Origin of the sequence: Streptomyces sp. NPDC005302, from assembly GCF_040607345.1 — a bacterium.
Lineage (GTDB): Bacteria > Actinomycetota > Actinomycetes > Streptomycetales > Streptomycetaceae > Streptomyces.
On the sequence record NZ_JBEXGN010000014.1, the window covers coordinates 56,557 to 112,680 of the forward strand.

At 72.5% G+C, this 56,124-nt stretch carries 51 protein-coding genes, 1 pseudogene and 1 riboswitch (2 of these 53 cut by a window edge); of the genes and pseudogenes, 26 read left to right on the forward strand and 26 right to left on the reverse strand.

Annotation, left to right across the window (positions count from 1 at the left end; genetic code table 11):
• On the reverse strand, positions 1-430 hold the 5' portion of the coding sequence (locus ABZT74_RS21445; RefSeq protein ID WP_355877585.1) for a VOC family protein. 53 nt of this gene lie to the left of the window's left edge; 430 of the gene's 483 nt are visible here — the first part of the coding sequence; the start codon lies at positions 428-430; the stop codon falls past the left edge of the window.
• 200 nt (positions 431-630) lie between these two features.
• Here ABZT74_RS21445 and ABZT74_RS21450 point away from each other — a divergent pair, with 200 nt between their 5' ends.
• From ABZT74_RS21450 to ABZT74_RS21460, 3 genes are all read left to right on the forward strand, one after another.
• A complete protein-coding gene (locus tag ABZT74_RS21450; protein WP_356437199.1) occupies positions 631-1,827 on the forward strand; it encodes an epoxide hydrolase family protein in 1,197 nt (398 codons plus the stop codon).
• A gap of 174 nt (positions 1,828-2,001) precedes the next feature.
• Positions 2,002-2,655, forward strand: a complete 654-nt coding sequence (locus ABZT74_RS21455) for an ATP-dependent Clp protease proteolytic subunit (protein WP_355877579.1) — start codon at positions 2,002-2,004, stop codon at positions 2,653-2,655.
• Between the two features lies 1 nt (position 2,656).
• On the forward strand, positions 2,657-3,259 hold the full coding sequence (locus ABZT74_RS21460) for an ATP-dependent Clp protease proteolytic subunit (protein ID WP_355877576.1): 603 nt from the start codon (positions 2,657-2,659) through the stop codon (positions 3,257-3,259).
• A gap of 27 nt (positions 3,260-3,286) precedes the next feature.
• On the opposite strand, the gene ABZT74_RS21465 is transcribed toward ABZT74_RS21460, so the two are convergent.
• Together ABZT74_RS21465 and ABZT74_RS21470 are read right to left on the reverse strand one after the other, a co-directional pair.
• On the reverse strand, positions 3,287-3,784 hold the full coding sequence (locus ABZT74_RS21465; protein WP_356437202.1) for a helix-turn-helix transcriptional regulator: 498 nt from the start codon (positions 3,782-3,784) through the stop codon (positions 3,287-3,289).
• A 127-nt stretch (positions 3,785-3,911) separates the two neighbouring features.
• Positions 3,912-5,261 (reverse strand): DUF6777 domain-containing protein, encoded by a 1,350-nt coding sequence (locus ABZT74_RS21470; RefSeq protein ID WP_356437205.1) that lies wholly within the window; start codon positions 5,259-5,261, stop codon positions 3,912-3,914.
• Between the two features lie 173 nt (positions 5,262-5,434).
• Between ABZT74_RS21470 and ABZT74_RS21475 the strand changes: the two genes are divergently transcribed.
• The gene (locus ABZT74_RS21475; protein ID WP_356437208.1) at positions 5,435-6,727 is read left to right on the forward strand and encodes a streptophobe family protein; all 1,293 of its coding nucleotides are present in this window, start codon (positions 5,435-5,437) and stop codon (positions 6,725-6,727) included.
• A gap of 53 nt (positions 6,728-6,780) precedes the next feature.
• Here the strand turns inward: ABZT74_RS21475 and ABZT74_RS21480 are convergent, their stop codons facing one another.
• From ABZT74_RS21480 to ABZT74_RS21495, 4 genes and pseudogenes are all read right to left on the reverse strand, one after another.
• Entirely contained in the window at positions 6,781-7,788 is a 1,008-nt protein-coding gene (locus ABZT74_RS21480) for a serine/threonine-protein kinase (RefSeq protein ID WP_356174553.1), read from the reverse strand.
• A gap of 493 nt (positions 7,789-8,281) precedes the next feature.
• A pseudogene (locus tag ABZT74_RS21485) lies at positions 8,282-8,755 on the reverse strand (hypothetical protein); the annotation flags it as partial.
• 6 nt (positions 8,756-8,761) lie between these two features.
• A complete protein-coding gene (locus ABZT74_RS21490; protein WP_356437210.1) occupies positions 8,762-11,104 on the reverse strand; it encodes an FHA domain-containing protein in 2,343 nt (780 codons plus the stop codon).
• A 68-nt stretch (positions 11,105-11,172) separates the two neighbouring features.
• Positions 11,173-11,583: a hypothetical protein gene (locus tag ABZT74_RS21495; protein WP_356174823.1), complete on the reverse strand. Its 411-nt coding sequence runs from the start codon at positions 11,581-11,583 to the stop codon at positions 11,173-11,175.
• 368 nt (positions 11,584-11,951) lie between these two features.
• Between ABZT74_RS21495 and ABZT74_RS21500 the strand changes: the two genes are divergently transcribed.
• Both ABZT74_RS21500 and ABZT74_RS21505 read left to right on the forward strand, forming a co-directional pair.
• Complete coding sequence (locus ABZT74_RS21500) at positions 11,952-12,329, forward strand: nuclear transport factor 2 family protein (protein WP_355877559.1); 378 nt, start codon at positions 11,952-11,954, stop codon at positions 12,327-12,329.
• Positions 12,330-12,447: 118 nt separating this feature from the next.
• Positions 12,448-12,735 carry a DUF1905 domain-containing protein gene (locus ABZT74_RS21505; protein WP_355877557.1) on the forward strand — a complete coding sequence of 96 codons (288 nt, stop codon included), beginning with the start codon at positions 12,448-12,450 and terminating at the stop codon, positions 12,733-12,735.
• Here the strand turns inward: ABZT74_RS21505 and ABZT74_RS21510 are convergent.
• Entirely contained in the window at positions 12,725-13,684 is a 960-nt protein-coding gene (locus tag ABZT74_RS21510) for an AraC family transcriptional regulator (protein ID WP_356437213.1), read from the reverse strand. The two genes, ABZT74_RS21505 and ABZT74_RS21510, sit on opposite strands and share 11 nt — an antisense overlap.
• 109 nt (positions 13,685-13,793) lie before the next feature.
• Here ABZT74_RS21510 and ABZT74_RS21515 point away from each other — a divergent pair, with 109 nt between their 5' ends.
• Positions 13,794-14,783: an oxidoreductase gene (locus ABZT74_RS21515; protein ID WP_356437216.1), complete on the forward strand. Its 990-nt coding sequence runs from the start codon at positions 13,794-13,796 to the stop codon at positions 14,781-14,783.
• A gap of 71 nt (positions 14,784-14,854) precedes the next feature.
• On the opposite strand, the gene mgrA is transcribed toward ABZT74_RS21515, so the two are convergent.
• Positions 14,855-15,847, reverse strand: a complete 993-nt coding sequence (mgrA, locus tag ABZT74_RS21520) for an L-glyceraldehyde 3-phosphate reductase (protein ID WP_356174565.1) — start codon at positions 15,845-15,847, stop codon at positions 14,855-14,857.
• A gap of 182 nt (positions 15,848-16,029) precedes the next feature.
• Between mgrA and ABZT74_RS21525 the strand changes: the two genes are divergently transcribed.
• Together ABZT74_RS21525 and ABZT74_RS21530 are read left to right on the forward strand one after the other, a co-directional pair.
• On the forward strand, positions 16,030-16,923 hold the full coding sequence (locus ABZT74_RS21525; protein ID WP_356437219.1) for a LysR family transcriptional regulator: 894 nt from the start codon (positions 16,030-16,032) through the stop codon (positions 16,921-16,923).
• 292 nt (positions 16,924-17,215) lie between these two features.
• Positions 17,216-17,725, forward strand: coding sequence for a DUF664 domain-containing protein (locus ABZT74_RS21530; RefSeq protein WP_356174570.1), 510 nt, complete (start codon positions 17,216-17,218; stop codon positions 17,723-17,725).
• Here the strand turns inward: ABZT74_RS21530 and ABZT74_RS21535 are convergent.
• Both ABZT74_RS21535 and ABZT74_RS21540 read right to left on the reverse strand, forming a co-directional pair.
• Complete coding sequence (locus ABZT74_RS21535; protein WP_356174573.1) at positions 17,713-18,777, reverse strand: adenosine deaminase; 1,065 nt, start codon at positions 18,775-18,777, stop codon at positions 17,713-17,715. The two genes, ABZT74_RS21530 and ABZT74_RS21535, sit on opposite strands and share 13 nt — an antisense overlap.
• Before the next feature lie 79 nt (positions 18,778-18,856).
• Complete coding sequence (locus ABZT74_RS21540) at positions 18,857-19,249, reverse strand: VOC family protein (protein ID WP_355877537.1); 393 nt, start codon at positions 19,247-19,249, stop codon at positions 18,857-18,859.
• 227 nt (positions 19,250-19,476) lie between these two features.
• Between ABZT74_RS21540 and ABZT74_RS21545 the strand changes: the two genes are divergently transcribed.
• A complete protein-coding gene (locus ABZT74_RS21545) occupies positions 19,477-20,184 on the forward strand; it encodes a dienelactone hydrolase family protein (RefSeq protein WP_356174576.1) in 708 nt (235 codons plus the stop codon).
• A 155-nt stretch (positions 20,185-20,339) separates the two neighbouring features.
• On the forward strand, positions 20,340-21,326 hold the full coding sequence (sph, locus tag ABZT74_RS21550) for a sphingomyelin phosphodiesterase (RefSeq protein ID WP_356174579.1): 987 nt from the start codon (positions 20,340-20,342) through the stop codon (positions 21,324-21,326).
• A 74-nt stretch (positions 21,327-21,400) separates the two neighbouring features.
• Here sph and ABZT74_RS21555 read toward each other — a convergent pair whose 3' ends face one another.
• Both ABZT74_RS21555 and ABZT74_RS21560 read right to left on the reverse strand, forming a co-directional pair.
• Positions 21,401-22,306, reverse strand: a complete 906-nt coding sequence (locus ABZT74_RS21555) for an aldo/keto reductase (RefSeq protein ID WP_356174582.1) — start codon at positions 22,304-22,306, stop codon at positions 21,401-21,403.
• A 119-nt stretch (positions 22,307-22,425) separates the two neighbouring features.
• Positions 22,426-23,247: an alpha/beta hydrolase gene (locus ABZT74_RS21560; RefSeq protein WP_356174586.1), complete on the reverse strand. Its 822-nt coding sequence runs from the start codon at positions 23,245-23,247 to the stop codon at positions 22,426-22,428.
• 300 nt (positions 23,248-23,547) lie between these two features.
• Positions 23,548-23,642: riboswitch (TPP riboswitch) on the forward strand.
• Here ABZT74_RS21560 and ABZT74_RS21565 point away from each other — a divergent pair.
• The 4 genes from ABZT74_RS21565 to ABZT74_RS21580 all read left to right on the forward strand — a co-directional run bounded on the left by ABZT74_RS21565 (position 23,634) and on the right by ABZT74_RS21580 (position 28,480).
• Positions 23,634-24,950, forward strand: a complete 1,317-nt coding sequence (locus ABZT74_RS21565) for a cytosine permease (RefSeq protein ID WP_356437223.1) — start codon at positions 23,634-23,636, stop codon at positions 24,948-24,950. (Overlaps the previous riboswitch by 9 nt.)
• 60 nt (positions 24,951-25,010) lie before the next feature.
• Positions 25,011-25,808 carry a bifunctional hydroxymethylpyrimidine kinase/phosphomethylpyrimidine kinase gene (thiD, locus tag ABZT74_RS21570; RefSeq protein ID WP_356174592.1) on the forward strand — a complete coding sequence of 266 codons (798 nt, stop codon included), beginning with the start codon at positions 25,011-25,013 and terminating at the stop codon, positions 25,806-25,808.
• A 187-nt stretch (positions 25,809-25,995) separates the two neighbouring features.
• A complete protein-coding gene (gndA, locus tag ABZT74_RS21575) occupies positions 25,996-27,438 on the forward strand; it encodes an NADP-dependent phosphogluconate dehydrogenase (RefSeq protein ID WP_355877480.1) in 1,443 nt (480 codons plus the stop codon).
• A 451-nt stretch (positions 27,439-27,889) separates the two neighbouring features.
• Complete coding sequence (locus ABZT74_RS21580; RefSeq protein ID WP_356174598.1) at positions 27,890-28,480, forward strand: hypothetical protein; 591 nt, start codon at positions 27,890-27,892, stop codon at positions 28,478-28,480.
• Positions 28,481-28,631: 151 nt separating this feature from the next.
• Here ABZT74_RS21580 and ABZT74_RS21585 read toward each other — a convergent pair whose 3' ends face one another.
• The 4 genes from ABZT74_RS21585 to ABZT74_RS21600 form a co-directional block, all read right to left on the reverse strand.
• A complete protein-coding gene (locus tag ABZT74_RS21585; protein ID WP_355877475.1) occupies positions 28,632-31,016 on the reverse strand; it encodes a phosphoketolase family protein in 2,385 nt (794 codons plus the stop codon).
• A 208-nt stretch (positions 31,017-31,224) separates the two neighbouring features.
• Entirely contained in the window at positions 31,225-32,247 is a 1,023-nt protein-coding gene (locus ABZT74_RS21590; protein ID WP_356174601.1) for a zinc-dependent alcohol dehydrogenase, read from the reverse strand.
• Positions 32,248-32,495: 248 nt separating this feature from the next.
• Entirely contained in the window at positions 32,496-33,818 is a 1,323-nt protein-coding gene (locus tag ABZT74_RS21595; protein ID WP_356174604.1) for an aldehyde dehydrogenase family protein, read from the reverse strand.
• Positions 33,819-33,972: 154 nt separating this feature from the next.
• On the reverse strand, positions 33,973-34,419 hold the full coding sequence (locus tag ABZT74_RS21600) for a MarR family transcriptional regulator (RefSeq protein WP_356174607.1): 447 nt from the start codon (positions 34,417-34,419) through the stop codon (positions 33,973-33,975).
• Positions 34,420-34,497: 78 nt separating this feature from the next.
• Here ABZT74_RS21600 and ABZT74_RS21605 point away from each other — a divergent pair, with 78 nt between their 5' ends.
• From ABZT74_RS21605 to urtE, 6 genes are all read left to right on the forward strand, one after another.
• On the forward strand, positions 34,498-35,610 hold the full coding sequence (locus tag ABZT74_RS21605; protein ID WP_356437226.1) for a substrate-binding domain-containing protein: 1,113 nt from the start codon (positions 34,498-34,500) through the stop codon (positions 35,608-35,610).
• Between the two features lie 248 nt (positions 35,611-35,858).
• Positions 35,859-37,115, forward strand: coding sequence for an urea ABC transporter substrate-binding protein (urtA, locus tag ABZT74_RS21610; RefSeq protein ID WP_356174610.1), 1,257 nt, complete (start codon positions 35,859-35,861; stop codon positions 37,113-37,115).
• A gap of 63 nt (positions 37,116-37,178) precedes the next feature.
• Positions 37,179-38,075: an urea ABC transporter permease subunit UrtB gene (gene urtB, locus ABZT74_RS21615; RefSeq protein WP_356174613.1), complete on the forward strand. Its 897-nt coding sequence runs from the start codon at positions 37,179-37,181 to the stop codon at positions 38,073-38,075.
• Entirely contained in the window at positions 38,072-39,187 is a 1,116-nt protein-coding gene (urtC, locus tag ABZT74_RS21620) for an urea ABC transporter permease subunit UrtC (protein WP_356174616.1), read from the forward strand. The genes urtB and urtC overlap by 4 nt, the downstream gene beginning before the upstream one ends.
• Complete coding sequence (gene urtD / locus ABZT74_RS21625; protein WP_356437229.1) at positions 39,184-40,002, forward strand: urea ABC transporter ATP-binding protein UrtD; 819 nt, start codon at positions 39,184-39,186, stop codon at positions 40,000-40,002. Before urtC ends, urtD begins: the two co-directional genes overlap by 4 nt.
• Entirely contained in the window at positions 40,002-40,694 is a 693-nt protein-coding gene (gene urtE / locus ABZT74_RS21630) for an urea ABC transporter ATP-binding subunit UrtE (RefSeq protein ID WP_356174621.1), read from the forward strand. Before urtD ends, urtE begins: the two co-directional genes overlap by 1 nt.
• A 64-nt stretch (positions 40,695-40,758) precedes the next feature.
• On the opposite strand, the gene ABZT74_RS21635 is transcribed toward urtE, so the two are convergent.
• Complete coding sequence (locus ABZT74_RS21635) at positions 40,759-41,958, reverse strand: RNA polymerase sigma factor (protein WP_356437232.1); 1,200 nt, start codon at positions 41,956-41,958, stop codon at positions 40,759-40,761.
• Positions 41,955-42,311 carry a YciI family protein gene (locus tag ABZT74_RS21640; protein ID WP_081222761.1) on the reverse strand — a complete coding sequence of 119 codons (357 nt, stop codon included), beginning with the start codon at positions 42,309-42,311 and terminating at the stop codon, positions 41,955-41,957. The genes ABZT74_RS21635 and ABZT74_RS21640 overlap by 4 nt, the downstream gene beginning before the upstream one ends.
• A 99-nt stretch (positions 42,312-42,410) precedes the next feature.
• Between ABZT74_RS21640 and ABZT74_RS21645 the strand changes: the two genes are divergently transcribed.
• Positions 42,411-43,460, forward strand: coding sequence for an acyl-CoA dehydrogenase family protein (locus tag ABZT74_RS21645; RefSeq protein WP_356437235.1), 1,050 nt, complete (start codon positions 42,411-42,413; stop codon positions 43,458-43,460).
• Between the two features lie 54 nt (positions 43,461-43,514).
• Here ABZT74_RS21645 and ABZT74_RS21650 read toward each other — a convergent pair whose 3' ends face one another.
• From ABZT74_RS21650 to ABZT74_RS21660, 3 genes are all read right to left on the reverse strand, one after another.
• The gene (locus tag ABZT74_RS21650; RefSeq protein WP_356437238.1) at positions 43,515-44,657 is read right to left on the reverse strand and encodes an LLM class flavin-dependent oxidoreductase; all 1,143 of its coding nucleotides are present in this window, start codon (positions 44,655-44,657) and stop codon (positions 43,515-43,517) included.
• A 279-nt stretch (positions 44,658-44,936) separates the two neighbouring features.
• Complete coding sequence (ssuE, locus tag ABZT74_RS21655) at positions 44,937-45,491, reverse strand: NADPH-dependent FMN reductase (protein ID WP_356437241.1); 555 nt, start codon at positions 45,489-45,491, stop codon at positions 44,937-44,939.
• Between the two features lie 276 nt (positions 45,492-45,767).
• Positions 45,768-45,851 carry a putative leader peptide gene (locus ABZT74_RS21660; protein ID WP_351421473.1) on the reverse strand — a complete coding sequence of 28 codons (84 nt, stop codon included), beginning with the start codon at positions 45,849-45,851 and terminating at the stop codon, positions 45,768-45,770.
• 435 nt (positions 45,852-46,286) lie between these two features.
• Between ABZT74_RS21660 and ABZT74_RS21665 the strand changes: the two genes are divergently transcribed.
• Entirely contained in the window at positions 46,287-48,266 is a 1,980-nt protein-coding gene (locus tag ABZT74_RS21665; RefSeq protein WP_356437244.1) for a hypothetical protein, read from the forward strand.
• Positions 48,267-48,292: 26 nt separating this feature from the next.
• Here ABZT74_RS21665 and ABZT74_RS21670 read toward each other — a convergent pair whose 3' ends face one another.
• From ABZT74_RS21670 to ABZT74_RS21680, 3 genes are all read right to left on the reverse strand, one after another.
• Complete coding sequence (locus ABZT74_RS21670) at positions 48,293-48,460, reverse strand: hypothetical protein (RefSeq protein ID WP_355877445.1); 168 nt, start codon at positions 48,458-48,460, stop codon at positions 48,293-48,295.
• Positions 48,461-48,639: 179 nt separating this feature from the next.
• Positions 48,640-50,757 carry an MMPL family transporter gene (locus tag ABZT74_RS21675; protein WP_356437247.1) on the reverse strand — a complete coding sequence of 706 codons (2,118 nt, stop codon included), beginning with the start codon at positions 50,755-50,757 and terminating at the stop codon, positions 48,640-48,642.
• 193 nt (positions 50,758-50,950) lie between these two features.
• Entirely contained in the window at positions 50,951-51,472 is a 522-nt protein-coding gene (locus tag ABZT74_RS21680) for a MarR family winged helix-turn-helix transcriptional regulator (RefSeq protein ID WP_356437249.1), read from the reverse strand.
• 151 nt (positions 51,473-51,623) lie between these two features.
• Between ABZT74_RS21680 and ABZT74_RS21685 the strand changes: the two genes are divergently transcribed.
• The 3 genes from ABZT74_RS21685 (at position 51,624) to ABZT74_RS21695 (ending at position 55,641) form a co-directional block, all read left to right on the forward strand.
• Entirely contained in the window at positions 51,624-53,153 is a 1,530-nt protein-coding gene (locus tag ABZT74_RS21685) for an SDR family oxidoreductase (protein ID WP_356437252.1), read from the forward strand.
• A 76-nt stretch (positions 53,154-53,229) separates the two neighbouring features.
• The gene (locus tag ABZT74_RS21690; protein ID WP_356437256.1) at positions 53,230-54,606 is read left to right on the forward strand and encodes a deoxyribodipyrimidine photo-lyase; all 1,377 of its coding nucleotides are present in this window, start codon (positions 53,230-53,232) and stop codon (positions 54,604-54,606) included.
• Between the two features lie 297 nt (positions 54,607-54,903).
• Positions 54,904-55,641, forward strand: coding sequence for a DUF4142 domain-containing protein (locus ABZT74_RS21695; protein ID WP_356174641.1), 738 nt, complete (start codon positions 54,904-54,906; stop codon positions 55,639-55,641).
• A gap of 56 nt (positions 55,642-55,697) precedes the next feature.
• Here the strand turns inward: ABZT74_RS21695 and ABZT74_RS21700 are convergent, their stop codons facing one another.
• Positions 55,698-56,124: the end of a MerR family transcriptional regulator gene (locus ABZT74_RS21700; protein WP_356437259.1), read on the reverse strand. 575 nt of this gene lie beyond the right edge of the window; only the last 427 of its 1,002 coding nucleotides appear in the window; the start codon falls outside the window, past its right edge; the stop codon is at positions 55,698-55,700.

Genomic DNA, 56,124 nt, shown 5'->3' on the forward strand with positions numbered 1-56,124 from the left:
GGAGCATGGCCCGGGTCGTGCGGGCGGCCTTCTGCGGGTCCGGGTCGGCGATGAGGTCGATGAGCCGGGCGGGGACGACCTGCCAGGACAGGCCGTACTTGTCCTTGATCCAGCCGCAGGGGCCCGGCTCGCCGCCGTCGCCGGCGAACCTGTTCCAGTAGTGGTCGACCTCCTCCTGGTCTGCGCAGTGGATCTGGAAGGAGATCGCCTCGTCGAAGGTGAACTGGGGCCCGCCGTTGATCGCGACGAACTTCTGGCCGTTGGCCACGAACTCGGCGGCCAGCACGGAACCCGCGGGACCGGGCCCCGCCTCGGTGTAGCGGCCGATCCTGCCGAGTTCGGAGTTCTTGAAGACCGAGACGTAGTAGTGGGCGGCCTCCTCGGCCTGGCCGTCGAACCACAGACTCGTGGTGAAACCGTCGGCGGGCATGCGTACCTCCTCGGGCGGGAAACGTCGTCACCAGTGTCGACCGATCCTCGTCCGAAAACTCATCTGCCGCGCGGCCACGCGTTCAGCCGGGGTACGCGCGGCCGGCCCGTCCGCCGCCGTCAGGTGACGGCTTCATCCGGGTCCCGACGTGGGAAAACCCCTTGCCTCGCGGGCCTCGGCCGGAGTTAGCATCCGCGGACATGAACCTCACCGACACCCCCGGTCTCCGTCCGTTCCGTCTCGACATCCCGCAGAGCGACCTGGACGACCTGCACCAGCGCCTCGACCGCACGCGCTGGCCCGACGAACTCCCCGGAGTCGGGTGGGCCTACGGAGTCCCGAGGGACTATCTCCAGGAACTCGTCCGGTACTGGCGGCACGACTACGACTGGCGCGCCGCCGAGGCGCGTCTCAACACCTGGCCTCAGTTCACCACCGAGATCGACGGGGCCCGCCTGCACTTCGCGCACATCCGGTCGCCGGAACCCGACGCGACACCGCTGATCATCACGCACGGCTGGCCCGGGTCGATCGTCGAGTTCACCGACATCGCCGGACCGTTGACCGATCCTCGCGCACACGGTGGCGATCCGGCCGACGCCTTCCACCTGGTCGTGCCGAGCATTCCCGGGTTCGGGCTCTCGGGGCCGACCCGCGACACCGGCTGGGAGTTCACCCGGGTCGCCGCCGCGTTCGCCACCCTCATGGAGCGACTGGGCTACCGGCGCTACGGCGCGCAGGGCGGCGACTGGGGCGGGGCCGTCTCGCGGGAACTGGGGCGGGCCCATCCGGAGCGGCTGATCGGCGTCCACCTCAACCTGCTGCCCGGCTCGTCCGCCACGGTGGAACCGACGGCCGGGGAACTCGCCGCGCTGAGCCCCGAGGAGCGTGAGCGCACGCTCGTCTCCTGGCGTCGGGGCCAGGCCTGGAACCGTGAGGAGGGCGGCTACGCGGCGATCCAGGCGACCCGGCCCCAGACGCTCGCCTACGCCCTCACCGACTCGCCGGTCGGCCAACTCGCGTGGATCGCGGAGAAGTTCCGGCAGTGGACGGACTCGGGCGACCGCCCCGAGGACGCCGTGGACCGGGACCTGCTGCTCACCGACGTGATGCTGTACTGGCTGACGGGCACGGCCGGTTCGTCCGCGCGGATCTACTACGAGCGGGCCCACGCGGACTACTGGGGCAAGCCGCCCGAGCGGTCGGTCGCGCCGACCGCCCTCGCCGTGTTCCCCGAGGAGAACTTCGTCCCGCTGCGCCATGTCGCGGAGCGGACCGACCGGATCGTCCGCTGGACCGAGTTCGAGCGCGGCGGCCACTTCGCCGCGATGGAGGAGCCGGACCTGCTCGTCGCGGACATCCGGGCCTTCTTCCGCGAACTGCGCACGGCCTCCTGAACGGCCGGCCCCGGCCGCCCGGCCGGGGGGCCGGGACCGGCTGAATCGGGCGCCGCGCCGGGCGGCTCTGCCCTCGGCGAATCTGCCGTGGGCCGAGAAGGCGCCTCCGGCGGCGCGGGCGGGTCAAGAGTGGAGTGAGCGGCGAAGCCCGTCGCGTCACGACCAGGAGGAACCATGACGCCACTCATCACCGGCCGGTCCCCGGCCCTCGCCCCACGGGCCGAGGAGGGCGACACCCCCGCGACCCGCTTCGACGACCATCTGGCCGCGCAGTTGCTGGCGCAGCGGATCGTCTTCCTGGGCACCCAGGTCGACGAGGTCTCCGCGAACCGGATCTGCGCCCAGCTCCTCCTGCTGTCCGCGGAGGACGCCCGTACCGACATCGCGCTGTACATCAACAGCCCGGGCGGTTCGGTGACTGCGGGGCTCGCCATCTACGACACGATGCGGCTCATCCCGAACGACGTCTCCACCCTCGCCATGGGATTCGCCGCGAGCATGGGGCAGTTCCTGCTCAGTGTGGGGACGCACGGCAAGCGCCTCGCGCTGCCGAACGCGCGGATCATGATGCACCAGCCCTCCGCGGGCATCGGCGGCACCACCGCCGACATCGAGATCCAGGCGCAGAACCTGGAGTTCACCAAGCGGGCCATCGAGCGGATCACCGCGGAGCACACCGGCCAGAGCGAGGAGACGATCTCCCGGGACGGCGACCGCGACCGCTGGTTCACGGCCGAACAGGCCAGGGAGTACGGCATGGTGGACCGGGTGGTGGAGTCTCTCGAGGACGTCCGCCCGGCCGCGTCACGACGACGGATGGGGCTCTGACATGGGGACGTACACGATTCCGAACGTCGTCGAGCGGACCCCGCAGGGCGAGCGCTCGTACGACGTGTTCAGCCGGCTGCTGTCCGAGCGGATCATCTTTCTCGGCACGGAGATCGACGACGGCGTCGCCAACGTCGTCATCGCGCAACTCCTCCATCTGGAGTCGTCGAGCCCGGAGAGCGAGATCGCCCTCTACATCAACTCACCGGGCGGCTCGTTCACTTCGCTCATGGCGATCTACGACACGATGACGTTCGTGCAGGCACCGATCTCCACGTTCTGTGTCGGGCAGGCCGCCTCGACCGCCGCGGTGCTGCTGGCCGGAGGCGACCCCGGACGACGGTTCGTGCTGGAGCACGCGCGCGTCCTGCTGGGTCAGCCGGCGAGCGGCGGGCGTCAGGGCACGGTGTCCGACCTCAGCCTCCAGGCCAAGGAGATGCTCCGGATCCGCTCGCAGGTCGAGGAGGTCCTGGCACGCCACACGCATCACGACCCCGCCACCCTGCGCGCGGACATGGACCGCGACAAGTTCTTCACCGCGCACGAGGCGGTGGAGTACGGGCTCGCGGACGAGGTGCTGAGTCGCCGGCTCGCCCTGGTCTGACCCCGGGCCGCCCCGGGGCCGTGGACGTCAGGCGGCCATGCACATGCCGTCGTAGCGGGAGGTCGGGGCGGAGCGGCCCCGGCCGGACACGGCTCCGGGCGCCGGATGGCGGGTCAGCTCCCGCTGGGCCAGCGACAGCAGGTCGGTGAGGCCGAGACCGAGGGCGCGCGCGGCGGCGGCGAGGACCTCGGAGGAGGCCTCCTTGCGGCCGCGCTCCAGCTCCGAGAGATAGGGCATGGAGATGCGGGCCGCGTCGGCCACGTCCTTGAGCGTGCGCTCCTGCGCCAGCCGCTCACGGCGCAGGACGTCGCCGACGAGGTCGCGCCAGAGCGGCTCCTTGGCCGGCGGCACCGCCGGGACGGGCCGCGGCGCGTGGAGCGGCCAGGGCTCCCGCGGTGTCCGCGCCGGGGCGTCGGCCGTGGCCGGATGGCGGGAGGCCTCCGCGGCTCCGGCCGGTTTCGTCGTCCTGGCCGGAGCCGGACGCAGCGGGATGACGCGGGCTTCGTTCGGCACGTGGTCGCTCACCCCTCCAGCCTAGGAGCGCCGGGACGTACGGGAAGGCATCGGCGTTGCGCTCTCGGTGAATCCGGCGGCGGGGGTCGGATCTTGCGGGGACGTACGAGCCGTTCGGGGCGCCGGGGCGGGCCGTCGCTCAGAGTTCCAGGGGGGTGCCCGACGCCTTCGGCGCACCGCCGCTCGTGACGGAGGACGAGAGGTCCGAGGAGGCCGAGGACGAGTGGGTCGTCAGGTCGTCGGAGGCCGATCCGGACGCCGGGGCGGACTCCGACGCAGTGGAGGGCGGCGCGCTGGACGGGGTCTTCGGGGCCTCCGAGGACGGGGACGACGAAGGCGTCGAGGGCGACGAACTGCCGGGCGACGCGGACGACGGGGACGAGGACGTCGACTCGCTCACCGACGGGGAGGGGCTCTCCGGCGGACGGGTCTTCTCGTCGCGGTGCGTGTCGGCGCCCTTGTGCCGGGCGATCCACTCGTTGCTCTCGGGGTCGAAGATGACGAACACGTTGATGACCGTCTTCGAGGGCGCGACGACCACGACGTTCTGCGGCCGGTAGCCCGGCCAGGTGTCACCGGTCGTCTTCGGCGTGCCCTTCTGCGGAACCGGCGCGAGGAGCGGGTTGCCGCACGCGCAGCGCACCCGGGGCACCCCGTGCGCGTCCACGAGGACGGCCGTCCCGGCCTGGAGGACGGCCTGATAGCTGGTGGGGGCGCCGGCGCGGTAACCGTGGTTGGTGACGCGGGTGTCCATCCGCAGCTGCACCGGCGTCAGGGAGCGCAGGTACGCGGGGACCGCGGACGGCTGGATGCCCTCCACGGAGGCGAACGCCTTGTTCTTCGCCGGGTCCGCCCCGAGGGCGCTGATCTGCTTCTCCACGTCGCAGCTCGCGACGTTGCGGGTACCGCCGTAGAGGCCGGGCGCCGAACCGCTCACGGCACGGGTCACGTTGGCGGGCTCCGAGGAGCCCGAGGCGGTCGGGGTCTGCGGTTCGGTGGAACTGTCCTTGGCGGTCGACTCGGTGAACGGGTCGGGCCCCGTCTTGTCCGCGGCCTGCAGGAAGACCTCACTGCCGGCGTTCTCGGTCTTCCCGGTTCCCCCGCCGCCACTGCCGCCGTCGCTGCCGGTGAAGACGATGCCGAGGATCACCGCCGCCGCGACGACGCCGGTGATGAGCGCGACGCGCGGCGCCGACTTCCACCAGGGCCGGTTGGGCCCGCCGCCCTTGCCGTCCGGCCCGGGCGATCCGTCGCCGGGTCCGGACGGACCGCCCGGGCCGCCGGCTCCCGAGTCGCCCGACCCGGGACCGCCGGATCCGGGACCGCCGGATCCGCCGCCCGCGCCGGAGGCACCGCTGGGCGGTCCGGACGGCGGGGTGCCGCTGGGCCGAGTGGGTGTCGGCTCTGAGGGACCTGGCTGCGAGGGGCCCGACAGCGGCCCCGAAGGCGGGCCGGTGGGGCGGCCGGAGGACGGCGGTTCGACGCTCACGAGCTCCTCTTCCCGGTGGAGGGGGCGCCGCGGCACCGAGGCGATAGGCACCGTTGTGCGCCGACTTGTTCCACGACGAACCCATTGTGTGCTCCGGTCCGGCGGCACCCGCAAGCTGACGCGGTCGGCCCTCCCGAGGGGCGGAGCGTGCCACGGCTGCTTAGCGTGGCACCGTGAGCCACCAGACGCCGTCCGAGCAGCCAGTCGACCGCAGAGCCGCGCGTCCGGCCGCCCGACACGGATGGCTCCAGGCCCTCGTGGCCGTGCTGGCGTGTCTGATCGCCATGGGGGTGGTCGCCGCGCTCGGGCTGTGGGCGTCCGGCGCCACCGACCTTCCCGACAACGCCTACCCGCGGGTGATCGCGGCCACGGTGGTGACCGCGGTCGGCGGCACCATCACGTTCACCGGAGACGCCGGGGCGATCGCCGACACCAAGGCCGGTCTGACGGTGATTCCGCTGTCGGTGACCCTGGTCGGAGCACTCGTCCTCGCGGCGGGATTCCTGCGGCCGCTGCGGCACCGCGCCGTCGCCGGAACGACCGAACTCGCCGGATGGGCCGGGCGGATCGCCCTCCTGTGGGTGCTCGCCCTGGTCGGCCTCGCCCTCGCGGCCCGCCAGGACTTCACCGTGTCCCTCGGCGACGGCACCATCGGAGCGATCGGCGACCTGTTCGGCGCGACACCGAAAGTGGGCTTCAAGACGGAGACGGGTCCGACCATCGGGTTCGGGCTGCTGTGGCTGGTGGGCGTGTTCGTGATCGCCCTGCTCGTCTCGCGCGGCGCTCCGCTGCCCGCGCGCCTGCTGCGCTTCCAGGAGTCGGTGCGCCCGGCCGCGTACGCCATGGTCGTCCTGCTGCTCACCTGTGTCGGTATCGGCGTGGTCGTCGGACTGGTGGTCGCGGCGACCCGCGGTCATGTGTCCGAGACGTTCGCCGTGCTGCTCCTCGGTCTGCCCAACCTCGTCTGGCTCGCGTTCACCATCGGGCTGGGCGCCACCTGGAACGGGCGCGTGGACGGGCCGTTCGGGCTGCCGATGCCGCGACTGCTCGACGAGGTGCTGCGCACCCCGGACGTCTCCACGCTCAACCTGCACAGCCTGGCCGAGCACGACGGCCGGGTCTGGTGGCTGGTGGCGGTCGACGCGGTGCTGCTGCTCGGCGCGGCCGTCCTGATGGCGGCCCGCTCACCGGCCCGGATCCGCGCCTGGCAGCACGCGGTCCATCTGGCGGTCGCGCTGGCGCTCACCGTCCTCATGATCTGTCTCGTCGGCCGACTGTCGGCGCACTACGGCCTGTCGATCCTCGGCCTCGGTGACATCGGCGGCGGCCTGAGCGGGGAGATCTTCCTGAAGCCCCAGGTGTGGGGCGCCCTCGGGTTCGCCGTTCTGTGGGGGCTCGTCGCCGGATTCCTCGGCGCGCTCCTGGCCAGGCGGGTCCGCCGCAGGGGTGAGGTCGCGCCCCGCTGAGACCGGCGCGGGTGGCGGCGCCGGCTTCGCTCCGCCGTACGGGTGGCGGTCTGTCAGGAGTGGAACACCGGCCTGGCCCAGTCCGGCGGTTCCGGAGGCGGCCCCGGCGGTCCGCCCGTGGAAGGGGCCCCGGTGCGCGCACGCGGCCTCGCGCCGTCACCGGTCGCCCCGCCGTGCGCGGCGATCCGCAGCGCGCTCACGAAGCCGAGACAGGAGTCGTACCGGTCGTCCGGGCTCTTGGCCAGCGCCTTCGCGAGGACGGCGTCGATCGCGTCCGGGATGTCGGGGCGCTTCGTGGTCAGGGCCGGCGGCTGGTCGTACTGGTGGGCCCACAGCAGCGCCATGTCGTCGTCCCGCTGGAACGGCGGCCGGCCGGCCATCGTCTCGTAGACGACGCAACCGAGGCTGTAGACGTCGCAGCGGCCGTCGACGGGCTTCCCGGAGATCTGCTCCGGCGCCACGTAGTCGAGTGTGCCGACGAACTGGCCCACACTGGTGAACCCGGTCAGCGACAGCGACTTCTTCGTCAGCCCGAAGTCCGTGAGGTAGACGTGCTCGGGGTGGTCGCTGTCGGTGCCCTGGGCGACCAGGATGTTGCCCGGTTTCACGTCCCGGTGGACGAGTCCGTGGTCGTGGGCCGCGTCGAGCGCCGAGGCGACCTGGAGTGCGATCCGGGCGGCCACCGTCACGGACAACGGCCCCTCGCGGTCGAGGAGATGACGCAGGTCGCGGCCCGCGACGTAGCGCATGGCGATGTACAGGACGCCGTCCGTCTCCCCCGCCTCGAAGACCGGCACGATGTGCGGATGGTCGATGGCCGCGGCGACGCGCGACTCGTGCGTGAACCGGCCGCGGAAGGTGTCGTTGCGGGCGAGTTCGGGGGCGAGGAGCTTGAGGGCGACGGTGCGGTCCAGACGCAGGTCCTTGGCCTGGTAGACGACGGCCATCCCGCCGCGGCCGATCTCCCGCTCGATGCGGTAGTCCGCGATGCGCCGTCCGATCAGGTCGGACGGCCGTCCCGCGAACGGGCTGGTCTCGCGCCGGGACCCCTCGTCCTCCATCAGCCGTCACCGCCCGTGCGCCCGGCGGCGGCCATCAGGGCCGCCCCCGGTCGTCGTCGAAGGTGACGACGCGGGTGGGTTCGTGTCCGCCCGGTGCGGCATCGGGCACCGCCCGGGTCTCCTCCTCCTCACGTTCGCGGGCCCGGCGCCGCTCCCGGTCCGCGGCCGGCTCCCGTTCCCCGTCCGCGACCGGCTCGCGCGCGGAGTCCCGGCCCGCGACCTGCTCCCGCTCCTGCTCTCGTTCCCGCTCCCGCCCGGAATCCCGGCCCACGACCTCGGTCTCCCGGCCCGCGTCCTGCCTTCGGCCGGGCTCCTCGCCCGCGACCTGCTCCCGCTCACGTTCCTGGCCCTGCTTCTGTTCCCGCTCCCGCTCCCGCTCGGGCGCCTTGGCCCGGGGCGGCCGCTCGTCCCCGACCGGGCCCCGCACCTGCTCGGGCCGCTGAGGCTCCGGCGCCGGCGCCGCCGACTGGGGCGGCGACGTGGTCGGGGTGCGTTCGGCCGCGAACGTGCTCAGCCGTGCCCCGTCGCAGAACACCCACCGCTCGTGCCCGGCGTCGTACAGCCACATCGACTCGCCGTCGACGACGACACCGATCCGCCGCCCCTGTGTCCGGGCTCGGAAGGCCTCGCCGTCGGCCTGTCCGGACGCCAGCTCCTCGGCGACCTTTCGGTACTCGGTGAGCGCTTCCTCCACGCGCGCCAGCAGCGGGCGCGGGTCGGCCGTGCGGGCGGGCGGTCCGGTCGCGGCGGGCGGCACCTGCGGTACGCCGATGAGCAGCCGGCCGTCGACCCAGGCGGACCATCCGTTCGCGCAGACGACCCTCCCCCAGTCGCCGAGCCGGTCGACGAGCTGGACGGGAAGCAGCGCGTCGAGCGGGACGGTGGGCCGGGAGGTGTCCGGCGTCTCCCAGGCGGGCAGCCCGTCCTGCGGCACGACATGCGTGGGGCGGAAGGCGGGGCTCGTCATCGGCGCCTACTTCCGCATGACGGCGGGCTCGCGCCGCCGCAGCAGTCGGAGGACCAGGTAGCCGAAGACGACGGAGAGCACGATCAACATGCCCATGTTGAGCAGCCAGACGCCCGTCGAGTGCTTGAACAGCGGGTCGCCGGTCAACTCGCCGGGGACGATACGGGAGAGGCCGATGGTCCCGGCCATGGCTCCCAGGGCCCATCGCGAGGGCACCAGCCAGGCCAACTGCTCGATGCCGGGCACCCCGTGCAGTTTCAGGAGCGCTCCGCAGAACACCACCTGGACGATGGCGAGCAGCACCAGCAGCGGCATCGTCACCTCCTCCTTGCGCACCAGGGCGGAGACGAGGAGTCCCAGCATCATGGCGGTGAAGGCGAGCAGGGCCACGGCCAGGGTGATCTCCACGAGCGGGGGCATCAGGACCCCTTCACCGCCGGGCGCGTTGAGGTCGACGCCGAACAGTCCGACCAGGGTGAGCACGACGGCCTGGAGCACGGTGATGGTGCCGAGGACGACGACCTTGGACATCAGGTACGCCGATCTGGACAGGCCGACAGCCCGTTCTCGCTGGTAGATGACGCGTTCCTTGACCAGTTCGCGTACGGCGTTGGCCGCGCCGGTGAGGACTCCGCCGACGCACAGGATGAGCAGCGCGTTCATCGCCGTCTCCTGGGTCAGCTTGCCGCCGGCCAGGGCGCGCGCCATCGCGCCCATCACGAAGGGCAGCGCGATCATGATGGCGAGGAACGTCCGGTCGGCGCCGAGCGCCGCGGCGTAGCGGCGGACCAGGGTGCGCAGTTGGGAGCCCCAGCTCTGGGCCTTGGGGGGCGGCCCGACCGCGGCTCCGCCGGTGTCCTCCGTGCGGCGCGGCTGCGAGCTGGAGTTGTCGATGTACTGGCTGTGGAACGGCGAGTCCTGGTACTCCGTCGCCCAGTCCCGGTCCGTGTCGCGCTCGAAGGCCTCGAAGGCCTCGGGCCACTGCCGGTAGCCGAAGAAGGCGAGGGTGTCGTCGGGCGGGCCGTAGTAGGCGACCTTGCCCCCGGGCGCGAGCACCAGGAGACGGTCGCAGACGTCGAGGCTCAGCACGCTGTGGGTGACGACGATGACCGTGCGGCCGTCGTCGGCGAGCCCGCGCAGCATGTGCATCACCGAGCGGTCCATGCCCGGGTCGAGTCCGGAGGTCGGCTCGTCGAGGAAGAGCAGCGACGGCTTGGTCAGCAGTTCCAGGGCGACGCTGACGCGCTTGCGCTGGCCGCCCGAGAGACTGTGGATGGGCTGGTCCACCCGCTGTTCCAGGCCCAGTTCGCCGATCACCTCGTCGACCCTCGCCCGGCGTTCGGCCTTGGCCGTGTCCTGCGGGAAGCGCAGTTCGGCGGCATAGCCGAGAGCACGTCGGACGGTCAGCTGGCCGTGCAGGATGTCGTCCTGCGGGACGAGGCCGATGCGCTGGCGGAGTTCGGCGTAGTCGCGGTAGAGGTCGCGGCCGTCGTAGAGGACGGTGCCGTGGTCGGCGGGCCGCTGACCCGTGAGCGCGTTCAGGAGGGTCGACTTGCCCGCCCCGCTCGGGCCGACGACCGCAAGGAGGCATTTCTCGCCGACGGGAAACGACACCTGGTCCAGGAGCGTCTTGCGGCCCCGGTCCACCTCGACGGAGAGGTCCTGCACGTCGAGGGAGACCTCACCGCTGTCGACGTACTCCTGCAACTCGTCGCCGACGAGACAGAACGCGGAGTGTCCTATGCCCACGATGTCACCCGGAGTGACCGGGGCGCGGGCTATGGGCTGCCCGTTGAGGAAGGTGCCGTTGTGACTGCCGAGGTCGACGATCTCGTACGTCCCGTCGGGGCTCGCCAGCAGCTCGGCGTGGTGCCGGGAGACGATCAGGTCGTCGACGACCAGGTCGTTGTCGCCGCCGCGGCCGATCCGGACCGTGCGGGACGGCAGGGGCCGCACCGTCGTGGGCTGCCGGAAGGTGCCGGTGGCGGCGGGTACGGAGACGGCGGAAGGGCGTTCGGCGACGGGCGGCGGCCGGCCCACGAGGACGGCGCGCGGGCCGTCGGCGGGACTGCCGAAGCGGATGACACTGCCTGGTCCGACGCCCCATTCGTGGATGCGCCGGCCGTCGGCGTACGTGCCGTTCGTACTGTTCTCGTCCTCCAGCGTCCAGTGGCCGGAGTCGGGGCGCAGCACGGCGTGGTGCCACGAGACCCGGACGTCGTCGATCACGACCTCGCAGAGGGGATCGCGGCCTACGTGGTAGTCGTGGCCCGGACTCATGACCGTCGAGCCCGTCTCGGTTTCGAGGACGAGCTGGGGTGCGATCGCCGCGACGGACCTCTCTGCCATGCCTGAATTCTAGCTATTCGCCCACGTATGCGCCTGATCTGCGCGGGCCGACGGAACCCCGCCGGACGTCAGGCGGCGGAAACACCGAGCGCCGAGGCGGTGCGGTGCATGCGCAGCGCGTCCACCGACTCGGCGAGCAGTTCGTACTCGGTGGTGTCGTCGCTGGTGGAGACGCGGACGAGTTTCCCGGCCGCCAACTCCTCCGCCACCAGCTCCTGTTGGGATGTGTCGCCGCACCAGGCGCGCAGCATGGTGGGGACGTCGGGGACGCTTTCCCCCACCGGCGCGATCGAGTTGGGCGGAAACGTGGGGTCCTCGGGCTGCGGGTCGAGCCGCTCCGCCATCCAGGCCGCCCGGTCCCGCATCCACCACAGGGCGAGGGCCAGCGTGGGAGCGCGATAGGTGCCGAGGGGTACGCCGACGCGCTGACCTCCGCACACTCCGTACGCGGTGACGTGGCACAGGAATTCGTCGTGCACGATCGTTCCCCCATAGGCGTCGCTCGTCGCCGGTCCGGCCTCGCTTTCAGTGCGGCTCATGTGCAGTGCACCGTGAGGGTGCAAGGGCGTGGCTGAATCGCCCTGTTAATTGAGTATCGCCACTACTGACACTCTGTCACCATGTGATTCCAGCCAGTCTCTTGGCATATTCAGCGCGGCTCTTGGCCGAAAGGGCATCGGCACTCTTCCGGTGCGCTCGGCGGCCGGCGGCCGGGCCATTACCCGCGGGGTAATCGACGCTCCGGGCGGCGCCCGGCAGGGTGGTCGCAACGCGTCCCGGAGCGGCACGAAGGCCCGGGACGCGGATCCCGACCATGGATACGTCCCCCGATGGAGGCTGGTTCACCATGTCCGCGAACTCCGACCGCTACGAGACCGCCGTCACCCGCTACCTGGAGGCCTGGAACACCGGCGAGCCCGACGCGCTGGCCAAGGCGGTCGCCGCCGCCTGGACCGCGGACGGCCGTTACACCGACCCGCTCGCCGACGTCAGCGGGCACGAGCAGATCGCGGCCGTGATCGCCGCCGCGCACGAGCAGTTCCCAGGATTCGCGTTCCGGCTGCTCGGCACAGTCGACGGACACCACGACACGGCGCGCTTCGGCTGGGAACTGGTCGCCGAGGCGGACGGCTCGGCACCCGTCGCCGGCTTCGACGTCGTGGTCCTGGACGCCGAGGACCGGATCCGCAGCGTGCACGGTTTCCTGGACCGCGTACCGGCCTGAGCCGCCGTGCGGCTGCTCGGCGGCCCGGGGGGCGGCGGGGGCGGCGCGGCTTCCCGCGATGAGTTCTCGCCGCTCCGGTGGTCTCTTGTAGAGGGGACCACCGAACCGGGAGGACCACATGAGCACGGTGAGCAAGCTCGACGCGGAGTTCACGGCGGTGCTGCGCAAGAGCCCCGAGGCCGGCGGCTGGACCTATGTCGTCTGGCCCGAGTCCGTGACGTTCTTCGGGACCCGCGGACTGGTCAAGGTCGTCGGCACGGTCGACGGGACGCCGTTTCGCAGTTCGTTCATGGCACTCGGCGACGGCACCCACAAGCTGCCGGTCAAGGCCGAGGTGCGCAGGGCGATCGGGAAGGAGGAGGGCGACACCGTGACCGTACGCCTGGAGGAGCGGCTCACCGCGTAGCCGCCGGGACCACGGTGTCCGTGCCCGTGACGGCCGCGCGGGCCGCGTCCCGGTACCGGCGCGGGGCGACGCCGGTGGTGCGCTTGAAGGCGTTGCTGAAGGCGCTCTCGGAGGTGTAGCCGACCTGCTGGGCGAGCGCCGCGACGGGCGTGCCACCCTGCCGCAGGGCGCGTGCGGCCAGACTCATCCGCCAGTTCAGCAGGTAGGTCAGGGGCGGCACCCCGACGGCGGCCTTGAAGCGCAGGGCGAAGGTGGTCCGGGACATCGTCGCCGCCCGGGCGAGTTCCTCCAGCTGCCAGGGGCGTCCCGGATCGGCGTGCAGCAGACGCAGGGCCGGGGCGAGGCCGTCGTCGGCAAGTCCGCGCAGCCAGCCCGCCGGCAGATCCGGCGTGCCGTCGAGGCAGACCCGCAGCACCTGGACGAGGACGAGCTGGGCCAGCTGGTCCGCGGCGAAGTCGGCGCCCGCCCGGCCCGCCGTCATCTCCACGAGGAGCTGCCCGATCAGCCAGCTCAGGACAGGTGCCTCGGCCGCCGAGGCCCGCAGCCGCATCAGCGGTGGCAGGGCCGCGCGCAGCAGGTCGCCGCTGTCCCGGCTCAGGTCGATGTGGCCGGAGACGGCGACGAAGTCGTCCCCGTCGCCCAGGTGTGCCATGCGGCTGCCGGGATCCACGGCCACGTCGGCCGACCGCACCGGCTCCAGTCCGGCATCGCTGCACAGGACGTACGAGCGCCGTCCGTCGGTGACGACGACGTCACCCGCCTCGATCCGCAGAACCTCGCCGCCGTCCTCGGCGACCAGCAGGCAGCCGCCGCGGACCACCGCGTTGATCTTGAGCTTGTCCCGTCCCCTCAGCCGGACGGACCAGTCGCCTCCGGCCGTGAACCCGCCGGAGAACACACAGCGCGCGTCGGCCACGGCCAGGGCGTCGGAGAGGGGATCGGCAGACATACCTGAACTATCGCGCAAGTATCACGGACTCTCAAGCATTCATCGTCCCGATCGACGGATCTACGGTGGACGGGACAGCTCAGGGAGCGCCCACGCGAGGAGACATCCCATGACCACCGCACAACAGCCCCTGCACTCCGGTTTCGGCCCCGCCTCCACCGCCGAGGAGGTCGCCGCGGGCGTCGACCTGACCGGCCGGACCGCGATCGTCACCGGCGGGTACTCCGGCATCGGCCTGGAGACGGTCCGCGTCCTGCGTGCCGCGGGGGCCGAGGTCGTCGTACCGGCCCGCGACCCCGCGCGGGCCGCCGCCGCGCTGGACGGGATCGACGGGGTCGAGGTCGCGGCGATGGACCTGATCGACCCGGCGTCGGTGGACGCCTTCGCGGAGGGGTTCCTGGAGTCCGGACGGCCCCTGCACCTGCTCGTGGCGAGCGCCGGCATCATGGCGACGCCGCTGACCCGGGACGCCCGGGGGTACGAGGCGCAGTTCGCGACCAACCACCTGGGCCACTTCCAGCTGGTGTCCCGGCTGTGGCCGGCGCTGCTCGCCGCCGACGGCGCCCGCGTGGTCGTGGTGTCCTCGCGCGGCCACCGCTTCTCCCCCGTCGACCTCGACGACCCGAACTTCGAGCACACCCCGTACGAGCCGTTCCTCGCGTACGGCAGGTCGAAGAGCGCCAACGCCCTGTTCGCCGTCGAGCTGGACCGGCGGGGCCGGGCGGAGGGCGTACGGGCCTTCTCTGTGCACCCGGGCACCATCGTCGACACGGGCCTGGCGAAGCACCTCTCCGAGGACGCGCTCCGGGCGGCCGGAGCCGTCGAGGAGGACGGCACGCCCGTACGGGACACCGCCCGGCAGCTGAAGACGGTCCCGCAGGGCGCGGCGACCGGCGTGTGGTGCGCGACCAGTCCCCTGCTGGACGGGCTGGGCGGGGTCTACTGCGAGAACTGCGACATCAGCCCGCTCGTACCGGCGGAGGACCGGGACGGCTGGCTCGGGGACGAGAAGGCGCCGGCCGGCGTCCTCGCGTACGCGGTCGACCCGGAGAAGGCCGCCCGGCTCTGGGATCTCAGCGAGCGCATGACGGCCCACTGACCCCGAGGGCCCGACGGCCCGGCACCCGGCCGGACCGCGGGCCGGGCGCGGCCCGTCGGCCGGCCCCGGCGCTACTGCTTGACCACCTCGTCGATCCGGGCCAGCTCGTCGGCACCGAACTCCAGGTTGCCGATGGCCGCGACGCTGTCCTCCAGCTGCCGCGGGCTGCTCGCGCCGATCAGGGCCGAGGTCACCCGGCCGCCGCGCAGCACCCAGGCGAGAGCCAGCTGCGCCAGCGACTGGCCACGCGAGGCGGCGATCTCGTTCAGGGTGCGCAGCCGCCCGACCAGCTCCTCGGTGACCGTGTCCGCGCTCAGGAACGGGCTGTCGCTCGCGGCGCGGGAGTCCTCGGGGATGCCGTCGAGGTAGCGGCCGGTGAGCAGCCCCTGCTCCAGCGGCGAGTAGGCGATGGACCCCACCCGCAGTTCGTCGAGCGTGTCCAGCAGGCCCTCGTCCTCGGGACGCCGGTCGAGCATCGAATAGCGCGGCTGGTGGATGAGCAGGGGGGTGCCCAGCTCGGCCAGGATGCGGGCGGCCTCCCGGGTCTGCTCGGCCGAGTAGTTGGAGACGCCGACGTACAGCGCCTTGCCCTGCTGGACCGCCGAGTGCAGCGCGCCCATCGTCTCCTCCAGGGGAGTCTCCGGGTCCGGGCGGTGCGAGTAGAAGATGTCGACGTAGTCCAGGCCGAGGCGGCCGAGGCTCTGGTCGAGCGAGGACAGCACGTACTTGCGCGAGCCCCATTCGCCGTACGGGCCCGGCCACATCAGGTAGCCGGCCTTCGTGGAGACGACCAGCTCGTCGCGGTGGTGCGCGAAGTCGGCCTTCAGAGCGTCGCCGAGGGCGGACTCGGCGGCTCCGGGCGGCGGCCCGTAGTTGTTCGCCAGGTCGAAGTGGGTGACGCCCAGGTCGAAGGCGCGGCGCAGGATCGCGCGCTGGGTCTCCGCCGGCCGGTCCGGGCCGAAGTTGTGCCACAGGCCGAGCGACAGCGCTGGGAGCTTCAGACCGCTGCGTCCGGTGCGCCGGTAGGGCATGTCCGCGTAACGGTCGGGGTCGGGGGTGTACAACGCGTACTCCTGGGGGCCGGGGAAAACAGGTCTCCACTCTCGCGTGCCGCCCGGGCATCGGTCCAACGGGAGGATCGGATGGGATTGAGCGCTCCCGTCGCTCAATCCCGTCCGGCTCACACCCGGGGGCCGGTCCGGATCGGTCCGGGACCGCGGCGCCCGGCCGTCTACCCTTGGGCCCCATGGAACTGCGCCACCTACAGCACTTCGTCGCCGTCGCCGAGGACCAGCACTTCACCCGGGCGGCCGAGCGGCTGATGGTGTCGCAGTCCGGCCTGTCGTCGTCGATCCGCGCGCTGGAGCGCGAGCTCCAGGCACCCCTGTTCGTCCGCACCACCCGCCGGGTCACCCTCACGGAGGCCGGGCGGGCCCTGCTCGTCGAGGCGGAGCGGATACTCGCCCAGGTCCGCTCGGCGCACGACGCCGTGGCCGCCGTGCAGGGTGTCCTGCGCGGCACGCTCTCCCTGGGCACCGAGCAGTGCATCGCGGGCGTGCACTGCGCCACGCTGCTCGCGGCGTTCCGGCGCCGGCACCCGGACGTCGAGATCCGGCTCCGTCAGGCGGGTTCCGAGGCGCTGGCCGAGGAGGTCGCGGCGGGCCGCCTCGACCTGGCGTTCGCGGTGCGGACCCGGGCCGACTCCGACCAGCTGCGGTCCGTGCCGCTGACGAGCGAGCCGATGACCGTGCTGTGCCACCCGGAGCACGGGCTCGCGACCGCCGCCGTGGTGACGCCCGAGGAACTGGGCGGGGAGGACTTCGTGGACTTCCACCCCGACTGGGGCCCGCGGCGCACCACGGACGCGGCGTTCGCGGCGGCCGGTGTGCAGCGGACGGTGGCCCTGGAGGTCAACGACGTGCACAGCCTCCTGGAACTCGTCCACGAGGGCCTCGGCATCGCCGTCGTACCACGCCACTTCGGCCTCAAGCGCGAGGCCGACGGCCTCACGGCCCTGCCCTTCAAGGGCGCGTCGGATACGTCGTACGAGACCGTCGCCCTGCTCCCGCCGCCCGAGGCCACGAGCCCCGCCGCCCGCGCCCTCATGGCACTTCTCGACACCCCCGGACAGGGGGGCTGACACCACCCCGGTCCGGGGCCCAGCACTCCTGACCCGCCGCTGCCGCCGCAGCAGACTCGTGGAGAACCTTCACGAACTGCCGGGCGGGAGTGCGGAGATGACGGATCACACACGACGGACGGTACTGCGGGGCGCGGCTCTCACCGCGGCGGCCGGCGTCCCTCGACTTCCGGAGGGTGCGGGACCCTCGACGCGTGATCGAAGGGCGGGCCCGGTGCCCCACGGCTCCCTGTCCCCCGCTCTCCCCGGACTTCGGGACGCAGGGACGGGCCCGATGCGCGATGGTGGACCCATGCATGCAAAGGACATCCTCATCGACGCGTTCGGCCGCATCCGGGAAGAAGTCCATGCCACCGTCGAGGGCCTCCTGCCGGACGCCCTCAACGCCCGTCCCGGCGAGACGGCCAACTCGATCTCCTGGCTGGTCTGGCACCTCACCCGCGTCCAGGACGACCACGTCGCCGACGCCGCCGGAACCGAACAGGTGTGGCTGACCGGGGACTGGTCGAAGCGGTTCGGTCTCGACCTGCCCCGCCGGGACACCGGATACGGCCACACCGCCGCGAAGGTGGCCCGGGTCCGGGTGGAGTCGGGTGACCTGCTGACCGGCTACCACGACGCCGTCCACGAGCGGACCGTCGAGTTCATCGGCGGCCTGGCCGCCAAGGACCTGGAGCGCGTCGTGGACGAGCGCTGGGATCCGGTGGTCACCCTCGGCGTGCGTCTGGTCAGCGTCCTGTCCGACGATCTCCAGCACGTCGGACAGGCCGCCTACGTCCGCGGTCTGGTTCAGCCGGCGTAGCCCGGGAGCACGACGTCCTCGATGAGCGCCTTGCGCTCGTCGTAGGGGATGAACGCGCTCTTGACCGCGTTCACCGTGACCGTGCGCAGGTCGTCGATGCCCCAGCCCGCCTCCTCGACGAGCAGCGCCATCTCACGCGTCATCGTCGTGCCCGACACCAGACGGTTGTCGGTGTTCAGGGTGACGCGGAAGCCCAGGTCACGCAGCGCGGTGATGGGGTGCTCGGCGATGGAACGGGCCGCGCCCGTCTGGAGGTTGGAGGTGGGGCACATCTCCAGTGCGATACGGCGGTCACGGACCCAGCCGGCGAGACGGCCGAGCTTGCCGTCCACGATGTCCTCGGTGATGCGCACACCGTGGCCGATGCGCTGGGCACCGCACACCTGGAGCGCCTGGTGGATGCTGGGCAGACCGTGCGCCTCACCGGCGTGGATGGTGAACGGGACGCTCTCGCGCCGCAGGTGCTCGAACGCGGCCAGGTGGTCGGCGGGCGGGAAGCCGTCCTCCGCGCCCGCGATGTCGAAGCCGACGACTCCGGCATCCCGGAACGCCACGGCGAGGTCGGCGATCTCCTTCGTGCGGTCGAACATCCGCATCCCGCACAGCAGCGTGCCGACCCGCACCGGGGTGCCGGCCGCGGCGGCCTTGGCCATACCGGCGGCGAGACCCTGCTGCACGGTCTCGACGACCTCGGGCAGGGTCAGCCCGCCGTTCACCATCAGCTCGGGCGCGTAACGCACCTCGCCGTAGACGACACCGTCCTCCGCGAGGTCGAGGACGTACTCCTCGGCCGTGCGCAGCAGGCCCTCGCGGGACTGCATCACCGCGAGGGTGTGCTCGAAGGTGGCTATGTAGCGCACGAGGTCACCGGAGTTGGCGGCCTCGTAGTACCAGTCGGCCAGCGCCTGCGGGTCCGTGGTCGGCAGCGTGTGGCCGACGCTCTGCGCGAGCTCGACCAGGGTGGCCGGGCGCAGGCCGCCGTCGAGGTGGTCGTGCAGCACCGCCTTGGGCAGGCGGCGGATGGTGTCGATGTCGATGCGGGGCGCGGTCATGTGCGGTGTTCCTCGGCAGGTCGTTCGGAGCGGAAGGGTGCGGGAGGTGCGGAAGGTGCGGGGTTGCGCCGGGGGCAGGTCACCCGGCGGGCTGGAGCAGGTCCCAGCGGTTGCCGTACAGATCCTGGAAGACGGCCACCGAGCCGTACGGCTCGTGGCGGGGCTCTTCCAGGAAGGTGACGCCGGCGGCGAGCATCCGGGCGTGGTCCCGGGCGAAGTCGTCGGTGTGCAGGAAGAAGCCGACGCGCCCGCCCGTCTGGTCGCCGACCCGGCCGCGCTGCTCCTCGTTCTTGGCGCGGGCCAGCAGCAGCCCGGTCCCTCCGCCGCCGGTGCCGGGCTCGACGACGACCCAGCGGGAGCCGTCCGGCCGCGGGGTGTCCTCGGCCAGGTGGAAGCCGAGGGCGTCGGTGTAGTGGCGGATCGCCTCGTCGTAGTCGTCGACGACGAGGGTGACCAGGGCGATGCGTCGCATGGGACCTCTCCAGGGTTATACGTAACACGTACCCTACGGCATCCCGTCAAGTGCTCCGGTGGGGATCGGGAGCGGATCGAGAGCGGGCACGGGGCCTGCCGCCCCTTCGACCCGGGCCGTGCGGGGCGGGGGCCGGTGACGCGGCAGCGCATGGCAGGGTGGTGATCGACTCGGGGCCGGCCCGCCGCGCCCCGCCCGACGCCCGTCCCCCACGGAAGTTGAGTGACATGTCCGAGCTGCCGCAGCCGACCGGGTCCCCGGCCCACCAGAACGTGACGTTCCCCAGCGCGGGAGGCACCGCGCACGGCTATCTGGCGCTGCCGCCGACGGGGCGCGGCCCGGGCGTGATCGTCATCCAGGAGTGGTGGGGCCTGACCGACCACATCGCCGACGTCACCGACCGGCTGGCGGCCGAGGGCTTCGTGGCGCTCGCGCCGGACCTGTACGGCGGCAACGTCGCGCACGACAGCGAGGAGGCGTTCCGGATGATGCGGGAGCTGCCCGTCGCGCGCGGTGTGGAGCTGCTCTCCGGGGCGGTCGATCATCTGCTGGGGCTGCCCGAGGTCACCTCGCGGACGGTCGCCTCGGTGGGCTTCTGCATGGGCGGCGGCTTCGTCCTCCAGCAGGCCGCGGCCGACCCGCGGGTGACCGCCGCCGTACCGTTCTACGGGGTGATCCAGGGCGAGCTGCCCGACTTCTCCCGCCTCACCGCGCAGATCCTCGGCCACTACGGCGAGGAGGACGACTCCATCCCCCTGGAGAACCTGGACCGGCTCCGCGAGGCGATCGAGGCGCAGTCCGGCATCATCCCCGACCTGCGCGTCTACCCGGCCGGGCACGCCTTCTTCAACGACCGCCGGCCGACCCACGACGCGAAGTCCTCGGCGCAGGCGTGGGAGAGCACTCTGGCCTTCCTGCACGAGCAGCTGGGCTGACAGCCGGGGCGACGCCCTCCCCGGCCCCCGCGGGTACGGCCTCCTGACGTACTTCTCGACGACATCCTTTCCGTGCACGGGAGTTACCTGACAGTAATCGCCGGTGATTTGATGTGCGGCGCCACTCAAGCCCCCCTCACCCTCAGGGAGACCCAGTGCCGCACTTCCCACCGCGCCGCGCACGGTGCGCAGCCGCTCTCGTTCTGTCGCTGACCGCCGCGGGGCTCGCCGGGGCCTCGCCCGCCTCGGCGGCCGCGGCGACGACGCCCTCCATGAAGGTGCTGACGTACAACGTCTTCCTCATGAGCAAGAACCTGTACCCCAACTGGGGCCAGGACCACCGGGCCGCGGAGATCCCGAAGACCTCGTTCTTCCGCGGGAACGACGTGGTGGTGCTGGAGGAGGCCTTCGACAACTCGGCGTCGGACGCGCTGAAGGGCGCGGCGGCGGCCGAATACCCGTATCAGACGCCCGTGGTGGGCCGCGGCAGGAGCGGCTGGGACGCCACCGGCGGCGCGTACTCCGCGACGACGCCCGAGGACGGCGGCGTCACCGTGCTGAGCAAGTGGCCGGTCCTGCGCAAGGAGCAGTACGTCTACAAGGACGCGTGCGGCTCCGACTGGTGGTCCAACAAGGGCTTCGCCTATGTGGTGTTGAACGTGAACGGGACCAAGGTGCATGTGATCGGCACGCACGCGCAGTCCACGGACTCCGGGTGCGGCACGGGTGAGGCGGCGTCGATGCGCAGCCGTCAGTTCAAGGCGATCGACGCCTTCCTCGACTCCAAGAACATTCCGGCGGACGAACAGGTGCTGGTGGCGGGCGACATGAACGTCGACTCGCGGACCACGGAGTACGCCTCCATGCTCGCGGACGCGGACCTGGTGGGCGCGGACGCGCGGACCGGGCACCCGTACTCCTTCGACACCGTGCAGAACTCGATCGCCCTCGACCGCTACCCGGACGACCCCCGTGAGGATCTCGACTACGTCCTGCACCGGGCGGGGCACGCGCGCCCCGCCGGCTGGACGAACGAGGTGGTCAAGGAGCAGTGCGCCCCCTGGACGGTGTCCAGTTGGGGCACCGACTCCACGTACACGAACCTCTCGGACCACTATCCGCTGAGGGCCTCGGCCGGCTGAGTCGGCCGGCTCCGCGGGCCTGCGAGCCCCTGTCCCCGCGTCCGCGTGATCGAGGCGGGGACGGGGGTCCGGTCTCAGGCCCCCGCGTGCGACGCGTCGAGGCGGGCGAGTTCCGCGTCCGTCAGGCGCAGGGCGCCCGCCGCGACGTTCTCGGCCAGGTGGTCCGGGTTGCCCGTGCCGGGGATGGCGAGCACGTTCGGGCCCTGTCGCAGGGTCCAGGCGATGCGGATCTGCGCGGGGGTCGCGTCGTGCGCCGCGGCGACGGCGCGCACCTCGGCGTCCGTCGCGTCGCCCTCGGGGACCAGCTCGCCGCCCTTGCCCGCGATCGCGTAGAACGGGACGAAGGCGATGCCGAGTTCGCCGCAGGCCCGCAGGAGGGCGTCGTTCTCGGGTGAGGCGCCGCCGAGCCCGTACCGGTTCTGCACGGAGACCACGGGGGCGATGGCGCGGGCCTCGTCGAGGTGGGCGATGCCGACGTCGGAGATACCGAGATGCCGGATCATTCCGGCGTCGCGCAGTTCGGCGAGTGCTCCGAAGTGCTCGGCGATGGAGTCCTGTCGCATGCGGCGGAGATAGACCAGGTCCAGGTGGTCGCGGCCGAGCTGCCGCAGGTTCTCCTCGACGTGGGCGCGCAGTTGGTCGGGCCGGGCCGAGGTGCCCCACTCCCCCGCGTAGTCGCGGAACGGCCCGACCTTGGTGGCGATGACCAGGTCGTCGGCGTACGGGGCGAGGGCGCTGTTGATCAGTTCGTTCGCGGAGCGCAGCGAGGAGAAGTAGAAGGCGGCGGTGTCGATGTGGTCCACGCCCAGCTCGACCGCCCGGCGCAGCACGGCGATCGAACGCTCGCGCTCGCTCGGCGTCCCGTGGTGGAAGGCCGCGCTGCCCGTCAGGCGCATCGCGCCGAAGCCGACGCGGCTGACGGTGAGGTCGCCCAGTGTCCAGGTGCCCGCGGCGGACGCGGTGATCGTTTCTGCGGTCATCGCGGCAGTTTCGCACACGCCTTTGAGGAAGCCGTTCGGTCAGGCGTCGCCGGTCAGCGCCCTGCGCCCACCCGTCGTTGGGGTGCGACGCGCCGAAGTGGCCTTCGGTGAACCGGGGTTCAGCTGGTGCCGGGGCGGGCGATCCGTGCGGCGAAGGCGGCGATGTCGGCGACCACGCGCTCGGGCTGTTCCCAGTGGACGGCGTGGCCCGCGTTCTCGTACGGGAGGAAGTCGGCTCCGTGGACCGCGTCCAGGACCGTCTGCTGGTCGTCACGGGTCAGGAAACGGTCCTGTTCGCCCCACACGACGAGGGTGGGCACCAGGATGCCCGCGAGGGTCGCGCCGAGATCGGCGTCGAGGAGACCGCGCCCGGTCTCCTGCCAGACGTGGGCCGGGAGTTTGAGGCCCTCCTCGACCAGCGTCTCGACGAAGCCGCGGGCGAGCGGGGCCGCGGTCATGCCGGTGACGAACTCCTCGACGAACGCCCGGGGCACGGGGTCGGCGAGACCGTCCAGGCGCTTGCGCCACGCGTCGGCCGCGGGCTTGTCCGCGAGGGTGCCGGGGACGCCGAGCAGGACGAGCCCGGCGATGCGGTCGGGATGGCTGCCGGCGACGATCCGCGCGGCTACGCCGCCGGTGGACGCCGCCACGAGTACGGCGCGCGGGATGCCGGCCGCGTCGAGGAAGGCGACCAGGTCGGCCGCGAAGTCGTCGGGGGTGTAGCCGTCCGGCGGGCGGCCGGCGTCGCCGTGGCCGCGCTGGGTGGGCGCGTACCCGTGCAGTGACGGCGGAAGGCGTCGAAGGAGGGGCTCGAAGGACCACCAGGAGTCGGCGAGACCGTGCACGAAGACGACCGGCGTACCACTGGGGTAGCCGGCTTCGGCGTACGGAAGGGTCAGCTCCTCGTTCACCTGCGCGGACTTCAGGGAGATCACGGTCACGGCGCCCTGCCTCCTTCCGCCCGGCCACCCGGGTCCGGGAACCCGGGAACGGAGAGCGGGCGGCGATCACCTCCGACAGTACCGACGGGAGGCACCCGGCGCGCTGCGGGTGGCCCGACCGGGGGCCGCGGAAGCGGCGCGAGCGGACGCGGGCCGCTCGCGGTGACCCGGGCCCGCCTCGCGAAGGAGGTCCGCCGGTCCGCCGGTCCGCCGGTCCGTGCGGAGCAGGCCGAGCGGGCGGAGCGATGGGCGCAGGTCCGCCATACACAGGAGCGCGGGGATGGGGTTAGTGTGTCCGTCGTACCGGACACGGGGTGCCCCGTCCGAGGGCTGAGATCACACCCGTCGAACCTGAACCAGTTCGTACTGGCGGAGGGATGTCTTTCATGCCATTGGCGCATGTTTCCGGCGGGCTGCCCGCCGACAGCCGGCCGATCGTCTTCGACGGGTCGATGCCCGCGGCTCCCGGCGATCTGCGGGTGGAGGGGCACGGCATCGAGCCCGTCCCCGAGAGCAACCGGTACGGCGGGCCCTGGCGCCTGTTCACCGTGTGGTTCGCCCCGAACCTCACGATGACGGGCGTGTTCACCGGCACCATCGGCGTCGCGCTCGGTCTGGACTTCGGCACCGCCCTCACGGCGGTCGTCCTCGGGACCGTGGTCGGGGCCCTGCCCACCGCCTACCTGAGCACTTGGGGCGGCCTCACCGGAACGGGCCAACTCCCGCTCGCCCGGCTCGCGTTCGGCCGGGCGGTCGCCCTGCCCGGACTGCTCCAGTGGCTGTCCTCGGTGGCCTGGGACGCGCTGATCGGGCTGTTCGGCGGGGACGCGCTGGCGCGGTTGTGCGGCTGGCCGTTCTGGGTCGGCGTGCTCGTGATGATGGCGGCGCAGGGGGCACTCGGTGTCCTCGGCTACGAGGCCATCCACCGCCTGCAGATCGTCATGACCTTCGTGCTCGCGGTCGCGTTCGCCGTGATCGCCTGGCGGATGCTGGACGGCGTCCACCCCGCCACCACCGGCTCCGCGACCGGCGCGGACCACATGGGGGCGTTCGTGCTCACCAGCACCATCGCGCTCAGCCTGTCACTGTCCTGGGCTCCGTACGCCAGTGACTTCAGCCGCTATCTGCCGCGCGCCACCTCCCGTCCGCGGATGTTCTGGTGCACCCTGCTCGGCCTCGTCGTGTCCTTCGTCGCCGTGCAGGCCCTCGGTCTGTGGGGCGCGTCCGTGCTGACCGACCAGACGGCGGCGGGTGTCGAGGAGTTGCTGGGCGGCGGGGCGGCGGGCGCGTTCGGACTGCTCGCCGTGGCGCTGGCGGCCGCGCTGGCCGCCGCGCTCGGGTTCCCGCTCGTGCTCTGGATGCACGCGGCGGACACCACCGCCCGCTTCCAGAACGTGCTGCTGTTCGTGGGCTACTGGATCCCCGGGTTCGTCGCGATCGTCGTCGTCGACTGGATCGCCCGCGCCCGTGAACGTGCCGGTGCCCCCGTCGACCTCGCCGTCGAGACCGCGCGCCCGTTCCCGGCGTGGCCGTCCCTGCTGGCCTTCGTCGCCGCGTTCGGCGCGGCCGTTCCGTTCATGGACACCGGCCTGTACGTGGGTCCGGTGGCCGACGCGCTGCACGGCGCCGACTTCTCCTACTACGTCGCGTTCCTCGTCGCCCTCGCCCTCTACACGCCCCTGCGACTGCGCCGCCGCGCCTAGGGCGGCCCGGAACACCTCGCACCGTCGGGCCCGTTGCCGTACCCCGAGAGGAACCCACGTATGACCACGCCGCCCCGCGTCCTGACGATCGCCGGATCCGACTCCGGCGGAGGCGCCGGAATCCAGGCCGACCTGAAGACGATGCTGGCGCTCGGCGCCCACGGGATGAGTGTGCTCACCGCGGTGACCGCGCAGAACTCCGTGGGTGTGCAGGGGGCCTGGGAGCTGTCCGAGGACGCGGTGCGTGCCCAGTACCGCAGTGTCGTCGACGACATCGGCGTCCAGGCCGTCAAGACGGGCATGTTGTCGTCGCCCGCCCTCGTCACGACGGTTGCCGAACTCCTGGCGGACGTGGGAGTACCGGTCGTCGTCGACCCGGTGAGCGTCTCCAAGCACGGGGACCGGCTGCTGGCGGACGACGCGCTCGACGCCGTACGGAACCGGCTGCTGCCGCGGGCGACGGTGGCCACCCCGAACCTCGACGAGGTCGCCCAGCTCACGGGATTGAAGGTGACGGACGAGGAGGGCATGCGGCGGGCCGCCGACCGGCTCCTCGCCCACGGCCCGCGCTGGGTGCTGGTGAAGGGCGGCCATCTGCCGGGAGAAGCCGTCGACCTGCTCACCGACGGGACGGCGGAGCACTGGCTGCGCGCGCCCCGCCACGACAACCGGCATACGCACGGCACCGGTTGCACCCTCGCGTCGGCCGTCGCGGTCGGCCTGGCCGAGGGCCTTGCCGTACCGGACGCCGTGCGGCGTGCCAAGGAGTACGTGACCGCGGCGATCGAGGCCGGATTCCCCCTCGGCTCCGGCATCGGACCGGTGGACCACGGATGGGCGCTGCGCCGGGGCGCGTAAGCCGGGCCGGCCCTCCGGGAGTCGGCCGGAACACCCTCCGGACGGACCGGACACACACTCTCGTGCACCAGCCGGTGCCGGCGGTGAACATGACGGCCCCCGCCGTGCGTACTGATCGGCACAGCGACAGTCGTCTGCTCGCCCGTCAGGTACGCGGGGACGCAGATCCGGATCCAAGGAGCACACCATGAAGGCGACCGCGCAGATCGGCGTCACAGGGCTCGCCGTGATGGGCCGCAACCTGGCCCGCAACTTCGCCCGGAACGGCTACACCGTCGCCGTCCACAACCGCACCCCCGCCCGGACCAAGGCCCTCATCGAGGAGTTCGGTCACGAGGGGGCCTTCGTGCCGGCCGAGTCCGCCGAGGAGTTCGTCGCGGCACTGGAACGCCCCCGCCGCCTGATGATCATGGTGCAGGCGGGTTCGGCCACCGACGCCGTCATCGACGAGTTCGTCCCGCTCCTCGAGGACGGCGACATGATCATCGACGGCGGCAACGCGCACTTCACCGACACCCGTCGCCGTGAGCAGTCGCTGCGCGAGCGCGGCATCCACTTCGTCGGCGCCGGGGTGTCCGGCGGCGAGGAGGGCGCCCTGCACGGCCCGAGCATCATGCCCGGCGGCTCACCGGAGTCGTACGCCTCACTCGGCCCGATGTTCGAGTCGATCAGCGCCAAGGTGGACGGCGAGCCCTGTGCCACGCACATCGGCACGGACGGCGCCGGCCACTTCGTGAAGATGGTGCACAACGGCATCGAGTACGCCGACATGCAGCTGATCGGCGAGGCCTACGACCTGCTCCGCCGGGTGGGCGGCTACACGCCCGCGCAGATCGCGGAGATCTTCCGGCGCTGGAACAGGGGCCGTCTCGACTCGTACCTGATCGAGATCACCGCCGAGGTCCTCGCGCACAAGGACGCCGCGACCGGGGAGCCGTTCGTGGACGTCGTGGTCGACGCGGCGGGGCAGAAGGGCACCGGCCGCTGGACCGTGCAGACCGCCCTCGACCTCGGCTCCCCGGTCACCGCCATCGCGCAGGCGACCTTCGCGCGTGCCGCCTCCAGTCAGGCCGCGCTGCGCGCCGCCTACCGCGACCTGCCCGGCGGCACCCACTGGGACCTGTCCGCGACGGAGGCCGAGCGGTTCACCAGCCAGGTCGAACACGCCCTGTACGCCTCGAAGTTGATCGCCTACGACCAGGGCTGGAAGATGATCCTGGACGCCGCCGCCGAGTACGGCTGGGACATCGACCTCGGCGAGGTGGCGAAGATCTGGCGCGGCGGCTGCATCGTCCGGGCCGCGTTCCTCGACCGGATCCGGGCCGCCTACGCCGTCGATCCGGGCCTCGTCAGCCTGCTCTCGGACGCGGGCTTCGCGACCGAGATCAAGGACGCGCAGGTTCCGTGGCGCGAGGTCGTCGCCACGGCCACCCGCCGAGGCGTTCCGGTGCCCGCCTTCTCCGCCGCCCTGTCGTACTACGACACCCTGCGCGCCGACCGGCTGCCCGCCGCCCTCACCCAGGGCCAGCGCGACTTCTTCGGCGCCCACACCTACCGGCGCACCGACCGCGAGGGCAGCTTCCACACCCTCTGGGGGGAGAGCTCGCGGGAGGAGACCGAGGTGCTGTGACGCCCGCCGGGACCGGGGCCGGCGCCCGGTCCCCCGGGCTCCCGGGACGGGGCCCCGGCAGGTTCGCCAGTTCCTCCAGGAACCGGGCTGCTCGCGCTCGCCGGAGGGCCTCACGGTCCCGGCGGTGCGTCCCGCCTCGGTCGCCGCTCGGGCCGGTCGGCGGACCCCGCAGCTCCTCGCCGCGGCCGGCGCCCGGCCCCCGCCCGTGGGCGCGCAGCCGCCGGCGCGAGCCGGACGACGGTGATCCGCGACGGCGGGCCGAGCCGCCCCGGTGCCCGATCCGAAGCCGTCCGACAGCGGCGGCGCCACCCGGCATCGTGTGCCTGACCGGGCCTGATGCCGCCGCCCGGCGCTGCCCGGTGCGCGTCCCCGGGCCCGTCCGCCACCGCCCCCGCTCGCGCCCGCCCCGATCCGCTTGCAGTGTTGGGGGTGTAGCTAGGAGGTGCGGTCCATGCGCGGAGCACAGGGAGCACAGGGTGCGAGGCAGTGGTGCTGGCGCTGGCGGAGGAATCCGCTGCGGCGCCGGGACGACCTCGTCGAGGCGTGGATCGTGCTGATCGTCTGGACGGTGATCCTGCTGGGCGGGGCCCTCGCCGGCCTGATGACGGCCCGCGCGGCCGGAGCGTCCTTCGACCGGCTGCGCAACGACCGGCACCCCGTCCCGGCCGTGCTGGTGGACAGCACCGGCTCGGCGGTGTCCGGTGAGGGCTCGGGCTACGAACAGGTCCGGGCGGCGGTCCGCTGGACCGCTCCGGACGGCTCGCCCCGCAGCGGCCGCGCCCTGGTGGACGCCGGGCACAAGGCCGGCTCGCACGTCGTGATCTGGATGGACGGCAAGGGGCAGCTCACCGGCGCGCCGCCCACCACCGGCGCCGCCGCCACCGAGGCGGGCCTGCTCGGAGCGGGCGCGGCGGTGGCCCTCGGCGGGGTGGCCCTCGCCGTCGGCGGATTCGCCCGCTGGCGGCTCGACCAGCGTCGCTACGACCGCTGGGGACGCGAGTGGGAGAAGCTCGGGCCGCAGTGGGGGCACAAGACACCGTGACGCAAGTCCGGCCACGCCCCTCCGCTGCCCCTGCCCGGCCGGTCATCTCCTGAGCCGGGCACGCCTCCCGGCCCTCGGCCGACCGGCCACCCTGCTACCGATTGCCGATTCCCCTTTTCCCGATTCCCCGGTTCCCCGATTCCCGTTCCGCTCAGCCGCTCCACGTCCAGTCCGCGACCTCGGGCAGGTCAGTGCCGTGCTCACGGATCCAGACGTGGTGGCGGGAGCGGGCGTCCTCCATCCGCTGGCGCACGGTGGCGGCGCGGACGCCGAGTCCGGGGACCCGGTCGATGACGTCCATGACGAGCCGGTAGCGGTCCAGGTCGTTGCGGACGACCATGTCGAACGGTGTCGTCGTGGTGCCCATCTCCTTGTAGCCGCGCACATGGAGGTTCGCGTGCCCGTTGCGGCGGTAGGCGAGGCGGTGGATGAGCCAGGGATAGCCGTGGTACGCGAAGATCACCGGTTTGTCGGCGGTGAACAGCCCGTCGTACTCGAAGTCGCTCATCCCGTGCGGGTGTTCCTCGCGCGGCAGCAGCCGGGTCATGTCGACGACGTTGACGACCCGGAAGGTGACCTCGGGCAGGTGGCGGCGGAGCAGGTCGGCGGCTGCCAGCACCTCCTGGGTGGGGACGTCGCCCGCACAGGCGAGGACGACCTCCGGTTCACGCCCGACGCCCGGCGAGCCCGCCCACTCCCAGATGCCGGCGCCGCGCGCGCAGTGGTCGCGGGCCTGGTCCATGGACAGCCAGTCGAAGCAGGGCTGTTTGCCGGCGACGACGACGTTCACGTAGTCGCGGCTGCGCAGCACGTGGTCCGCCACGGACAACAGGGTGTTGGCGTCCGGCGGCAGGTAGACGCGCACGACCTCGGGGCTCTTGTTCAGGACGTGGTCGACGAACCCGGGGTCCTGGTGCGAGAAGCCGTTGTGGTCCTGGCGCCAGACGTGCGACGTCAGAAGGTAGTTGAGAGAGGCGATGGGGGCACGCCAGGCCAACTCGCGCGATGTCTTGAGCCACTTGATGTGCTGGTTGACCATCGAGTCGACGATGTGCACGAACGCCTCGTAGCAGGAGAACAGACCGTGCCGACCGGTGAGGAGGTATCCCTCCAGCCAGCCCTGGCAGAGGTGTTCGGACAGCACCTCCATGACGCGGCCGTGCCGTTCGAGGTGTTCGTCCACCGGAAGGGTCTCGGCCTGCCATGCCTTGCCGCTGGCGTGGAAGACCGCATCCAGTCGGTTCGAGGCGGTCTCGTCGGGGCCCACGAGCCGGAAGTCGCGGCGTTCGGCGGTCTCCCGCATGACGTGTTCGAGGAGGGCGCCGAGGACCCGGGTCGGCTCGTGCAGGGTGACGCCCGGCTTGTCGACCGGGACGGCGAAGCGCTCCAGGGGCGGCAGCGGCAGGTCCCGGACGAGAAGGCCGCCGTTGGCGTGCGGGGTGGCACCGAGCCGCCGGTCGCCGTCGGGCACGCAGGCCAGCACGTCGGCGACCGGACGCCCCCCGTCGTCGAAGAGTTCCTCGGGGCGGTAGGAGCGCAGCCACTCCTCCAACTGCCGCAGGTGTTCCGGGTTCTCGCGGACCTGGGCCAAGGGGACCTGGTGGGCGCGCCAGGTGCCCTCGACGGGTTCGCCGTCGACGACGGCGGGGCCGGTCCAGCCCTTCGGGGTGCGCAGCACGATCATGGGCCAGCGGGCGCGTTCGGTCACGCCCTCCTCGCGGGCCGTGCGCTGGAGGATCGCGATCCGGTCGAGGGCCCGGTCGAACGCCGCGGCCATGGCGCGGTGCACCTCGGCGGGGTCGTCGCCGGTGACGTGGATCGGGTCGTGGCCGTATCCGCGCAGCAGGTCGTCGAGTTCCTCCTCGGGGAGCCTGGCGAGCACGGTCGGGTTGGCGATCTTGTAGCCGTTGAGGTGCAGGATCGGCAGGACCGCGCCGTCGTTGACCGGGTCGAGGAACTTGTTGGAGTGCCAGGACGCGGCGAGTGGTCCCGTCTCCGCCTCGCCGTCGCCGACGACACAGGTGACCAGCAGGTCCGGGTTGTCGAGGGCGGCGCCGTAGGCGTGGGCGAGGGAGTAGCCGAGTTCGCCGCCCTCGTGGATCGAGCCGGGCGTCTCGGGAGCGACATGGCTCGGGACACCGCCGGGGAAGGAGAACTGCCGGAAGAGTTTCCCCATGCCCTCGGCGTCGCGGGACACGGAGGGGTAGGTCTGGCTGTAGGTGCCCTCCAGCCAGGAGTTGGCCAGCACGGCCGGCCCGCCGTGCCCGGGCCCCCACACGCACAGCGCGTCGATCCCGCGTGCCTTGATCACCCGGTTGAGGTGGGTGTGGACGAGGTTGAGACCGGGGGACGTGCCCCAGTGCCCGAGAAGGCGGGGCTTGAGGTGGGCGGGGGTCAGGGGCTCGGTGAGGAGCGGGTTCGCGAGCAGGTAGATCTGGCCCACGGCAAGGTAGTTGGCTGCCCGCCAGTGGGCGTCGAGGATCCGGAGTTCGTCGTCGGTCAGTGCGGTGCTGTCCTGGTGTTCGGGCTCGGGCATGGTGACTCCGTACGTCATCGGGCTACGGCGGCGAGCAGGTCATCGGGGAGCACGTCGGCAGGGCGGGCGGGGCGGCCGGGCAGGGGGCGCGTCACCGGGAGGGGGCGGCGGCGCCGTGCGGGTCGGACGAGAGGCAGGCACCGGAGAACCGGGACCGCTCCGTCCACGGTTCCGGTGAGCGGTGCGGAGGGGCGGATGGCCACGGCGGTCACCCTCCCTCGCCGAGGTCGAAGACGATCCGGGCCTGGATCCGGCCGGCCAGCACCTCGTCGATCGACTCGTTGACCGAGGCGAGGGGCCGGGTCTCGCGGATCACCCGGGTCCGGCCCGCCGCGTGCAGGTCGAAGACCTCGGCGAGGTCCTGCCGGGTTCCCACGATGGAGCCGATCACGGAGATGCCGTTCAGCACGGTGTCGAAGATCGGGACCGGGATCGTGCCGTGCGCCGGCATCGCGACCAGCACGAGCCTACCGCCGCGCCGCAGCCCGGTGTAGACCGCCGAGAAGGCGGCCTCGTTCACCGCGAGGGCCAGCGCCGCGTGCGCCCCGCCGTGGTGTCGGAGCACCTCGCCGGGGTCCTCCTCGCGGGCGTCGATGACGATGTCGGCGCCGAGTTCCCGGGCGAGGGCGAGTTTCTCGTCGGTGACGTCGATCGCCGCCACGGTCGCGCCGGCGATCTTCGCGTACTGCACGGCCAGATGACCGAGCCCGCCCACGCCGGAGACGGCCACCAACTGGCCGGCCCTGACCTCGGCGACCTTCAGGGCCTTGTACGTGGTGACGCCGGCGCAGGTCAGCGGGGCCGCGTCCAGCGGATCGATCCCGGCGGGCACCGGCTGGGCGAAGTCGGACCAGGCGAGCATCTTCTCGGCGTAGCCGCCGTCGCACCCGTATCCGGTGTTGATCTGCTGCTCGCACAGCGTCTCCCAGCCGGAGAGGCAGTGCTCGCAGCGTCCGCAGGTCCTGCCCAGCCAGGGCACGGCGACCCGCTGTCCCGGGGCGAGGTGGGTGACGCCGTCGCCCAGCGCCTCGACCAGGCCGACGCCCTCGTGTCCGGGTACGAACGGCGGGCTCGGCCTGACCGGCCAGTCGCCGCGGGCCGCGTGGATGTCGGTGTGGCACAGCCCGGAGGCCTCCACCCGCACCCGGACCTGCCCGGGCCCCGGCTCCGGGTCGGGGCGTTCCTCGATGACCAGCCGCTCACCGAACGCCCGGACGACTGCTGCCTTCATCGAAGCCTCTCCTCGCGCACACCGGTCCCCTCGACACGGTGCCCGCAACCGCGGGGATCCGCAGCGCGATACCGCCGATCAGGGCCCGCCCGGTCCCGGGCGGGCCCTGCGGTGGAGGTGTTTCGGCCGCGCCTCACCCCGCGCGTGAGGTGGGGTGCGGCGGGTGGAGAGTCGTCGACGCACCCACGAAGCCGCGGGCCGACGGGGCGCCTTCCGCTCCCGTCGGGCCGTCGAGCGCCTCCGACGGCTCAGGCCAGCGGCTTCTCCAGCACCGCCTTGCGGTGGCTGAACGTCTCGATCGAGTACCGGCCGTGGTAGCTGCCCATGCCGCTCTCGCCGACGCCCCCGAACGGGAGGTCGGAGACGGTCAGGTGGGCGAGCGGCAGTCCGAAGCCGAGGCCGCCGGAGGAGGTCGCGGCGGCGATCCGCTCCCGCGTGGTGTCCGACTCGGTGAACACGTACAGCGCGAGCGGCTTGTCGCGGTCGTTGATGAAGCCGATGGCCTCGTCGAGGTCCGTCACGGTGACGACGGGCAGGATCGGGCCGAAGATCTCCTCGCCCATCACGGGGGACTTCGGGTCGACGTCGGCGAGGACGGTCGGCGCGATGTACTTGGCGGCCCGGTCGCTGTCACCGCCGGTGACGGTGCGGCCGGAGCCGAGCAGTCCGGTGAGCCGGTCGAAGTGGCGCTCGTTGACGATCCGTCCGAACGCGGCGGACTCCTTCGGCTCCGGGCCGAACAGTGCCGCGACGGCCTCGGCGAGCTTCGGCTCCAGGGCCCTGGCGGTCTCCGGGTCGGTGAGGACGTAGTCGGGCGCGACGCAGGTCTGCCCCGCGTTGAGGAACTTGCCGCGCACGAGCCGGTCGGCGACGACGGCCAGGTCGGTGCCGCGGTCGACGAACGCCGGTGACTTGCCGCCGAGTTCGAGGGCGACGGGGGTGAGGTGCTCGGCGGCGGCTCGCATGACGATCCGTCCGACGGTGCCGTTGCCCGTGTAGAAGATCTGGTCGAAACGCTCCGCCAGTAGGGCCGTCGTCTCGGGTACAGCGCCTTCTACGACGGCCACCGCGTCGGTGTCGAGGTACCGCGGGAGGAGGCGGGCCAGGGCGGCGGAGGTGGCCGGCGCCAGTTCGCTGGGCTTGGCGACCACCGCGTTGCCCGCGGCCAGCGCGCCGAGGAGCGGGGTCAGGAGGAGCTGGACCGGATAGTTCCAGGGGGCGATGACGAGGACGACGCCCAGCGGGTCGTACCGCGTCCAGGCCGTGGCGTCGGTGCCGAGGTGCGCGGGGACCGGCGCCGGCTCGGGACGCAGCCAGCCGTCGAGGTGCTCCAGGGTGTGGTCGATCTCGCGCACGGTGAAGTCGATCTCGGTACGGAAGGCCTCCGCGGAACTCTTGCCGAGGTCCTCGTGGAGGGCGGTGGCCAGTTCCTCGCCGTGCGCGGTGAGCAGTTCGCGCAGCCGGCCCAGCTGCCCGGTCCGCCAGGAGAGCGGCTGGGTGCGGCCGGAGCGGAAGGTGGCGCGCAGCCGGGCGACGGTGTCGGCGGGCTCTTCGGTGGTCGAGTGGTTCACGGTGCCTCGCTGGTCGGGGGCGCGAGCCGGGGGGCGGACGCGCACGTGCTCCGCGGCCGGCAGAGGGCACCGGCCGCAGCTGGATGTATATGCCAACCTTTCACGGGGGGTGCGCATTCCGGGCGCGCGCCACTACTTTCCGCGACGACCCGCTTCAGAGCGTGGTGCGGGCGCCCGTCGCGTCGAGTGTCCGCGCCAGCCGCTCCAGCAGGGAGCACAGCAGCGCGTCGTCCCCGTCGTCCAGCACCGGCCAGTGCGCCCGGACCTCCCGGTCGACGCGCCGCCAGTACGTCACGCCCCGCGGCGTGAGGTGGGCGAGGACGCGGCGCCGGTCGTGCGGATCGATCCGCCGGTAGACGAGGTTCTGGTCGACGAGGTGGTCGACCAGCTTGGTGAGGGTGGCCGGGGGCAGGAAGACGGCCTCGGCGACGGCGGTCATGGGGTGGCCCGCGCCGTCGGAGAGCAGGACGAGCACCCGCCAGGCGTCGAGGGAGCAGCCGTCCTCGTCCAGGACGGCGGCCAGCCGCCGCGCGGCGAGGCGCTCGGCCCGCGTCAGCAGGTGCATCAGGTCCTGGGGCCGGCGCGGCGACGATGTCGGCATCCTGCTCCTCGCTCCCGTGGGGTGTACATGCTACGAGACGGAGTGGAGTTCACCGTGAGGAGCCGGAATCATGACGCCATGTTCCGGCCCGCTTCGCCTTTGCCCGAGTGGTTCACGGCAGACGACTCCGTGTTGGGGGTGGCTCTCGTCCTTCCGCTGCAGGGACCGGCGGGCATGTTCGGGCCCACCTGCGAGTCGTGCGCGCAGCTGGCGGCCGAGGAGGTCAACAAGGCGGGTGGGGTGCTCGGCAGGGAACTGCGGCTGCTGCCGGTGGACGGCGGTGGCACACCGCGCGAAGTGGCCGACCACGTCGAGGCGTTGGTGGACGTGGGAGCCGTCCAGGGGGTGACCGGCTGGCACATCTCGTCGGTGCGCCAGGCACTCGCACCCAGGATCGCCCACCGCGTCCCCTATGTGTACACCGCGCTGTACGAGGGCGGCGAGCGGACGGCCGGCGTCTTTCTCACCAGCGAGACACCGCGCGACCAACTGCGCCCCGCCATGCGCCTGTTGGCGCGGGAGCGGAGTGTGCGCCGGTGGTTCGTGGTGGGCAACGACTACGTGTGGCCGCGCCGCACGGCGCGGGCCGCCCACGGGTACGCCCGGGAGTCCGGCGGCAGCGTGCGAGGAGAGGTGTACCTGCCGCTGGGCACGCACGACTTCGGGGCGGTCCTGCGGCGCATCGAACGCGCGGACGCGGACGGCGTCATCGTGCTGCTGGTCGGGAGCGACGCGGTGCGCTTCAACCGGGCGTTCGCCGCGGCGGGCCTCGACGCCCGGTGCGTCAGGCTGAGCACGCTGATGGACGAGAACATGCTGATGGCCAGCGGCCCTTCGGCGACCTCCGATCTCTACAGCACGGCCGGTTTCTTCGCCTCGCTGGCCAACCGGGACACCCTCGACTTCCACGGGCAGTACGCCGGCCGGTTCGGGACCGAGGCACCGGCCCTGGGCAGTCTCGGCGAATCCTGTTACGAGGGCGTGCTGTTGCTGGCCGCGCTCATCGGCCGGGCGAGGACCCTCGACGTGTCCGCGATCGGCGCCGCGGCCGGGACCGTGTCGTACGAGGGACCGCGCGGACTGCTGCATCTGCGGGACGGCCATGTACGCCAACGGATCTATCTGGCGCGGGCGGAGGGGCTGGACTTCGACGTGGTCGCCGAGCTCGACCTTCACGAACCCCGCTCTTGACAGCCCGTCACGTCCGCCAAGATACTTCCCGCAGGAACTAATCAGAATGCCTTGGGCGCATCATGAATTCGGCTGCCGAATTCCGCCCGGGGCATTTTCTGTTGCCCCGGGCGTTCCCCGCCGAACCCCGCATGAGAGCGGGAAGATACGGCCGGGAAAGTAGGGTGAAACACCTTGGAAACAGGGTGACTTGAGGCTGTGGACCGCACTTCAGGAGGTTGTCTCCTCCACAGCCCGAGGGGGTTCCATTGTCCAGCCGTACCCGAATTCTGCGACGCCGGACGGCAGCCGGCGCCGCCGCACTCGCGGCCGTCCTCGCGCTCTCCGCGTGTGGCGCCAAGACCGACGCGGGCGGTACGTCCGACAAGGCCGCACCGGCGGACGTCGGCGGCGACACCGTCAAGGTGGGCCTGCTCAACTCGCTGTCGGGCACGATGGCGATCAGCGAGGTGACCGTCCGCGACTCGCTGAAGCTGGCCATCGACGAGATCAACGCCTCGGGCGGGGTGCTCGGCAAGAAGGTCAGGCCGATCAGCGAGGACGGCGCCTCGGACTGGCCGACCTTCGCCGAGAAGGCCGGCAAACTGATCAGGGAGGACCGGGTCGCGGCCACCTTCGGCTGCTGGACCTCCGCGAGCCGCAAGGCGGTCAAGCCGGTCTTCGAGAAGAACAAGTCGCTGCTCTTCTACCCCGTGCAGTACGAGGGTCTGGAGCAGTCGCCCTACATCTTCTACACCGGCGCGACCACCAACCAGCAGATCGTCCCGGCCCTCGACTACCTCAAGTCCCAGGGGAAGAAGCGCATCTACCTGGTGGGCAGCGACTACGTCTTCCCGCGTACCGCCAACAAGGAGATCAAGGCGTACGCGAAGGCCAACGGCATGACGGTCCTCGGGGAGGACTACGCGCCCCTCGGCTCCACCGAGTTCAGCACGATCGCCAACAAGGTGAAGGCGTCGAAGGCGGACGCGGTCTTCAACACCCTGAACGGCGACTCGAACGTGGCCTTCTTCAAGGAGTACAAGTCCGCCGGCCTGACGGCCAAGGGCATGCCGGTCGTCTCGGTGTCGATCGCCGAGGAGGAGGTCAAGTCCATCGGCGCGCAGTATCTGGCGGGCCAGCTGACGGCCTGGAACTACTACCAGACCACCGCGGGGGCGGCGAACACCACGTTCGTCAAGGCGTACAAGGCCAGGTACGGCAAGGACAAGCCGACCAGTGACCCGATGGAGGCTGCGTACACCTCGGTCTACCTGTGGAAGGCGATGGTCGAGAAGGCGAAGTCCTTCGACCCGGAGAAGGTGAAGGCCGCCTCCGACGGCATCACCTTCGACGCCCCGGAGGGCAAGGTCACCGTCGACGGCGCGACCCAGCACATCTACAAGACCGCCCGCATCGGCAGGATCGGCTCCGACGGGCTGATCGAGCAGGTCTGGGACTCCGGCAAGCCGATCAAGCCGGACCCCTACCTGAAGGGGTACGACTGGGCCTCCGGCCTCTCCTGACCACCCGTCGCGCGGGGGCCTCGGCGCCGAGGCCCCCGCGTCCCGACTCCCCGGAGCCGCCGTATGACCGTGATCCTCGGGCAGTTGTTCACCGGCGTCAGCATCGGTGCCGTCCTGCTCCTCATCGCGCTCGGCCTCTCGCTCACCTTCGGCCAGATGAATGTCATCAACATGGCCCACGGCGAGTTCATCATGGCCGGCGCCTACACCACCTATGTCCTGCAGAAGTCCATTTCGAGCGCGGGAATCTCGCTCCTCGTCGCGCTGCCCGTCGCTTTCGTCGTGTCGGGCGCACTCGGCGCCCTGCTGGAATGGCTGTTGATCCGCCGCCTCTATCTCCGCCCGCTCGACACCCTTCTCGTCACCTGGGGTGTCTCCCTGATGCTCCAGCAACTCGCCCGTGACATCTTCGGGGCGCCCAACGTGCAGACCCGGGCGCCCGACGTCCTCACCGGGAACATCACGGTCGTCGGCGGTGACGACCCGCTCACCTTCGCCAACAGCCGGCTGTTCATCCTCGCGCTGGCGGTGGCGGCGGTCGTGGCGCTGTCCCTGACACTGCGGCTCACCCCGCTCGGACGGCGGATCCGCGCGGTGGTGCAGAACCGGGACCTGGCGGAGGTGTCCGGCATCTCCACCGCCCGGGTGGACCGGACCGCCTTCTTCATCGGCTCGGGCCTCGCCGGGATCGCCGGAGTCGCGCTGACCCTGGTCGGTCCGATCGGGCCGACGATGGGCACCAACGTCATCATCGACGCCTTCCTGGTGATCGTGGTCGGCGGCATCGGGCAGCTCAGGGGCAGCGTGATCGTCGCCTTCGTGCTGGGCGCGCTGCAGTCGGTCCTGGAGTACTCGACGACCGTCAGCGTCGCGAAGGTGCTGGTCCTCGTGGCCATCGTCGCGTTCCTCCAGTGGCGGCCGCAGGGCCTGTACACGCTGCGCACGAGGAGTCTCGTATGACCACCATCACCCCCCTCCCCCCGAAGGCGGAGCAACGGGCCGGTGTCCGGGGCCGTTTCGCCGCCGTCCGCCCGGCGGCGGGGTTCGCCGTGGCGGCCCTGGTGCTCTTCGCCGGAGCCCCGCTCGCGCTGTCCGACTTCCGGCTCGGGCTGCTCGCCAAGTACCTGTGCACCGCGATGGTCGCGGTCGGCATCTGTCTGGCCTGGGGGCGCGGCGGACTGCTGACGCTCGGCCAGGGGGTCTTCTTCGGGCTGGGCGGCTACGCCATGGCCATGCACCTGAAGATCGCGGACGCCGGACCCGGCCGGCTGCCCGACTTCATGCAGTTGTACGGAAGCGCCTCCGAACTCCCCTGGTGGTGGCGGCCGTTCGCGAATCCGGTGTTCGCCGTCGCGGCGACGGTCCTGCTGCCGATGGCGGTCGCCGCGATCCTCGGCTCCTTCATCTTCCGGCGTCGCGTCAAGGGGGCCTACTTCGCCATCCTCAGCCAGGCACTCACCGCGGCCTTCGCGATCTGGCTGGTCGGCCAGCAGGCCACGACCGGAGGCACCAACGGACTGACCGACATCCAGGGCTTCTTCGGCTACGACCTCGACGACCCCGTCAACCAGCGGATGGTGTACTTCGTCATCGCCGCGGTGCTGCTCCTGCTGATCGCGCTGGCCCGCCAGCTGCTGCACAGCCGTTACGGCGAACTCCTCGTAGCCGTAAGGGACTCGGAGGAGCGGGTGCGCTTCCTCGGCTACAACCCGGCCAACGTCAAACTCGTGGCGTACGTCGTCGCGGCGGGCATGGCCGGCCTCGCGGGGGCGCTGTTCGTGCCCGCCGTCGGCATCATCTCCCCCGCGCTCGTCGGCATCGTGCCGTCCATCGAGCTGGTCATCGGCGCGGCGGTCGGCGGGCGGGCCAGCCTCACGGGCGCGGTTCTCGGCGCGATCGGCGTGGCCTGGGCGAAAACGGCCCTGTCGGAGGAGTTCCCCGCGGCCTGGACCTACTTCCAGGGACTGCTGTTCATCGTCGCCCTGGCGTTCCTGCCGGGCGGGCTCGCCTCGCTGGCCGCCGTCGTCAGGCGGCGCCGCGCGGGCCGACGACTCGCCGGAGGCACGGGATGACGGAGATCGGGGACGACGGGGCGGCGGGACTGGAGATCCGCCGACTGCGCGTGAGTTTCGACGGGTTCACCGCGGTCGACGGGGTGGACCTGGATGTCCGGCCCGGCGATCTGCGCTTCCTGATCGGGCCGAACGGCGCGGGCAAGACGACGCTGGTCGACGCGGTCACCGGGCTGGTGCGCGCTTCGGGCTCGGTGCGCTTCGGGGGCACCGACCTCCTCGGCCGCAGCGTGCACCGGATCGCCCGCTCGGGCATCGGACGCACCTTCCAGACGGCCACCGTGTTCGAGGAGCTGACCGTCCTGCAGAACCTGGACATCGCCGCGGGCGCGGGCCGGAGCGCCCTGACCATGCTGCGCCGCCGCAGGGGCGTGCCGGAGCCGGTCGCCCGCGCGCTGGAGACGGTGGGCCTGACCGGTCTCGCCGACAGCACGGCGGGGACGCTCGCGCACGGTCAGAAGCAGTGGCTGGAGATCGGCATGCTGCTCGTGCAGGACGTACGGCTGCTGCTGCTCGACGAGCCCGTCGCGGGCATGAGCCACGACGAACGGCAGGCCACCGGCGAGCTGTTGCGGCGCATCAGCGGGGAACGCACCGTCGTCGTGATCGAGCACGACATGGACTTCATGCGCTCCTTCGCGCGCAGCGTCAGCGTGCTGCACGCGGGCCGGGTGCTGAGCGAGGGCACGGTCGCCCAGGTCCAGGCCGACCCGAAGGTGCAGGAGGTCTACCTCGGGCACCCGGCCCCCGGCCCCTCCGCCGCGGACACTCCCGCCGCGACCGTGCCCGCACCGACCGCCGTACAGGAGGCGTGATGCTGGAGATCGACACCGTCGACGTCGGATACCACCGCAGCCTCGTCCTGCACGGCGTGTCCGTCGAGGTTCCGCGGGACGGGGTGGCCGCCGTGCTCGGCCACAACGGGGCGGGCAAGAGCACGCTGCTGCGGGCCGCCGTCGGACTGCTCGGCCCGCAGAGCGGCACGGTCCGCCTCGACGGCGAGGACATCACCCGCCGCACGCCGCACGAGCGGGTGGCCCGCGGGATGGCGTACGTCCCCCAGGGCCAGCAGGTCTTCCCGCACCTCACCACCGCGGAGAACCTCCAGCTCGTCGCGGACGGACGGCGGCGCGGCAGGGAGGCCGTCGCCGAGGCGCTGGACCTGTTCCCCGCGCTGCGCACGCTCTCGGGGCGTCGCGCGGGTCTGCTGTCCGGCGGCCAGCGGCAGCAACTGGCCATCGCCCGGGCCCTGGTGACGGAGCCCCGGGTACTGCTCCTCGACGAGCCGACCGAGGGCATCCAGCCCTCGGTGGTCACGGAGATCGAGCGGACGATCCTCTCCCTGGCGGCCCGGGGCGGTCTGTCGGTGCTGCTGGTCGAGCAGCATGTCGGCTTCGCGATGCGGGCGGCGCAGCGCTACTACGTCCTGGAGGCGGGCCGGGTGACCTCCTCCGGGGAAGGCGGCCAGGACGCGGAGCGGTCGGTGCGCGAGGCGCTCAGCGTGTGAGCGTCCGGGCCGCCCGCGAAAGGGCCGCCTCCTCCGGCACGGCCGGGCCCCCGTACGGTCGCGGTCAGCTGTTCGCGAGGTCGGCCCGGACCCGTTCGAGATGGGCGCGTTCCGGCGCGCTGCCGGTCAGCGCGACGGCGGCGTCGTACGCCTCGACGGCCTCGCCGGTGCGGCCGAGCCGGCGCAGCAGATCCGCCCGTACGGCGTGGAAGGCGGCGTAGTCGGCGAGGTCGAGGTTCTCGACGAGGGCGAGGGCGGTACCGGGTCCCTCGGTCTCGGCCACGGCGACGGCTCGGTTGAGGGCGACGACGGGGCTGGGAGCGAGGGCCATGAGCTGGTCGTAGAGGAGGCGGATCTGGTCCCAGTCCGTGGCGGCCGCGGTCGGCGCGTCGCTGTGCACGGCGTTGACGGCGGCCTGGATCTGGTAGGGCCCCGGCCGGTTGCGGCGCAGACAGCGGCGCACCAGGTCCTGTCCTTCGGCGATCAGGTCGCGGTCCCAGCGGGAGCGGTCCTGGTCGGCGAGGAGGACGAGGTCGCCGTCGGCGCTCGTGCGGGCAGGCCGGCGCGCCTCGATGAGCAGCATCAGGGCGAGCAGGCCGAGCGCCTCCGGCTCGTCCGGCATGAGCTCGACGAGCAGGCGCCCGAGCCGCACCGCCTCGGCGCAGAGGTCGGCGCGGCCTCCGTACCCCTCGTTGAAGACGAGGTAGACGACGGCGAGGACCCCTTCGACGCGGTCCGGGAGGTCGGCGTCGCGGGGGATGCGGTACGGGATGCCCGCGTCGCGGATCTTGGCCTTGGCGCGGACGATCCGCTGGGCCATCGTCGCCTCGGGGACCAGGAAGGCGCGCGCGATCCGGGGCGTGGTGAGGCCGCCCAGAAGCCGCAGGGTGAGGGCGACCTGGGCCTGGGGGGCGAGTGCCGGGTGGCAGCAGGTGAAGATCAGACGGAGCCGGTCGTCGCGCACGGGACCCTCCTCCGCGGGTTCGTCCGGGGCGTGCAGCCGCATCGCCTCGGCGTGCCGGGCCTCTCGCGAGGACTCGCGGCGGAGCCGGTCGACGGCACGGTTGCGTGCGGTGGTGATGATCCAGCCGGCCGGGCTCGGCGGTGTGCCGCTCTCCGGCCACTTCGCGACCGCCGTGGTGAACGCGTCCTGGACCGCCTCCTCGGCGAGGTCGATGTCGCCGAGGAAGCGGATGAGGACGGAGACCGCCCGGCCGTACTCGGCGCGGAAGACGGCCTCGATCCCGGCGGCGTCGACGGTCATCGGTCGTCGGCCTCGTGCATGAACGGGCGTACCTCGATGGGCAGGGTGGTCGCGAGGGTCGCCTTGCGCCCCCAGGTGAGCGCCGCGTCCAGGTCGGGCGCCTTGATCAGGCAGATCCCGCCCAGGTACTCCTTGCTCTCGGTGTACGGGCCGTCGGTGACCAGCACGTCACCGTCCCGGGCCCGCAGCACGGTGGCGGTCTCCGGGCCGTGCAGTCCTCCGGCGAACACCCAGGCCCCGGCCTCGCGCAGCTCCGTGTGGAACACCTCCAGGTTGTGCATGATCTCCTGCATGATCTCGGGCGCGGGCGGCTCGCCCTGCGGCTGCATCACGCTCAGCAGGTAGTACTTCATGATGTGTCCTCCTCGATGCTCGGTCGGTGTCTCACTGACTACACGAACGGGAGGGCGCCGGATCGACACACACCACGACGACAGCGGGAGATTTCTTCGATGACCGCCACACCGCATCCGCTCGTCGTCGCCGCCCGCACGCTCGCGGCCGATGTGCTGGCGCCCCGCGCGGAGCGGGTGGACCAGGACGGCGTGCCCGTGAGCAGCATCGAGGCGGTCAGGGCGTCCGGGCTTCTCGGGGTGAGTGCCCCCGTGGCGTACGGCGGGTCGGCGGCGCCGGCCGCGGTGGTGCGGGAGACCGCGGAGATCCTGGCCGGGGCGTGCTGCTCGACGTGGTTCGTGCAGACCCAGCACCACACACCGGTGGCGACCCTGGCGAAGGCCGATCTCCCCGTACGGGAACGGCTGCTCCGGCCGCTCGCGAGCGGCGAGCTGCTGTCCGGTGTGGCGTACGCCCAGTTGCGCGCCCATCCGCGGGTGCCGGTGCGGGTGACCCCGGAGCGCGGTGGCTGGCGCTTCGACGGGAAGGTGCCCTGGTACTCGGGCTGGGGACTCAACGACGTCATGCTGCTGGCGGGGGTGACGGACGCGGACGAAGCCCTGTTCGCGTTCACCGAGGCGCGTGAGCAGCCGGGGCTGCGCCCGTCGCCGCCGATGCGGCTCGCCGCGCTCTCCGCGTCCCGCACGGTCTCGCTGGAGCTGGACGGGCTGTGGCTGCCGGACGAGGCGGTGGCGCTGCGCGTCCCGTACGCGTCCTGGGCGGTCACCGACCGGCCGAGGAACACGAACGCGTCGCCCGCCGTGTTCGGGGTGACGGCGGCGGCGATCGGCCTGCTGGAGGGCGACCCCGCGGCGAAGGACACCGCGCGGGTGCTGCGGGCGCGTCTGGACGAGGTGCGGCGGCAGGCGTACGCGCTCGCCGACCACCCGGTGGCGACGGAGCGGATCGACGAGCGGCTCGTGTGCAAGACCCGGGCGTACGACGTGATGCGGGCGGCGACCACGGCTGCGGTCGTGGCCGGGGGCGGGCGGGCGATGGACCTGCGCAGTCCCGCCCAACGGCTGGCGCGCGAGGGGATGTTCCTGCTGGTTCAGGGGCAGACGCCCGAGGTGCGCGCGGCACACCTCGGCTCGCTGGGTTCGCCCTGATCGCCGCGCCTTCCCCGCTCTCCCGCTCCCCCGGTTCGCCCTCTCCCGGTTCGCTCAGCCTTTGACGGGCACCTGCGCGGCCGGGGCCTGGCCGGCCGCGAACGGGTGCCGCCAGCGGCCCCGTGCGGCGAGGCGGGGCAGCACGCCCTCGCCGAACCAGTAGGCCTCCTCCAGATGCGGGTAGCCGGAGAGCACGAACTCGTCAATGCCCAGCGCGTGGTACTCCTCGATGCGGTCGGCGACCTCGTCGTGGCTGCCGACCAGGGCGGTGCCGGCCCCTCCGCGCACCAGGCCGATACCGGCCCACAGGTTGGGGTGGATCTCCAGGCCGTCGCGGCCGCCCCCGTGCAACGCGAGCATGCGCCGCTGGCCCTCCGACTCGCTGCGGGCCAGCCCTTCCTGGACGGACCGTACGGTCGCCGGGTCGAAGCCGTCGAGGAGCCGCCCCGCCTCGGCCCAGGCCTGCTCGGAGGTGTCGCGGGTGATGACGTGCAGCCGGATGCCGAAGCGAAGGTTCCGGCCCTGGCGCGCGGCGAGCCCGCGGACCCAGGCGATCTTCTCGGCGACGTGGGCGGGCGGTTCGCCCCAGGTGAGATAGACGTCCGCGTACGTGGCGGCGACCTCACCGGCGACGGGTGAGGAACCGCCGAAGTAGACCTCGGGCACCGGGTCGGGGACCCGGGCGAGCCGTGCGTCCTCGACGCGGAGGTGCTCGCCGGCCAGGTCGACGGTCTTGCCGTCCCACAAGTCCCGGACGATCGAGAGGAACTCGCCGGTACGGCGGTAGCGGGCGTCCTTGTCGAGGAAGTCGCCGTAGGCGCGCTGTTCGTGGCTCTCACCGCCCGTGACCACGTTCAGCAGCAGACGTCCGCCGGTCTGGCGCTGGTAGGTCGAGGCCATCTGCGCGGCGAGCGTGGGAGAGACGAAACCCGGCCGGAACGCCACGAGGAACTTCAGCCGCTCGGTGTTCTGGCTGACCATCGCGGTGGTGAGCCAGGCGTCCTCGCACCAGGCGCCGGTCGGCGTGAGGGCGCCCACGAACCCCAGGTCCTCGGCGGCGCGGGCGATCTGGCTCAGGTAGGCGACCGTCGGCGGGCGGTCCTGGCCGGAGACGGTGGCGGGCGAGCCGTGGCCGCCGCCGACGACATGCCGGCTGTCTCCGTTGGTGGGCAGGAACCAGTGGAAGGTGAGGGACACGGCGGATGTTCTCCGATCATGGGCCGGGCGGGGCGGGCGGCTGTGCCGCGGGTACCGGGGGGGCTAGGCGGGGGGGGTGAGGCAGGCCGGAGCAGGCCGTGCCGCGGGGGCCCGGTGCCGTTCAGGACGTGGCGGGCGGGGTCGTGGAGCGTGTGGGTGCGGGCGTCGCGCCAGTACCGGTGCACGTGACGCCGGGCAGGCCGGAGGCGGGGAGCTGCTCCGACTCGGCGCGCGGTAGGCGTCGTCCGGCGCCGGCGATCACGTGGGCGGTCACGGACGTCATCCGGTCGCGGCGAGCAGCGGGGTACGGCCGAGGGCCACCGAGAACTGGTCCACCACCTGGGCCAGTGCCTCGGCGGTGCCGGGCGCCAGGGTGACGGTTCCGTCGGGTGCCGTGGTGATGTCCTTGTCGAGGGTGAACCAGCCCTGGACTATGTGGCTCGCGCCCATGGAGTTGAGGACCGGGCGCAGGGCGTAGTCCAGGGCGAGCACGTGAGCCGTACTGCCGCCGGTGACCAGCGGCAGGACGGTCTTGCCGGCCAGGGCGTACTGCGGCAGGAGGTCGAGCAGGGCCTTGAGGACGCCGGAGTAGGCGGCCTTGTAGACGGGAGTTCCGATGACCACGCCGTCGGCGCGGTCGAAGAGCGCGGCCGCCTCCACCACGGCGGGGTGCCGGAAGTCCGCGCCGAGCAGGGCCTCGGCAGGGATCGTGCGGACGTCGAGGGGAATCACCTCGTGTCCCTGTGCGGCGAGCCGGGCGTCGAGGTGACGCAGGAGCTTGGCCGTGCGGGAGGAGACGGAGGGACTGCCGGAGACGGACAGGACGGTGGCCATGAGTCCTCATTCCAAAGGGAGTTCGCGGTGGCGGGCGACCGGGAGGGGCGGCAGGCGGCGGGAACGGCCCCGTGCCGGTTCGGGGTTGTGACGACGGACCGCGTCGTCCGGTCGGATCGCCGGCCCGGTCGCCCGGGGCATGCCGGAACAAGGCCCGGAATCTCGGCGGGAGTTAGGCCAGCGCAAGACGGGGACGGGTCGGAGACGTCCTGGGCGCCGCGCGAGGCCGGCGCGGGGGAAACGGTCCGTGCGAAGGGGACCCTGCCGTGGGGACCGTCAGACGTCGCGACGACAGAAGGAACTGGAGACACGCGCGAGGTCGACATGGCGTCGCCGCGTGAGGTCCAGTCGCATCATCATGCCGCCGATCGTCGCAGCCCCCGCTCGGAGCAGTCAAGGAACGGCGGGCAGGTCTCGCATCCCGGACCGGTTCCACGGGTGGCGGCACGCCGTCCGCCCGTCGCGTCGCGTCGGCCGTGCCGACCCGGACGGCAGGACGGGCCGCCCAAGATCACGGGCGAGCGCGGAACGTGCCGCAGGGCGCTCTCCTTCGGCACGTTCACCGCCTGGCCGCTTCCCCGGCTTCACCGCCCTCACCGCTTCCCCGTCGATGCCTCCCCTGCCGGCTCAGTCGCCGAAGCACCGTGCCCGGTTCTCTTCGCGGAAGCTCCCGTGCCTCCGCGGAACGGGCTTCGGACGCGGTCCTCGGACCGCCGTCCTGTGACCATCCGATGAGTCACTCGTTTGACGGAGCGGCGTGACACGACGTCAGCTCCTTCGGAAGGCATTCGTTCCATGCCCATCCCCTCGCTACCGCGTGCGGTCCTCCGCGGCAGGACAGCACTCGACCGGGCCGAGACCGCCCTCGTCGAGGAGTACAGCGACCTGGTGCGTCTCGCGTACCTCACGCTGCCTCCCTCGCTGAACAGGCATCGCCGCATCCTCGTCGCCCACTCGCTGGTGCAGCGCTCGCTGCCGGGCCCACGGGAACGGTTTCCCGGGCCGCACGTGCCGACGCCCCGCGGCACGGCCCGCCGGTCCGTGGCCGAGAAGGACCGGCTGCGCACCGCGGTCCTGCGCTCGGCGATCGCGTACGGGCGCTCACCGCGCGGCTGGCCCCGCCGGCTGCCGCCACCGCGCACTCTGATCCCCGCCCTGCCGGTCGTGTGGGGGCTGCGGCTGTTCCCCCGTGCGGGCGGTGCGGAGGAGATCGCACTGGGCCAGGCCCTGTCGGGGTCGACGGCCGCGGGCCGCGCCGCCTTCGTCCTGCGCAGCGTGGACGGCCGGACCGAACCGGCGATCAGGACCCTGCTGGAGGCGGCTGGGACCGCCGACCCAGAGGCGGCCCTGAGGTCCGCCGCACGGCTCGGCGAGACGGCCGGCAAGGCGGCGCAGACGCTGCTCAGATCACGGGAGTTCGACGCCTGCACCGTGCAGACCGCGCCCACCGACCTGCTCCGCCGCCGGCGCCGCTTCCGCGTCCTGTGGGGCGCACTGTCGGTCGTCGCGCTCACCGGGGTGCTGCTGGCGGTCTCGCTGCCCGGCTCGGGCCCGTCGTCCGGCCGCGTCCCGGCGGGCGCGTCGCTGCCCGGCCCCGCGGACCTCGTCCGTACGCCCTCGGACTCCTGGGCCGACACCTCCCGGGTCGACTTCACCGCGTGGCCCGCGCGCGGGGCCCGCGCCGACGACCGGGGCCTGCTGCGCCGGGCGCTGTCCGCCTGGGCCCGGCCCGCCCGCGCCGCGCGGGTCACGACGACGGCGACCACGTCCATGGACCCGCCGCCCCGGGCGCCCCGGCTGCTGTACGCGGGGAACGTGGACGGCGACGCCGTGGTCCTGCTGCACGACGGACAGCGTGTGGTGCGGTACAGCGAACCCGTCGACGGCTCCGGGCGCGGCACGCTGGCCCTCGCGCGGACCGACGACGCGGACGTGACGACCGCCGCCGCCCTGGTCGTCGGACGCGGCCCACGGGGGACCCGGTTCCTGCTGGCCCCCTGGATCGCCGAGGCGCAGACGCGCGACCTGACGCGTCCGGACTCCCCCGCCCGCCCGGTGGACGTCGCGCGCGACGGGGTCACCGAGCCGCTCTCCGCCCCCTCGGGCGGCGCGGCCTGCGACCGGCGGCCGGTGCTCCAACTCCGGTCGTCCGAGCGCATCGTGGAGAAGCACGCGTTCCTGCTGACCGACCTGGGCGAACTGTCGCCGGTTCATCTGACGTACACGCCGCTGCCGGGTCACGGAACGCCTCCGGCGCGCCAGCCGCGGGAGGCGACGGGCACACCGGCGCTGGTGGCGTGGGCGCACATGGCGTGCGGGCTGGAGAAGTTGCGGGGCAGCGGCGTGCGGGAGGTGAACGCCTGGGACTTCGCGGAGCAGGACCTGCCGGAGAACGGCGGGCACGCGGTGTGGGCCTGCGCGCGGGCCGGCACCTGGCGCGGCCCCGGAGACGTGCGGGTGCTGCTGAGGCTGCCGGCGTCCTCGCCGTCCGCTCCGGCCCGGGAGGTCGCGCGGGCCAGGTCCACCGCGGCCTGCAGCCGGTTCGGCCAGCATGTGGTGGCGGACGCGCACTGGCGGTCGGACGCGGGTCACTGGTACCTGCTCGCCGCGGGCAGCCGGGCCGTCACCGGGATCGAGGTGACCGGCGCGGTCAGGGCCCGGCGGGACGGCCGTACGCTCGCGGTGCGGGCACCGGAGGGTGCGCGTCCGAACGTGACCGCCCGTCTGGAGAACGGCTCTTCACTGGCCCCCGTCGGTGAGAGGGCGAGCCGTTGAGCGGGCCCGGCCCCGCACTGCGGGGATCAGTCCTCTTCCCCGAGGGGGACGACCACGAGGAAGGCGTCCGACTTCAGGTCCATCACGACCGTCGCCGGCAGTCCCTCGGTGCGGCGCCGGGCCGCGTACTCCTCAGCCGACCACGATCCGCGAGGAGCTCCCGCGGGAAATCGTTCCAGCACCTTTGTCCCCATAGCGGCAGGCACCTCCACCTCTGACCTCGGACCCGGAGCGACGGGTCCCGTGGAATGCGCTTGCCCGCGTTTCTCCGAGACATGTCAGGTCGGTGCGCCCCCGTCGGCGGACGGTGAACGCGTGCGCCGCCGAACGAGCGACCTGCCCGCCCCGCGCGGTCGGCGCGGGGCGGGCCTCGTCATACCCGGACGCGCTCGCCCTGACGGGGCACGGACGCCGGTTCGCGACTGAGCGCCCCCGGCCACCAGGCACGGCGGCCGATGTCGCGGACGAGGGCGGGCACCAGAAGCGAGCGCACCACCAGGGTGTCGAGCAGGACGCCGAACGCGACGATGAAGGCGATCTGCACCAGGAAGGCCAGCGGGATCACCCCGAGGGCCGCGAAGGTCGCGGCGAGGACGACACCGGCCGAGGTGATCACCCCGCCGGTGGCGACGAGTCCGCGCAGCACCCCCTGGCGCACGCCGTGCCGCAGCGATTCCTCGCGGACCCGGGACATCAGGAAGATGTTGTAGTCGACACCGAGGGCGACGAGGAAGACGAAGCCGTACAGCGGCACGGACGCGTCAGTGCCGCTGAAGCCGAAGACGTGCCGGAACACGAGCGACGAAATACCCAGCGTGGCGGCGAAGTTGAGCGCCACCGTGGCGACCAGCAGCAGCGGCATCAGCAGCGAGCGCAAAAGGCCCGCGAGGATGATCAGGATGATGGCGAGGACCACGGGGACGATCAGGGTGCGGTCCCGTTCGGCGGTCTGCCGGGTGTCGTACTGCTGGGCGGTGTAGCCGCCCACGAGCGCGTCGGCGTCCGGGACGGCGTGGACGGCTTCGCGCAGCCGGGCGACGGTGTCCTTGGCCGTGTCGCTGTCCGCGGCGGACCGCAGGGTGACGTCGACGCGTACCCGGCCGTCGACGACCTTGGGCTCTCCCCCGCCGGGCCGCCCGGACTCCGTCACCGCGGCGGCCGAGGCGACGCCGTCCGTGGCGCGCGCCGCGCTGGTCACCTGGGCGACGCGGCCGGCGTCGGCGATGATCACGGCGGGGTTCCCGGAGCCGCCGGGGAAGTGCTCCGAGAGGGTCTGCTGGGCGGCGACGGAGGGCGCTTCGTCGACGAAGATCTCGTCGAGGGGGACGCCCTTCGCCGTGAGGGTGGGGGCGAAGGCCGCGCAGGCGAGGAGGCCCACCAGGGCGATCGCCCAGACCTTGCGGGGCGCGCGGTCCACCAGGTCCGCGACGCGGCGCCAGACCCCGCCGCCCGCCCCGGCGTCCGCGGTGGGGCGGGGACGGGCCGGCCAGTAGGCGGCGCGGCCGAGGAGGACCAGGACGGCCGGCAGGAAGGTGAGCGTGCTCAGTACGGCGCAGACGACGCCGATGGCGCCGACCGGACCGAGCGCCCGGTTGTTCGTCAGGTCGCTGAGCAGCAGGGCGAGCAGACCGAGCGCGACGGTCCCGGCGCTCGCGACGATCGCACCCCACGACTGCCGCAGCGCCGCTCGGACGGCGGTCAACCGGTCGTCGTGCAGGGCGAGTTCCTCTCGGAAGCGGGCGGTGAACAGGAGGGCGTAGTCGGTCGCCGCGCCGATCACGAGGATGGAGAGGATGCCCTGCACCTGGCCGTCCACCCGGACCACGCCGTGGTCGGCGAGGACGTAGACGACGGCGCAGGCCAGGCCGAGCGCGAACACCGCGCCGAGGATGATGACGAAGGGCAGCAGCACGCTGCGGTACACCAGCAGCAGGATGACCAGGACGGTCGCGAGGGCCACACCGAGCAGCAGGCCGTCGATGCCGGCGAAGGCGTCGGAGAGGTCGGCCTGACTGGCGGCGGGCCCGGCGATGCGCGCCGTCGTTCCCGGGACGCGGTCTGCGGCGGTCCTGACACGGTCGAGGGTGTCGGGCAGCTTGTCGCCGAGATCGGGCCGGAGCTGGACGACCCCCTCCAGCGCCTTGCCGTCCCGCGACGGCAGGGCGGGAGACGCCTGGCCGACCACCCCAGGTGCACCGGCGAGGGAGGTGAGCGCGCGGGTCGCCGCGGCCTGACGCCCGCCCCCGGCGGGTCCTCCACCGTCCACCGTCCACACGACGATCGCGGGCAGGGTCTCGTCCTGCTGGAAGGCGCGCTGCTCGGTGACCACCTTCGTCGACTCGGCGCTGCGCGGCAGGAAGGCGGCCTGGTCGTTGGTGGCGACCTCGCCGAGTCTGCCGGCGTAGGGGCCGAGGGTTCCCCCGATGCCGAGCCAGGCGACGAGCAGGACGACGGGGATCAGCCAAAGGGCCCGTCGTGGGGTGATGGACATCGCTCTCCAGGTGTCACGGCAGCACGGCATTCGACGTTCGGGTGTCCAGATATCTCAATGAAAAACAATCTCAATCATTGAGTTATCTCGCGGCCAGATCGTAGACCACGGAGGTGCTTCCGGAGACGACACCCTTCCGGATGCGGCGGGCGCCAGGGGGTTGCCACGCGTCGGCGTGACCGGCCGACGGCTGTCAGCGCCCGGGGGACCGTACGCCGGAGAGCTGTTCGTTCATGGCCGTCAGGAAACGCAGGACCACCGACAGTTCGTCCTCGCTGAAGCCGGACCGCACGCTGGCGGTGACCTCGGCGAGCGGCCGGAAGTGGGCGCGGGCCGCCGACTTGGCGTCGGGGACCCAGTGCAGGTGGACCACCCTGCGGTCGGGGCTCTCCCTGACGCGCCGGATGTGGCCCGCGCGTTCGAGCCGGTCCAGGCAGGCCGTGACGGCACCCGAGGTGAGCCCGAGGTGTTCCCTGAGCCGGCCGGGGGTGAGCGGCTCGGGGGCGTCGAGGATCGCGGCGAGCGCCTGGACGTCCGTGGCGTGCAGTCCGTGTTCGCCCGCGAAGCCGTGGACCACGCGGTTGACCTCGCCGTTCATCCGGCGGAGCTGCACGGCGAAGGCCTGGAGGTCCGTCGGCGCGGCGCGCTCGCGCTCCGGTCCCCCACCGGGGTCCGGCTCACCCGCCCGGTCGTCGGAGTTGTCTGCTCTGGCCACGCGCTCAGCCTATAGAAGTCGCTGGGGCCTGCCCCGTACGGCTGTCCCTCGCCGGGAGGGCCCGTCCGGCGCATCCGAGGGAGGCGCCCGCGTGGAAGGGATCAGGAGGGGGAACGGACCGGGAGCTACGGCGGACAGCGACGGAGGACCCATGAGCGACGACGACACCCGCACCGGACTGCGGTGTCTGGTGACCGGTGCCACCGGCTACATCGGCGGACGGCTGGTCCCCGAGCTGCTGGCCGAGGGGCACCAGGTGCGCTGTCTGGCCCGCTCCCCCGCCAAGCTCCGCGACTATCCCTGGGCGGGCGAGGCCGAGGTGGTGCGCGGGGACGTCACGGACGCCGAGTCCGTCGAGGACGCGATGCGGGGGATCGACGTCGCCTACTACCTCGTGCACGCTCTCGGCTCGGGCCGCGACTTCGAGGAGACCGACCGCAGAGCGGCCCGGATCTTCGGCGAGCGGGCCAAGGCGGCGGGCGTCCGGCGCATCGTCTACCTGGGCGGCCTCACCCCCGTGGGCGTGCCGGAGGACGAACTGTCACCGCACCTCAGGTCACGGGCGGAGGTCGGGCGCATTCTGCTGAACTCGGGCGTCCCGACCACCGTGCTGCGCGCCGCGGTGATCATCGGCTCCGGTTCCGTCTCCTTCGAGATGCTGCGCTACCTCACCGAACGGCTGCCGGTGATGGTGACGCCGAGCTGGGTGAGCACCCGGATCCAGCCGATGGGCGTACGCGACGTACTGCGCACCCTGGTCGGCAGCGCCACGATGCCCGCCGAGGTCAACCGGGCGTTCGACATCGGGGGGCCCGACGTCCTGACGTACCTGGAGATGATGCGCCGCTACGCGGCCATCGCCCGGCTGCCCCGCAGGCTCATCGTCCGGGTGCCGGTGCTCACTCCGCGGCTGTCCAGCCACTGGGTCGGACTCGTCACACCGGTGCCCGCGTCCATCGCGAAGCCGCTCACCGAGTCGCTGCGCCACGAGGTCGTGTGCCACGAGCACGACATCGCCCGCTACGTGCCCGATCCCCCCGGCCGGCCGATCGGCTTCGACGCGTCGGTCGCCCTCGCGCTCCAGCGGGTGCGGGACGCGCAGGTCACCACGCGCTGGTCGTCGGCCTCCTACCCCGGCACGTCGAGCGACCCGCTGCCCACCGACCCGGACTGGGCCGGCGGCAGCCTGTACACCGACCGCAGGGAGATGACCGTCGACGCCTCGCCCGAGGCGCTGTGGCGGGTGATCGAGGGCATCGGCGGCGACAACGGCTGGTACTCCTTCCCGCTCGCCTGGGCCGTGCGCGGCTGGCTCGACCGGGCGGTGGGCGGGGTGGGGCTGCGGCGCGGCCGCCGGGACGCGACCCGGCTGCGGGTGGGCGACTCCCTCGACTTCTGGCGGGTGGAGGAGATCGAGCCCGGCCATCTGCTGCGGCTGCGCGCCGAGATGAGGCTGCCGGGCCTCGCCTGGCTGGAGATGTACGCGGAGAAGGACGACGACGGGCGTACCCGCTACCGGCAGCGGGCCCTGTTCCATCCGCACGGCCTGCTCGGCCACCTGTACTGGTGGAGCGTCTCGCCCTTCCACTCCGTCGTGTTCGGCGGCATGGCCCGCAACATCGCCAAGGCGGCGGCCAAGAACGCGCCCAGCGGGGTGAAGGAACCCGCGCTCACCCCCTGAGCACGCATCCGGCGATGCCGGCCGAGCAGAAGCAGATCGACGCCGTACCCTCGCAGCCCTGCACCGGAGCAACGCCATGACCCTCTCGATCGTCCTGTTCACCTCGGACCTGCGCCTGCGCGACCACCCACCGCTGCGGGCCGCGCTCGACGGTTCCGACGCGGTGGTGCCGCTGTTCGTACGTGACGAGGCCGTCGCGGAGGCCGGGTTCACCGCCCCCAACCGGATGGCGTTCCTCGCCGACTGCCTGACGGATCTGGACGCCGGGCTGCGTGAGCGCGGCGGGCGGCTGGTCGTGCGGTCCGGTGAGGTGGTGGCCGAGGTGTGCAAGGTGGTCGCCGAGGCCGACGCGGACGAGGTGCACATGGCGGCGGGCGTCAGCGCCTACGCGCACCGCCGGGAGGAACGGCTGCGCGCGGCGCTGGAGGCCGAGGGCCGCCGGCTGCACGTCCACGAGACGGTCGTCACCGCCGTGGCGCCCGGCGCGGTCACCCCGGCGTCCTCGGACCACTTCGCCGTCTTCACGCCCTACCACCGCCAGTGGGCGCGGCAGCCGCTCCGGGACGCGGTCGCCGCTCCCCGGGCCATCCAGGTACCGGAGGGCGTCGGCTCGGAGGAGATCCCCGCCCGCTCGGACGTGTCCGGCGTGTCCCCGGATCTCGCCGCCGGCGGTGAGACGGAGGGCAGGAGGCGGGTCACGGCCTGGCTGCGGAGCGGGATCGGGTCGTACGAGGACCGTCACGACGATCTTCCGGGCGACGCGACCTCCCGGCTCTCCCCGCACCTGCACTTCGGCACCCTCTCGCCGGTCGAGCTGGTGCACCGCTCGGCCGCGGCGGGCGGCCCGGGCGCGGAGGCGTTCGTACGGCAGCTCGCGTGGCGCGACTTCCACCACCAGGTGCTCGCCGTCCGGCCCGAGGCGTCCACCGCCGACTACCGCACACGGCACGACCGTTGGCGCTCACAGGACGCGGCGCGCGAGGACATCGAGGCGTGGCGGGAGGGGCGCACCGGCTATCCGGTGGTGGACGCCGCGATGCGCCAGCTGCGCCACGAGGGCTGGATGCACAACCGGGGCCGGCTCCTCACGGCGAGCTTCCTGGTCAAGACGCTGTACGTGGACTGGCGGGTGGGCGCCCGGCACTTCCTGGACCTGCTGGTGGACGGCGACGTCGCCAACAACCAGCTCAACTGGCAGTGGATGGCGGGCACGGGCACGGACAGCAGGCCCAACCGCGTCCTGAATCCGGTGACGCAGGCCAAGCGCTACGACCCGGACGGGGAGTACGTGCGGCGCTGGGTACCGGAGCTGGCGGGCCTGGAGGGGCGCGCGGTGCACGAGCCGTGGAAGCTCCAGGGCCTGGACCGGGCGGCCTTCGACTATCCGGACCCGATCGTCGAACTGTCCGAGGGGCTGGCCCGGTTCAGGGAAGGCCGCGGTCTGACCGACTGACGCGGCGCACCGTCGCTCCCCGCCCCGCCGGCGTTCGGGTCCTGGTACTCACCTCCGACGCCGGTGGCGTGACGGGCGGTGGTGTGCGGGGCCGGATCGAGTACGGGCACCCGTGCGTCGACTCGACGGCCGGGCGCAACCCCCGAGGATTTTACTCTCCGTAGAGATTTCTCCTCGGTGTGCGGCCGTACTGGTGGGCGTCCGAACCACTCGTACCGGATCCATCAGCACCGGATCCATCGCGCGGCGGGCCGGAGCGTCCCGCTCCGGACGCCGCCCCGGCCGCCTGGAGGCTCGATGCGCATCGCACGGAACGCGGGAACACTCTTCGTGACCGGTGCGTTGACCCTGACCCTCGCCGCGCTCGCCTACCCGGCCATGCTGGGCGTGCAGACCACGTCCAGTGCCTCGACGCGGATCATCGCGAACACACCGTCCGGGCCGCTGACCGAGGCCGACCGCGACTTCGTCGTCAAGGTGCGCGCGGCCGGCCTGTGGGAGTACCCGGTGGGTCAACTGGCCCTGGAGAAGGGGACCATTCCGTCGGTGCGCACGGCGGGGCAGCATCTGGTCTCGGGCCACGCGGGCCTCGACGCGGCCTGCCGCAAGATCGCCCAGCAGCTGGGGATCACCCTGCCCAACAAGCCGTCGCCGCAACAGCAGGGATTCGTCGCGACGTTGAGCGGAGACAGCGGCAAGAAGTTCGACACCGACCTCGCCAACATCCTGCGGGTGACACACGGTCAGATCTTCTCGGTCATCGCGAAGGTCCGCGCCACGACCCAGAACACGCTGGTGCGTCAGCTCGCCAACCAGGCCAACTCCACGGTGCTGGACCACATCACGGTGATGGAGAAGACCGGGTTGGTGAACTTCGACCAGGTGATCGTCCAGGAGACGACGGACCCGAAGCTGCCGAAGAGCAACCTGACACCTCCCCCGCCGCAGCCCGGCGAGCCGACCGTCGTACTGACACCTCCGGCGAGCGGGTCGTCGGGGGCCGCGAAGCCGTCGCCGACGCCGACGGTGGGGTGAACACGGGCGTGTGCGGGCGCCTTCCGGGGCCTCTCACGCGCCGCTGACCGCTCGGCTCAGCCCGCGGCCAGGCTCGCCAGCGTGGTGAGCGCGTCCCGCAGTCCCGGTGGCCGGAGCATCCCCTGCTCCGGCCGCCCGGCCCAGCCAGGTCCGCCCAGGAGTACGACGGGGTTGCGGCGGGCGCCCTTCACTCCCCAACTGGTGGCGGCGATGTGCCGGGCCAGTGGGCGGTCGGCGGTGGAGCGCGTCTGCGACCACAGCACGACGGCCAGCGGGCCCAGCCTCCGTACCGCCGCGGTCAGCGCCTCCGGGGGCACGGCCGGGCCGAACATCCGGGTGGGCAGGCCCTGTTCGACCAGTCCGGCGTGCAGTGCCTCCAGCGGCAGGCAGTGCTGTTCGCCCGGGACGCACGCCAGCACGACCGGTCCGGCCGCGGCCCTGTCCTGACCGGACGGGTCCGACGGGCCGGACGCGCGGTGCAGC

Coding starts and splice junctions, on each gene's coding strand:
- ABZT74_RS21490 (WP_356437210.1), bottom strand. CDS start 11,104: ATGGCAGAGAGGTCCGTCGCGGCGATCGCACCCCAGCTCGTCCTCGAA.
- ABZT74_RS21555 (WP_356174582.1), bottom strand. CDS start 22,306: ATGACCGCAGAAACGATCACCGCGTCCGCCGCGGGCACCTGGACACTG.
- ABZT74_RS21580 (WP_356174598.1), top strand. CDS start 27,890: ATGCGCGGAGCACAGGGAGCACAGGGTGCGAGGCAGTGGTGCTGGCGC.
- ABZT74_RS21460 (WP_355877576.1), top strand. CDS start 2,657: ATGGGGACGTACACGATTCCGAACGTCGTCGAGCGGACCCCGCAGGGC.
- ABZT74_RS21640 (WP_081222761.1), bottom strand. CDS start 42,311: ATGAAGTACTACCTGCTGAGCGTGATGCAGCCGCAGGGCGAGCCGCCC.
- ABZT74_RS21690 (WP_356437256.1), top strand. CDS start 53,230: ATGACCCTCTCGATCGTCCTGTTCACCTCGGACCTGCGCCTGCGCGAC.
- gndA (WP_355877480.1), top strand. CDS start 25,996: ATGAAGGCGACCGCGCAGATCGGCGTCACAGGGCTCGCCGTGATGGGC.
- ABZT74_RS21565 (WP_356437223.1), top strand. CDS start 23,634: ATGCCATTGGCGCATGTTTCCGGCGGGCTGCCCGCCGACAGCCGGCCG.
- ABZT74_RS21515 (WP_356437216.1), top strand. CDS start 13,794: ATGACCACCGCACAACAGCCCCTGCACTCCGGTTTCGGCCCCGCCTCC.
- ABZT74_RS21695 (WP_356174641.1), top strand. CDS start 54,904: ATGCGCATCGCACGGAACGCGGGAACACTCTTCGTGACCGGTGCGTTG.
- ABZT74_RS21545 (WP_356174576.1), top strand. CDS start 19,477: ATGTCCGAGCTGCCGCAGCCGACCGGGTCCCCGGCCCACCAGAACGTG.
- ABZT74_RS21540 (WP_355877537.1), bottom strand. CDS start 19,249: ATGCGACGCATCGCCCTGGTCACCCTCGTCGTCGACGACTACGACGAG.
- ABZT74_RS21480 (WP_356174553.1), bottom strand. CDS start 7,788: ATGGAGGACGAGGGGTCCCGGCGCGAGACCAGCCCGTTCGCGGGACGG.
- ABZT74_RS21605 (WP_356437226.1), top strand. CDS start 34,498: ATGTTCCGGCCCGCTTCGCCTTTGCCCGAGTGGTTCACGGCAGACGAC.
- ABZT74_RS21510 (WP_356437213.1), bottom strand. CDS start 13,684: ATGTCTGCCGATCCCCTCTCCGACGCCCTGGCCGTGGCCGACGCGCGC.
- ABZT74_RS21635 (WP_356437232.1), bottom strand. CDS start 41,958: ATGACCGTCGACGCCGCCGGGATCGAGGCCGTCTTCCGCGCCGAGTAC.
- ABZT74_RS21590 (WP_356174601.1), bottom strand. CDS start 32,247: ATGAAGGCAGCAGTCGTCCGGGCGTTCGGTGAGCGGCTGGTCATCGAG.
- urtE (WP_356174621.1), top strand. CDS start 40,002: ATGCTGGAGATCGACACCGTCGACGTCGGATACCACCGCAGCCTCGTC.
- ABZT74_RS21645 (WP_356437235.1), top strand. CDS start 42,411: ATGACCGCCACACCGCATCCGCTCGTCGTCGCCGCCCGCACGCTCGCG.
- urtC (WP_356174616.1), top strand. CDS start 38,072: ATGACCACCATCACCCCCCTCCCCCCGAAGGCGGAGCAACGGGCCGGT.
- thiD (WP_356174592.1), top strand. CDS start 25,011: ATGACCACGCCGCCCCGCGTCCTGACGATCGCCGGATCCGACTCCGGC.
- ABZT74_RS21685 (WP_356437252.1), top strand. CDS start 51,624: ATGAGCGACGACGACACCCGCACCGGACTGCGGTGTCTGGTGACCGGT.
- ABZT74_RS21450 (WP_356437199.1), top strand. CDS start 631: ATGAACCTCACCGACACCCCCGGTCTCCGTCCGTTCCGTCTCGACATC.
- ABZT74_RS21505 (WP_355877557.1), top strand. CDS start 12,448: ATGAGCACGGTGAGCAAGCTCGACGCGGAGTTCACGGCGGTGCTGCGC.
- ABZT74_RS21530 (WP_356174570.1), top strand. CDS start 17,216: ATGCATGCAAAGGACATCCTCATCGACGCGTTCGGCCGCATCCGGGAA.
- ABZT74_RS21585 (WP_355877475.1), bottom strand. CDS start 31,016: ATGCCCGAGCCCGAACACCAGGACAGCACCGCACTGACCGACGACGAA.
- ABZT74_RS21665 (WP_356437244.1), top strand. CDS start 46,287: ATGCCCATCCCCTCGCTACCGCGTGCGGTCCTCCGCGGCAGGACAGCA.
- urtB (WP_356174613.1), top strand. CDS start 37,179: ATGACCGTGATCCTCGGGCAGTTGTTCACCGGCGTCAGCATCGGTGCC.
- ABZT74_RS21660 (WP_351421473.1), bottom strand. CDS start 45,851: ATGATGATGCGACTGGACCTCACGCGGCGACGCCATGTCGACCTCGCG.
- ABZT74_RS21455 (WP_355877579.1), top strand. CDS start 2,002: ATGACGCCACTCATCACCGGCCGGTCCCCGGCCCTCGCCCCACGGGCC.
- ABZT74_RS21670 (WP_355877445.1), bottom strand. CDS start 48,460: ATGGGGACAAAGGTGCTGGAACGATTTCCCGCGGGAGCTCCTCGCGGA.
- ABZT74_RS21600 (WP_356174607.1), bottom strand. CDS start 34,419: ATGCCGACATCGTCGCCGCGCCGGCCCCAGGACCTGATGCACCTGCTG.
- ABZT74_RS21525 (WP_356437219.1), top strand. CDS start 16,030: ATGGAACTGCGCCACCTACAGCACTTCGTCGCCGTCGCCGAGGACCAG.
- urtD (WP_356437229.1), top strand. CDS start 39,184: ATGACGGAGATCGGGGACGACGGGGCGGCGGGACTGGAGATCCGCCGA.
- ssuE (WP_356437241.1), bottom strand. CDS start 45,491: ATGGCCACCGTCCTGTCCGTCTCCGGCAGTCCCTCCGTCTCCTCCCGC.
- ABZT74_RS21500 (WP_355877559.1), top strand. CDS start 11,952: ATGTCCGCGAACTCCGACCGCTACGAGACCGCCGTCACCCGCTACCTG.
- ABZT74_RS21535 (WP_356174573.1), bottom strand. CDS start 18,777: ATGACCGCGCCCCGCATCGACATCGACACCATCCGCCGCCTGCCCAAG.
- ABZT74_RS21675 (WP_356437247.1), bottom strand. CDS start 50,757: ATGTCCATCACCCCACGACGGGCCCTTTGGCTGATCCCCGTCGTCCTG.